Source organism: Paenibacillus macerans (assembly GCF_050565405.1).
GTDB lineage: Bacteria > Bacillota > Bacilli > Paenibacillales > Paenibacillaceae > Fontibacillus > Fontibacillus macerans_B.
This window is the reverse complement of record NZ_JBNYYG010000042.1, coordinates 1-44599: the sequence shown is the minus strand read 5'-3', so window position 1 is coordinate 44599 and position 44599 is coordinate 1. Positions and strand designations below refer to the sequence as shown.

Below are 44599 nucleotides of genomic sequence, written 5' to 3'. Positions count from 1 at the left end.
ATCCAACGTCTCTTCAACATGCTATTTTTTTGAATACGGATAGAACCCTCTTATCTCCTTTTCACTTGTTAATTAAGAAGTCGGCCGCCCCGCTGCGCCGCACTCGAGGGTAGCGCGTTAAACTAACGCGTACCGTGTACCGCGTCCCGCCGGCCCTTTGGCGGCGCGGTGCCTGGCTAGGCCTTTCGAATGTTGTACATAATACAACATTTTCACTCGCTCCCACCTGCGTGTGCCTACAAAATAAGAAAGCGAGATGCCGCATCTAGCGGGATCTCGCTTTTTATCGCAACTAATACTCTTCGCATTAAGCTCTTTTGCACTCTCGCACGACACTCCGCATAACGCGCTACCCCCGCCGGCCATCGGCTTACAGCCCCGGCTCCTCGCCGGTCCGTTCCGGCAAAGGGGCTTCGGAGACGCCCATGATTTCTTTGCGCAGGCCATGCATTTTTTTGTCCAGCGCGTCGGCGGCTTTGGCGGCCTCGGAGAGCTCGGTGACGACGTGGGGCGGTACCTGCTTGTCGTATTTGTAATACAGGATATGCTCCATGCTGGCCCAGAAATCCATGGCGAGCGTGCGCATCTGAATTTCGACCTTCATCCATCGCTGGCCTTCGAACAAGGTAAGCGGCACCGCCACGATGAGGTGCAGGCTTTGATAGCCGTTGGGTTTCGGCTTTTCGATGTAGTCCTTCACTTCCAGCACTTTGATGTCTTCCCGGTGCTGGAGATGGTCCAGCAAACTGTAAATATCCCGGACGAACGAGAACACGATCCGCATGCCGGCGATATCGTGGATTTGGTTGACCATACTGTCGACGGTCATGTCCAGTCCTTTGCGCTCCAGCTTGTCGAGGATGCTCTTCGGCTCCTTGATCCGCGTTTTGATATGTTCGATCGGGCTATAGCCGTTATGAATTTTCCATTCCGTCTGGATCAGCTTGATTTTGTTCTTCAGTTCATCGAGTGCAAGCTGGTACAGGAAGGGGAGTTTCTTCCACTCCTCCAGCTTACGCAGCGCATCGTCACCGATCTCCCATTGATAAAGTTCCCTTAAATCCAACTGCGATGACAGGCCGTCTTGGGGACTCGTGCTTGATATGCTCAGTATCATCTACTCCTGTTAGGGGCCGTTCAAATAATCGGGAGAGCCGCATGGCTGACTGCCGTTAGGAACGTCCAGGCCGCCTTCGGCGCGGATTCATTCGCGTAATCCGCAATCCCGTTTCCAGCCGGGCGGCGTTGCTGCACATCTAGCGGCGGATAGGCTTGGCGGTAAGGCGCCGGCCGACAACCTCCGATCTTTTGAACGGCCAATGAATTTGAATGACTTCTCCCATATTGTACCTTGCGCGGACGTTCGAAATCAAAGTTGATAAATGGAGGAGAAACGCCGTCTCGATCCCGGAGAAGGCGCTTCCTAAGTCGGAGGTCGGTTTTCACGGGCGTGCAAAATCTGGTATGATAATGAATATTTCGCGGGGAGGAATCATGGCATGAATATTTTACAAAGGTTAAAAGATGGTGCGGGCAAGGTAACCGATCGCGCGCAAAATGTCGTGGAAATCGGAAAACTGAACACGCAAATTTCAAATATCGAACGCGAACTTGGTTTGTATTATCAAAAAATGGGCGAGGTTTTCTACGAAGGTTACCGGAGAAAGGACATGTCCCAGGCAGAGCAGGAGATGCTCGAGTTGGCCAAAACCTGCGATTTGCTGACGGAGGAGCGGGACGAGGTCCGGGCCAAAATCGCCGAGCTCAAGAACGAACGGCTATGCGGCGCTTGCGGCCGCAACGTCACGGAGGACGCCTTGTTCTGCCAGTACTGCGGACATAAGCTGGTGAAGAAGGCGAAGCCGATCCTGCCGGCGGAGCTCGTCGAACCTTCCAGGGAGTCCGCCCAATCGCCGTCCTTCGATCCGGTTGCGGTGAGCGCCGAACCGGCCGTACCGGAGGAGAAGAAGGTCGACGAGCTGGATAAGCTGCTGCGTGCGGCTAACCTGCTCAAGGATAAAGCGGAGCATCGGGAAGCTGTCGCGGTTCCTGAACCGGCCGCCCCGATCGCGCCGGAGGTCCCGGTCGATCCCGAGGAGGAAGCGCGCCTGCAGCGAAATCTGGAGCGGGAGCGCAAGCGGCAGGAGGAGCTGGACCGGCGCATTCGCAGCTGGACGCATAATGCCCAGCCTCGCGAAGAAGAAGCCGAAGAGAGCGAAAACGGCGTGGCGGTCTTCAAATGCCAAATTTGCTCGTCGACGTTGGTGAAGGGTACGAAATGGTGTCCGCATTGCGGCGCGGAGCAAATCTGACGTTAACGGCAAATGTTCACCAGGTTGTAATAAAGTTCTCCGCAGCGGCGGGGAGTCGTTCGTAGTATAAAGTAAGATGCGGTTTTGCTTTTGGGGCAGGAGGGCTGCCTCGAAAGCCGCCTCGAACCGTCAGTCGGCGGCGGATGATCCCGCAAGGCGCGGGGGAAACTATTAACCGCATCACCATAAAGTTAGGAGCGTGAAGCGTTGTGGAATGCATCGTTCATTTTGATGTGGTACATAAGGATGGCGTGAAGGAGCTGCGGGGACTGATTTTTCTCGACAAAGGCAAGGTGCCGGAGGAAAGCGATTTTCTGCAAATGTTCGCGGAAATGGGTTACAAGCTGCGTCTGGAAGATCGGCAGAGCCTGGTATTCAAGCCGACGGAAGCCGGCGCGGATTACAGCGAGATCCGGGTCCGCCGCCTCGACACGGGAGAGAAGAGCTACAAGGAGGACGGCGAATTGAAGTCGCTGCTGACCAATTTGCTGCCAAGGGAGCCTAAACCGTTGTAAGGACGCAGCAAGATAAAAACGAAAATCTTTGAAAAATTTTCAATAAACCCACGAAATCCCTCTTCCTTTTCACAGACAGTCTGCGTTATACTTCTAACATTGTGTGCCAATGATATTCATCGTTTTCTCGTATAAGTGCAGGAATCGGCCTGCATGTCTCTACCTGATCACCGGAATGATCGGACTACGGGAAGAACTCTATGAATTTATCCGGACTGTGGGGGAGCTTGGAGTTGCTTGGGCTGGTCCGTCCGGGTCATTACATAGGGCGATTTCTGTTTGCATGTGTCCATTTCCGATTGGGGAATGGGCTTTTTTTGCGTTTATGCGATTCTAGGTGAACGAACAAAGGGGGAAACCGTAGTGAAACTGCTTAAGGACAAAGTCATGACGGAAGGGATCGTACTCGGAAACCAGGTGCTGAAGGTCGACTCCTTCCTCAACCATCAGATGGATCCGGTACTGATGAAGGAAGTGGGGCGCGAATTTGCCCGGCGGTTTGCCGGCGAAGGCATCACGAAGGTGCTGACGATCGAGTCCTCGGGGATTGCCCCGGCGATCATGACGGCTCTCGAGCTGAACGTGCCGATGATTTTTGCGCGCAAGCACCAGTCGCTGACGCTCAAGGACGATATTCTGGTGGAAAAAGTGTACTCGTTCACCAAACGGGAAACGAACGAGATCACGGTCTCGAAAAAGTTTCTGTCCGGGGCGGACCGGGTGTTGATCGTGGACGACTTTTTGGCAAACGGCGAGGCTGCCTTCGGACTGGCCCGCATCGTGGAGAAAGCCGGAGCCGGCGTGGCCGGCATCGGCATCGTGATCGAGAAATCGTTCCAGCCGGGCGCAAGGCTGCTGACGGAGGCGGGCTACCGCGTCGATTCGCTGGTGCGGATCGCCTCGCTGGACGACGGGGCCGTTACGTTCGTCGAGGAGCTGAACGAATAGCTTTTTTTCTTATGATTGGTTCATGGCATGAAATATAGAGATTTCGGGGAGGAACGTTTACCAATGGAACGCGAACGTATTTTTCAAATCAATCGACACCCGCTCAAGACGCTGTCGCTGGGTCTTCAGCACGTGCTGGCGATGTATGCCGGCGCGGTGATCGTGCCGCTGATCGTCGGCGGCGCGCTTCATTTCACGCAGCAGCAGCTGACGTACCTGATCGCGATCGATCTGCTTGCCTGCGGCGTCGCCACGCTGCTTCAGGTGTGGGGCAACCGCCTGTTCGGCATCGGCCTTCCGGTGATGCTTGGCTGCGCCTTTCAAGCGGTGTCGCCGATGATCGCCATCGGGCTCGAGGACGGCGCCGGCGTATCGGCCATCTACGGCGCGATTATCGCCTCGGGGCTATTCGTCTTTCTGTTTGCCGGGTTGTTCGGCAAGCTGATCGCCCTATTCCCTCCGGTGGTGACCGGCTCGGTCGTGACGATCATCGGCGTCACGTTGATTCCGGTGGCCATCTCGGACCTGGGCGGCGGAAGTCCGGGGGAGAACCCGGATTTCGGCAGCCCATTGAACCTTGCGCTTGGCTTTGGCGTACTGCTGTTCGTCATCTTGATGAACCGCTTCGCCAAAGGGTTCCCGCGCTCCATCTCCGTGCTGCTCGGCCTGATAGCCGGCACGCTGGCGGCCGCAATGGCCGGTAAGGTGGACTTGACGCCGCTCAAGGATGCGGGCTGGTTCCATGCGGTTCAGCCGTTTTACTTCGGCAAGCCGACGTTCCACGCTTCGGCGATCCTGACGATGATCCTCGTGGCGATCGTCAGCGTGGCCGAATCGACCGGCGTGTTTATGGCGCTTGGCAAAATCGTGGATAAAGAGATCACCGGGAAGGATTTGACGCGAGGTTACCGTGCGGAAGGCCTGGCAATTATGCTCGGGGGGATTTTTAACTCGTTCCCGTATACGACGTATTCGCAAAACGTCGGGCTCGTCCAGATGAGCCGGGTCAAAACCCGCGACGTGATCGTCGTCGCCGGCGCGCTCTTGATCTTGATCGGCTTTGTGCCGAAGATCGCCGCGCTAACGCAGCTCGTGCCGACGTCGGTGCTCGGCGGGGCGATGATCGCGCTGTTCGGGCTTGTGTTGTCCTCCGGTATCCGGATGCTCGGCGACCAAGTCGATTTGAACCGTCATGAGAACTTGCTGATTATTGCCTGCTCCGTCGGCATGGGACTCGGCGTCACCGTGCTGCCGGAGATTTTCGACCAACTGCCGGCCGCGCTGCGGATCCTGGTGGACAACGGCATCGTGGCGGGCAGCTTTACGGCGATCGTGCTGAACCTGTTGTTCAATGGACTTAACGGGCATCGGACGGCGGCTGCGGAAACGGAGAAGGATGGAACGGCGACGGACGTTGCTCAAGCCGAGCCGGCTGCCGCCGCCGGACAAGCCGGCCGTTAACGCCGAACTTCACATCCGCTGCAGTTGTTTCTCGGCCAGCTCGCCGATCCAGGGGAGCTTCAGCCACTTGCCCCGGATCGAAGCGAGCATAAGCACGATCCAGAGCGTCACGCCAAGCAGGGTGAGGAGCAGATTGACCACGACGCCGATGACCGGCAGGAAGCCGGACAAGGCATGGGCCAACATTAGCCCGCCGAACAGCATGGACGATTGCAGGGCATGGAACAACACGAACCGGCTTCTTCGCTCCAGGGCGAGAAAGACGATTCCGCCGACGAACGCAAACAGGTAACACAAAAATCCGGCTACATTTTCGTATAATCCGGTGGAAGATTTGAAAGGGGACATGGGTTCAGACCTTCTTTCCGTATAGAGGATGTCTTACAACTAAATGTATGACGAGCCCTCTCCCGAAAGAACCAGCTTGGCCGGCTCCGGCGAAAACCACTGCTGTAAAATATCGTTTACGATCACCTCCGCGGCCTCGGGCTTGCGGAGGTTCTCCATTTCCCGGCGCAGCGCGGAAACCTGGGCCGCGTCGCTTAACAGGGCCTCGATTTGAGCGGCGAGCATGGCGGGGTTCCGGGCGATTCGGGCGATGCCCTTCCGCGCGAGGTAAAGCGCGTTGTTCAGTTCCTGACCGGGAACGGGGCGATAGATGAATACGGGCAGGGAGCAAGCCAGCGCCTCCGACAGCGTGATCCCTCCGGGCTTCGTCACGATGCAGTCGCTGGCCCGCATCAGTCCGGCTACATCCTGGACATAACCCAGCAGGTGTACCGCGGGTTCCGCGCCCAGATGCTGGCGCAGGCCGCGATATAGTTCCTCGTTGCGTCCGCATACGACCACGACCTGATACCCGCCGGCGGCCAACCGCTCGCAGATCAAGCGGATTCCCGTCATGAGGCCGTAAGCGCCGGCCATCAGCAGAACCGTTTTTTTGCCCGGGTCTAGCTGTCTTATCACTTTATGGGGTTGCTCCTGCGGCCGGCAGAAGTCCGGTTTCAGCGGAATGCCGCTGACCAGGATGCGGTCCTCGACGATGCCGCGGGCGATCATTTCCTGCTTCATGTCGTCGGTTGGCACGTAGTATCGGTCCACGCCGGGGTGGATCCAGCGTCCGTGCAGGTCGAAATCGGTGACGATGTTCACTAGCGGCAGGGATTGGCCGGTCCGTTTCAGCAGCTTGGGCATCGCCAGTTGGGGGAAGGTATGAATGATCAGGTCGGGTCGGGCTTTTTTGAGCGTTTGCCGCAGCTTACCAAGGCCAAAGGAATTGACGACCCCCAGAAGCGAAGCCTCCGGCTGCATTTCCTTGGTGGCATTGTACACCCAGCCATAAAGGGAAGGGATCGTTTTGAAGCTTTGCAAATAGACGAATTTGGTCAACTCATTAAGCAGCGGATGGGCTTCGGCCATCAAATCGAGCAGGACGACATCCGGGACGCCTTTCCGGCGAAAGCCCGCTTCGATCGCTTTGGACGCTTGATAATGGCCGTCTCCGTAACTGGCATATAAAATGATGATTTTCGGCGATTGATAAGCCATGCGATCACTCCTCTTCAAGTCAAAACAACCGGCGATGGAATCGTACCTGTATTTTACCCTTTAGTCCAACTTATAAATATTAATGAGGAAATCGGATAAAAAATGTATGTTTGGAAGAAAGCTGAAACCTGATGTTGAATATGTTACAATAAGACAATAGGAGGTCTTTCCAAGCAAATTGCCGGCACCGACTTCATGAATTGAACAAACACTTTTCGGCGTTCTCAAAATCGGAGCATTTACCTTAAGCGTTCTGGGAGGGAATTAGTATGGCAACGAAAGGTCATGATGAAGTGAAAGAAAGTTTACGGGAAATGACCCGAATCTTCAAACCGAAAGATCCGAAAAAGTTCGTGAAAGAATATGTCCGCAAATATCGCATTATGGGCGGCTACGAAGAGGAATTGACCCACCTAGTTGAACATGAGCTTGGGAAGCTGGATTCATCCGTTTCCTGACCCAGAAGAGTAAGCTTACGACCGTTCCGGCGCACACATTAGGCGCCCGGGACGTTTTTTTTCTTGTATGACAACATATATTAAACCATTGGAAACAACGCGACACATCAATCCATTGGCACCGCGGGAGGAGAATCGGGACGTGAAGGTACGTTTAAAATCGAAGGAGGAGATCGCCCGGATCCGGGAGGCGGGAAGCATTTTGGCGGAATGCCACCGCGAAATCGGCAAAATGATCGGACCTGGGATTTCAACGCTGGAAATCGACGGCTTTGTGGAGTCGTTTTTGGCGGGGCGGGGCGCGACCCCGGAGCAGAAAGGGTACCGGGGGTTTCCGTTCGCCACGTGCGCATCGATCAACGATGTGGTATGCCACGGTTTTCCCGGAGAGCGCAAGCTGCAGCAGGGAGATATCGTGACGATCGACATCGTCGTCAATAAAAACGGCTGGCTGGCCGATTCCGGCTGGTCCTACCGGATCGGGACAGTGAGCGACGAAGCGGAGAAGCTGCTGACGGAGACCGAAAAGGCCTTGATGGCCGGCATCGGGGCAGCGAAGGCGGGACAAAAAATCGGCGATATCGGTTATGCGGTGCAGCGCGTGGCACAATCCGCGCACATCGGCATCGTCAAGCCGCTGATCGGCCATGGCATCGGACGGATGATGCACGAAGCGCCGGACGTGCCGAATTTCGGCCGACCGCGCAGCGGCGTAACGCTGCAGCCGGGCATGGTCATTACGATCGAGCCGATCTTTACCGGAGGCGAGACGGGAGCCGTGCTATGGGAGGACGACGGTTGGACGATCCGGACCGCGGACGGTAGCCTTGGCGCCCATTATGAGCATACGCTGGCCATTACGGAAGAGGGGCCGGTGGTGTTGACGAACTGAGAAGAGAGCAAAAGAGAGCGCAGCTCTCTTTTTTTTTTGCTCCGCCTCGGGGTAAAGCGGTATGCCGCGGGTTATCGGTTGCGGCAGTAACCGTGGTGGTGCGCGAGCTAACGGACCCCAGAGCCTCTATTAGCTCTCATTTGGACATTTTGCAATTTTAACGGACCGAGGAGACCTTATTTCGGTCAAAAGGGGCTAAATGGCCGCCTTGAGAGCCCAATAAGGTCTCTGGAGTCCGATACAGCGGGAAATAGCCGGGAAATGGGCGAATAAGGTCATCTCGGTCCGCTACGTTACGTGGAAGTCGCTTCGCTATAGGACGCCGTCAGTATGAAGCGTATTCGGCATCGGATCTTGTTTTCGGCCGGGCCTAGCCTAAGCTTTCAAAGCTGTTTTCTCCGATTTAGCCCCCTATTCACATTTCTTGCTTCATCCATTCCATAGTGTGTTGAAAGAATCCGCAACGGAAGCAATCGCTTGATGTAATAAGCCTGAATTTATGAATTCACACAACAGTGAAATAAAGTTTAAAGAAATGTCAAAAATGAAGCGGAGCGAAAAAAGGCTGAAAAACGCGAAGAAGCGTTCACAATTGGCAGCCCTTTCGACAGCCTTCGAAACGTAGAAAACGCTAACAAAACCTTTTGTGATGCGCCTTTCGGGCTTTTTGAACAATTTGTGAACTCCCCCTGAATCATTGACAAAACAGGGGTTCGATCATATATTTAATAGGTGATTGTTGTAATTGACAGGAATGCAGTTTCCGTGATAGGCGGGTAGATTTTTAGGCTGGTTCAGCTGGAAATCCTTGTGATGCAACGGAAGAAAACGTAAGAAGTGGGGTAGATGAATGATGAAACCGTGGAAGGCTGTAAAGCGGCTGTTGCCTTTGTTTGCGCTATCGCTCCTCCTGTCCGCATGCGGCCGCGAAGATTTGTCCGTGCTCAGACCACAGGGACCGGTAGCAGAGGGGCAACTCGGGTTAATTACGCTGTCGATCACGATCATGGTGGTCGTGATGCTGATTGTTTTCGGGATCGCCGCTTATGTGTGGATCAAGTTCCGCCGCAAGCCGGGGCAAACCGAAATTCCGAAACAAGTCGAAGGCAACCATAAGCTGGAGATCATTTGGACGGCCATTCCGCTGGTCCTCGTGCTGATTCTGGCGGTTGCTACGGTACAGAAGGTGTTTGCGTTTGGGGAGGACTACTCGAAAGATGCAAACGCTGTAAAAGTGAAAGTAACGTCGCATTTGTTCTGGTGGGAGTTCACCTATCCGGAATACGGCATTACGACGGCCCAGGATCTGATCATTCCGACGGGCAAGAAAATCGCGCTCGAGCTGAAAACGGCCGATGTGCTGCATTCCTTCTGGGTTCCTTCGCTCGGCGGCAAAACCGATACGAACACGGACGGAACGATCAATAAAGCTTGGCTGGAAGCCACGAACGAAGGGGTTTACCTCGGGAAGTGCGCCGAGCTGTGCGGGAAATCCCATGCCTTCATGGAATTCAAAGTCAAAGCGGTTAGCCAGGAGTCGTTCGATCGTTGGGTTGACGCGATGAAAGCTCCGGTGCAAACGATCCAGGATCCGGCCGTGGCCGAAGTGTTCAAGTCGCAATGCTTGAGCTGCCACGCGGTAGGCGACCAAGGCGGTCCTGTCGGGCCTAACCTGACGGGCATCGGCAGCAGGGAAACGGTGGCGAGCATTCTACATAATGCGGAAGCATCGGGCAAGCCGATCGACGGCAAGCCGGTCAAGGATAATTTGGTGGAATGGCTGACAGATCCGCAAAAAGTGAAACCGGGCAACAAAATGCCAAATCCGAAGGAAGATCTCGGGCTGACGGATGCGGAGATCGAAGCGATCGCCGACTATTTGGCGAACAGCAAATTATCATATTGATCTTGAGTGCCTCTTAGGACGGCATGGATGAGATAGGAATTTAAAGGAGGTACAAACCTTGGCTCATGCTCACAGTGTCAAGCGGCACAAGGGGTTGATGGACTGGTTAACGACGGTCGATCATAAGAAAATCGCCATTTTGTATTTAGTGGCGGGCGGCTTCTTCTTCGGAATCGGCGGGATCGAAGCGCTGCTGATCCGCGTACAGCTTGCCAAACCGATGAACGATTTTGTTACCGCGCAGCAGTTTAACGAATTGATTACGATGCACGGCACGACGATGATTTTCCTTGGCGTCATGCCCGTCATCTTCGCCTTGATGAATGCGGTGATTCCGCTGCAGATCGGGGCACGCGACGTGGCATTTCCTTTTTTGAACGCGCTCGGATTTTGGACGTTCCTGTTCGGCGGCTTGCTGCTGAACCTCAGCTGGATTATGGGCGGCGCCCCGGATGCCGGCTGGACCTCCTATACGCCGCTGTCGTCAACGACTTACAGCTTGACGCACGGGGTCGACTTCTATACGATCGGCCTGCAGATTGCCGGTCTCGGCACGTTGATCGGCGGCATCAATTTCCTGGCCACGATCATTACGATGCGCGCTCCGGGCATGTCCTTCATGCGCATGCCGATGTTTACCTGGACCACCTTCGTGACGTCGGCGATGATTCTGTTCGCTTTTCCGGCGATTACGGTAGGGCTCGTCCTGCTGACGTTCGACCGGATTCTCGGCGCTAACTTTTTTAATGTTGAAAGCGGCGGCAACCCGGTGTTGTGGCAGCATATTTTCTGGATTTTCGGTCACCCCGAAGTGTACATTTTAATTTTGCCGGCCTTCGGCGTGATTTCCGAAGTCGTGAGTACGTTCTCGCGCAAGCGGCTATTCGGATATAGCTCGATGGTGTTCGCCACGATCCTGATCGCCTTCCTCGGCTTCATGGTCTGGGCGCACCATATGTTCACGACGGGGATGGGGCCGGTCGCCAACGCGCTGTTCTCCATCGCCACGATGCTGATCGCCGTTCCGACGGGGATCAAAATCTTCAACTGGCTGTTCACCATGTGGGGCGGGCAAATCCGGTTCACGACGGCAAACCTGTTTGCCTCCGGTTTCATCCCGACGTTCGTCATGGGCGGGGTCACCGGCGTGATGCTGGCTTCGGCGCCTGCGGATTACCAATACCATGATACGTATTTCGTCGTAGCGCATTTCCATTACGTCATCGTCGGCGGTTTGGTACTCGGGTTGTTCGCCGGACTGCATTACTGGTGGCCGAAGATGTTCGGCCGCATGTTAAGCGAAAAGCTTGGCAAAGTAGAGTTCTGGACGTTTATTATCGGCTTCCACATGACGTTCTTCATTCAGCATTTCCTCGGCTTGATCGGGATGCAGCGCCGCGTCTTTACGTACTTGCCGAATCAGGGCTTTGATCTGATGAACCTGATCAGTACGGTCGGCGCGTTCCTGATGGGCGTAGGCGTGATTATGTTCCTGATCAACATCGGGATCACGGCCAGACAGCCGAAGGGCGTTCCGGGCGACGTTTGGGAAGATGGGCGCACGCTGGAATGGGCGATTCCTTCGCCGCCGGAAGAATACAACTTCAAGCAAATTCCCCTGGTACGCGGCATCGACGCGTTCTGGAAAGAGAAAATGGCCGGAAACCAGGAGATGACGCCTGCGGAGCCGGTCGGACCGATCCATATGCCGTCCCCGACGATTCTTCCGTTCGTGATGTCGGTCGGCTTGTTCATCGCCGGTTTGGGCTTCATGTTCACCAATGACGATTTCGGCAACGGATTGATGAACTTCCTGTTCAACAACTATATCGTAGTCGGGATCGGCCTGGCGATCACCTTCCTGTCGATGCTGCTCCGTTCGTTGTTCGACGACCACGGCTGGCACATCGAACCGGATGAACTGAATGGGAAGGGGGTCAAAGCATGACTACACCGCATACATCGCACGCGGCCGGCACGCTGCCGCATGAGCCGGAGAAGGCGACGCTGGAAGGCCGCAACAAGATCCTGGGCTTTTGGTTGTTTCTCGGGGGCGAGGCTGTATTGTTCGGTACGCTGTTTGCCACTTTCCTGACGCTGCGGAATCAAATCGCCGACGGCCCATCCGCCAGCGAACTGTTCAATCTGCCAATGACGGCGGCCGCCACGTTTATCCTGCTGGTCAGCAGCTTGACGAGCGTGTTCGCCATCCAGGCGATGCACCGCGGCGACAAAAGGAAGCTGTCCGGCTGGTTGGCCGTCACGGTATTGCTCGGCCTGGCGTTCCTGATCCTGGAGATTTACGAGTTTGCCGAATATGTCCTGCATGAAGAATACGGGATGACGACAAGTGCGTTCAGCTCGGCATTCTATACGCTGGTCGGGTTCCACGGAGCTCACGTGTTGTTCGGGATCCTGTGGATTTCGCTGCTGATCGGCCAATTGTTCAAGAAAGGCCTGACCGTCGTTACGGCGCCGAAGGTTTATGTGTCGGCTATTTACTGGCACTTTATCGACGTCGTGTGGGTTTTCATTTTCACGGTTGTCTACCTGCTCGGAAAGGTGGTTTAACGGATGACCAATCAGGAATCGAACGGCACGCAGGCGGTCAAACACCGTCAGCGGCATGAAGGTCCGGAAAAACATATCATCGCGTTCATTTTCTCCATCATCTTGACGTTGATCGCTTTCGCGGCGGTTGCGGCCGGCGGCGTCAACACCGCCTTTACCGTGATTTTACTGCTGGTGATGGCGGTATTGCAGGTGCTGGTGCAGCTCGGTTACTGGATGCACATGAAGGATAAAGGCCATTTGATTCCGATCATCTTCATGGCCGGCGGATTTTTCGTCGCTTTTACCGCGATCATTGCCGCTTTGTACTGGATGTGGTGGTAAACCTTGGAGAGGCGGGTCTCGCACGTTGGGCGGGCCCCCTCTTTTCCGGGTTTATCCGGCGCTGTAAAATAAACCTAATGAAACTCCATTGAGCAGAAACGGTACCGTCCTTCGGGACGCTGTCACCGTTTTTGTCTGCATTTGGGGGCGCGTTCACAATTTGGACAGAACTAACATCGGGGCGGAAGGAGGGTTTGCCGTGCTGGGATTAGAATATTTTAATTTTGCGGATGTATGGAGCCCGGTATTATTGGCGGTGGTCCTGCTGGTTACCGCGGGATATTTCGTGCTGATCGGACCGGGCGGCGGGAGATGGGCGCCGCGGGAGAACGTTTCGGCGGGGCGAAAAACGCTGTTCGTAGCCGGCATACTGCTGCTGTACGTAGCCCAGGGCGGTCCGGTGGAACTGCTGGGGCACATGATGTTCAGCTTTCATATGCTCAGCATGGCCATGTCCTATTTGGTCGCTCCGCCGCTGCTGATGCTGGGGCTGCCGCCTTGGGTTTGGCGGCGGATGGCCGCCTTTCTGGCCGATAGTCCGCTGCGGGCGTTGAAATTCCTGACCCACCCGATCGTGGCTGCGGTCGTGTTTAACGGGCTGTTTTCGTTTTACCACATTCCGGTGGTGCATGATTACGTGATGCTGCATTTCGGCGTGCATCGGTTGTATTATCTCGTATTGTTCGTTGCGGCGGTGTTGATGTGGTGGACGCTCGTAAATCCGCTGCCGGAACGGGCCGGGGCGAACGGATTGAAAAAAATGGGCTTTATCTTCCTGAACATGGTGCTGCTGACGCCGGCCTGCGGGTTGATCATTTTTGCGGATCAGCCGCTTTACGCCACCTACAGCGATCCGAGTGTCTGGGCGCGGGCGATGGGGTACTGCGTGTCGGGCGATCCGTCCATGCTGCTCCGGCAATTCGGCGGGCCGCAGTTCTTTGGCTACCTGCAGCCGGACGTCGATCAGCAGGTGGGCGGCATCCTGATGAAATTCACGCAGGAGATCATTTTTGCGTCGATGCTGGCCTACGTGTTCTTCCAGTGGTATAAGCAGGAAAACCGCGAGAACGCCGAGGATGACGACATGGCGCCTCCGGCGCTGGAGGCGCCGTTAAATACGCCGCCGCAGGTGCGGCCGCATGGGAATGTCCGCCGCGAGCCGTAGGAGCGGTCCAAGCAAGCGCAGGAACGTCCATGCCCGTTTGGCGTGAACGCAAAGAGCAGTCCCGGGGCTCATGAGGAATTACAAGGAATAGGATAGCGGTACAAAAGGGCGCTAAATTGGCTTTTTGACCAGTTGTGGCTTCAATAAGGGAATTATTTGGCCCTATTTCCTACAAGCAGCGGGGAAAAGACTCTTTTTTCGTTTTTTCACAGCGAAATAGCGCCATAAAGTTCCCTTATTTTTCCGAAAAGGCGCCAAAGTGGTGGAATAGCGCCCAAAATTACCGCTATTGCCGAGCGTACTCGCTCGGAATCGGAGGGTGGGACAGCGCCGAGGTTTTTGGTTAGGAGCAAACGCTAAGAAAACCAAGCCGCTCCTTACGAAGCAAGTTTTGTTCGGAGATTTATCAGTGGAGTAGTCGCTTACAAAACATTTAGGAGGATGCAAATTGGATCTGTTCACGTTATTCCCAACGCTAAGCACTTCTTTTATCGTGATCAGTGCGGTGCTGGTGGCCATCGGCTGGGGACTGATCATCAAAGGGAAACGGGAAGCCCATAAGAAGACGATGATCGCCGCCGCAGCGGCCGCACTGTTGTTCTTCATCATTTATATGTCGCGTACCGTATTTATCGGCAATACGTCGTGGGGCGGACCGGACAACCTCAAAGGGTATTATCAGACTTTCCTGGTTTTCCACATCGTGCTGGCGACCGTCGCCGCCGTTTTCGGCATTACCACGTTGGTGCTTGGCTTCAAGGCGAAATACGCCAAACACCGCAAATGGGGGAGAACGACTTCCGTCATCTGGTTCTGCACCGCGATTACCGGCGTGGCCGTGTACGTGCTGCTGTACTTGATGTATCCGGGCGGCCATACGAAGCCGGTCTGGGAAGTAATTTTAGGCGCTTAGCGCCCGCCGCTGTCGGACGCAAAGGCCCGATACATGCATCGTCATATGGTTAACCGACATACTGTCCCTAAGCGAAAACGCGAGTGGCGGGAATCCAAGGAGATTCCCGCCACTTGCGTTTTTTTGCTTGTTGAGTAGGGCGGGTTGACACATCGATAAGCGCAGTATATACTGTGTATAAAGATATAAACAGTAAGCACAGTGAAAATGAAAGGCAAAGCGAGGTTGATCGACTTGGATAGTTGGAAGGACGCTTGGGTCATTTTTTACAAGGATTTGCGCAGCGATCGGCTATTCCTGATTTGGAACGTGATATTTATGCTGTATATTTCGCTATTCCTCGGTTTTATGGTCCGCTCAAGCGCTGAGACGGGGTTCGTGCTGAATCCGATGGCCGATTTTCTCATGCTGTCGATGATCCCGTTCACCGGTTTCTTTTTTTCGCGGCGATCCTTTAGCTATCTGAAAGAAGATTCATACACCCAAATGCTGCGTTACTATCGGACGTTGCCGATTCCGCTGAAGACGATCATGCGGAGCAGGTTGATCCAGCTGGGGGCAATGATGTTGTTTAACGGGATCATATTTTACGTCGTGTTCTATGCGATAGGATTGCGAAGAGAGCTCGACTTGGGCGGATTTATCGCGTTCGCGTTAACATGGACCGGGTATGGCTTGTTCATTAACGGGGCGTTCATCTACTACGAACTTCTGAAAAAGGGCAAGGTGTATTTATGGATGTCGCTGGTCCTGATGGCTGTTTTCGGATTCACGGCTTATGCGATAGATTGGTTTGGCGGCAACCTGATGTCTTTCACGATGGATTACTCCGGGCGCTACGTCCTTCTGTCGCCGCTGATGTGGGGAGCGCTGGTCGGCGGGGTACTGGGTTTGTCCCTGTTTGGGGCGATGACGCGACGCAAGCTGGCTATGCGGGATTTAGCTTAGATGGAGGGCCTTGAACTAGTGGCGGAAGGCGGAGGTGAATAGAAAGGTGTGGATTCCCATTCAGATAAATGAAAATAGCGCTGCGCCGCTGTACCATCAGATCGAGTCGCAACTCAGGTCGTTGATCGTGAGCGGAGAGATCGAGGAAGGCACGCTGTTGCCTTCGATCCGGGAGTTCGCCGGCGCCCTGAACTGCAGTGTCATCACCGTTCGCCGGGTGTATCAGGATTTGGAGAGCGAAGGCCTGCTTCGAACGAGGCAGGGAACGGGTACGTTCGTCGCCAAGGTCACCACGGATGAACGCGACGAATACCGCACGGCGGTCGTCAAGGAAGCCATCGAGGCGGCCGTCGATACCGGGAAATCGCTGAAGTACGGGGAAGAAGAGCTGAGGCAGCTGTTTTTGCAAATCATCAAGCAGAAATACGATCCGTCGCAAAGCAAGGGGGATACGGACTGATGGAACAACCTATGGCAATCGAGCTCGTCGGAGCGCTCAAACGGGGCCGTCGCAAAAATATCGGACCGCTTCATCTGCAAGTGCCAAGCGGGTATATCGTCGCTTTGGTCGGGCCTAATGGCTCGGGAAAAAGCACTATGATGCAAATGATCCAGCAAACCCTTTTGCCGGATGAAGGGGAGATTCGCTGGTTCGGGGAGACTTACGCCGGCCTGCTGCCGCTTCAGCAGCGGCAGCGAATCGGATACGTGCCCGAAGCGCCCGAACTCGAGGAGAACTTCATGACCGCGGAGGCGGCGGCGCATTTCCGGTCCCATTGGTATCCGACGTGGGAAGAGGAGCGTTTCCAGAATTTGTTGAACCGGTTCAACGTGCCGCGGAATGAACGTTTGAACCGGATGTCCAAGGGGGAGCGGCGGAAATTCGAAATCGCGGTGGCGCTGGCGGTCAGGCCGAAACTGCTGCTGCTCGACGAGCCTTCCTCGGGATTGGACCCGTTCGCTTGGAAAAGCATGATCGACGAGCTTCGGGACTTTATGGCCGGCGAGGACATGACGATTCTGATCGCCACGCATATCGTTGAAGAGGTGAAACGGCTTGCGGATTATATCGTACTTGTTCATCAAGGGCAACTGCTGGGAATGGCGGAAAAGGATGAGCTTTTCGGAAGCTGGAAAGAGCTTTGGATTCGCGGAAGCGGATTTGCGCCTGTGGCGCTCCCGGAAGAGGCCGTCGTCATCATGCGGGAGACGGGGCCATCGGTCACCAAGCTCATCGTACAGGAGCCGAGCGAAGGGGAGCTGGAGCGCAGCCTTACGGCCAAGGGCTTGCAGATAATCCAAACCCGCAGCCTTGAGCTGGAGGAAATCCTGCAGCTATGGATCGAAGGACATCCGCCGGCGAAGCAGGAATGGGGTACGGCCATCCACTATTAATGGCATGAATGAATCCGGAACAAAGAAGGAGAGGGAATATGGCAAATCCATTGGTTTTGGAAAAAGTGATGAAACAGTTTGGCGAAAAAACCGCCGTCAGCGAAATCTCGCTGCAAGTCGAGGAAGGCGAGATCTACGGCTTGCTTGGCGCGAACGGCGCCGGCAAAACGACGACGATGCGGATGGTGCTGGGACTGATCTATCCCGACGGCGGGCGCATCCTGTATGACGGCAAGCCCTACAGCAACGAGCTGCAGCATCGGATGGGTTATTTGCCGGAGGAACGCGGCTTATATCCGAAGGTCAAGGTCAGCGACCAGATCATCTACCTGGCGCGCCTTCGCGGCATGTCGGCCTCCGAAGCCGACAAGAGCTTGAAATACTGGCTTGGCCGCTTCGAGGTGCCGGAGTACTATGACAAGAAAATCGAGGAGCTCTCCAAGGGCAATCAGCAAAAAATGGGCTTTATCGCCGCGGTCGTGCACAAGCCGAAGATCGTCATTATGGACGAAGCGTTCAGCGGACTGGATCCGGTTAACGTCGAGCTGCTGAAGGCCACCGTCAAGGAGCTGCGCGACCAGGGCACCAGCATTTTGTTCTCGACGCACCGGATGGAGCATGTCGAGGAGCTGTGCCGCAACATCACGATCTTGGACCGCTCGAAAACCGTGCTGCAGGGCAATCTGCGGGACATCAAAAAGCGTTACCCGCGCGAAGAGGTATTGCTGCATACGGCCGGGGAAGTGACGGGGCTGGAGGCTTTGGCCGGCGTGGAGAAGGTCGAGCGCAAAGAACGCGGGTACCTGATCCGCATCTCGCAAGTATCGGCGGCCCAGGAAATCCTGCGCAGGGCGATGGAAGTCAGCGAGGTGGAGCACTTCGAGATCAAGGAGCCGACGCTGAATCAAATCTTTATCAAAGAGGTAGGTGAGTCGAATGAATAAAATGGGGACAGTCATCGGCTTTACGTTTATGAACAAGGTCAGAACGAAATCGTTTATCATTACCACGCTCGTATTGGCCCTGCTCGTGTCCATCGGCCTGCATGTGCCTTATTTCATCGATAAATTTACGGGGGGCGACGAGGGGCCGGCCAAGATCGGCCTCGTTTACGGCGAACAGCAGGAGCTGGCGAAATCCCTCGAGGAATACACGGCGAAGCAGCCGGGCGCCGGCTACACGCTGGTGCCTTTCGAGAACATGGACGCCGCCGCGCTGAATCAAGAGCTGGAAGCCGGCAACATTGACGGATACTTGCAATTTGCGGCAGGGACGGACGGCGTATTCCCTGCGGTTACCTATACCTCCAAGTCTGACAGCCTGAAAATGGGGCTGCAAACCGCGCTGCAGGCGGCGCTGCAAAACGTCAAGGCGGGATATTTGACGAAGGGCATGCTGAGCGACGAGCAAATCGCCGCGTTGAACGCCCCGGTCCAAATCGATGCGGTGAAGGCGTCGGCGGAAGCCGGCGGCGAAGGCGAATCCGGGCAGAAGGCGCAGGAGGCCGGGGTCATTAACTTCGTGCTCGTGTACGTGCTGATCATCTTGTTCTTCATGACGATCATGATGACGGGCAACATGATATCGGCCGAAGTCACCGCGGAGAAAAGCTCGCGCATCATGGAAATCCTCATTACCAGCGTTTCGCCGCTCGCGCAGATGTTCGGCAAAATCATCGGCATGTTTTTTATCGGCCTGCTGCAAATCGTAATTTTTGCCGCAGTCATCGCCATCAACGTTTCGCTGCCGTACAATCAGCCGATACTCGCGGGTTTTAACCTCAACCTGGCGGATATCCGCGTGGAAGTCCTGGTACTCGGTCTGATCTTCTACATCCTGGGCTACTTCCTCTACGCCACGTTGTTCGCCGCCGTCGGCTCGCTCGTGAGCCGGACGGAGGAGCTGGGCCAAGCGGTGATGCCGATCACCATGCTGTCGCTGGCTTCCTTCTACATCGGGATCTTCAGCCTCGGCACCCCGAATTCGCTGCTGATGAAGGTCAGCTCCTACATCCCGTTCGTCTCGCCGGTCTCGATGATCGTCCGGGTCGGCATCGGCGAGCCGCCGATCTGGGAAATCGTCATCTCCCTGGCGGTGCTCGCGGTCGCGATCTTCGCGTTCGGCTGGCTGTCGGCGAAGATATACCGCACCGGCGTCCTGCTGTACGGCAAACGCCCAACCTTCAAAGAGCTGCGCAAAGCGATGAAGGCGTACAAGATTTAAATCAACAATGGCGGAAAAGGATGAGCATAACGGCTCATCCTTTTATATTTATATTAGCTTTATTTAACTAGATCATGGCGGTCACCTCAAATACACACGGCGTACACAAGTCTCTCTTATAATGGTCTTGCAGGGGAGATGGAGGTGCCGCCCGAATTCATAGAAGCGATCATCGCAGGTCAAAATACGTGCATAGGTGATGACGGATGAAACGAAGCATATTGCTGGTGGAAGACGATGCGCTGATGCGCGAGTTTATAACGGACTATTTTAAACAAGAACAATGGGAAGTGCATGAAGCGGAGAACGGCCGGATTGCGCTGGAGCTCTTCGATCAAATCCCCGTCGACTTGGTCGTGCTGGACATCATGATGCCGGAAATGGACGGGTGGTCGGTGTGCCGGCGGATCCGCGGCAAATCGGACGTGCCGATCATCATCATTACGGCCCGGGCCGAAGACGACGATCAGATCCTCGGGTTCGAGCTCGGCGCCGACGAATACGTCACGAAACCGCTCAGCCCGAGGGTGCTGGTCGCCCGCGCCACCGCTTTGATGAAAAGAAAAGAGGGCACGGTCGGCCGGGAAAGCGGGACATTAGCCTTCGGGAGCCTGTCGATCAACCGGGAGGCGCATGCCGTGTCCGCAGCGGGCGAGCCGGTCAATTTATCGCCGAAGGAATACGATCTGCTGCTCTTCCTGGTCAAGCATTATGGAAAGGTACTGACCCGCGAGACGATCTTGGATGCCGTCTGGGGCTACGACTATTTGGGGGATGCGCGCACGGTGGACACCCATGTCAAAAAATTGAGAGCCAAGCTGGGGGACGAAGGCCGCTATATCGGCACGGTCATCCGGTCGGGCTATAAATTCGATACGAAGCCATGAAGAGGCATAGCGTTGTTTTTAAGTTGTTCATCGTGACGTCGGCGTTGGTCCTGCTTGCTTTTTCGATCGTGATGGCGGCGGAGGGACTGTTCTTTGAGCGGTTTTACCGGGGCACCAAAATCGACCGGCTGGCCGGGAGCATGGAGAGCTTCGCCGAGGAATACGGGCAGGATCCTGCCGATGAAAAGCGGGTTTCGCGGCTGCTGGGCGAGTTCATGAACCGGCAGGACGCCAGCACCGCCCTTTTGAACCGGCAATATGGACAAATCGGCTTTGAGCCTTATTACGTCGATCTGAGGGCCGCTGGCGGCAAGACGGTGAAAGTGGTGATTCCGGCGGAAGGGATGACGCTCGAGGACATTCCGCTGGTCGAGGTCGGCGATCGACTTATGGTAGATGGCATGTATATGGATGAGCGGGACGCGATCATGCATCCCGTCGACGTTCGTCCGGCCGCGGAGGCGACCCCCGGGCCCGAACCGGGCTTGGTGCGGGCGGAAGGAGAGGTGACGGATTTTCTGCTGCCGGAGCAGCGCTCCTACAATCCGCTCTATCAGGATACGTTGATCGATGACGCGCTTCGCGCCTGGATGCAGCAGACCGCGAACGACCCGTCCGGCGAAGCGCGGCTGCAAAGCGGGTCGCAGGTCCATTTCGAGTGGCGGGACAAGTGGAGCGGCGTCGAATACGCCGTGCTCCTGCAGCCGCTGGTTAATCAAGGGACGGCCGGTCCCCGCTACATGATCGCGATGACGTCGCTGCAGCCGGTTGGGGAAGCGGTGGAGATTTTGCAGCGGTATGTGGTTTATCTGGCGCCGCTCATCGCTATGCTGGTCGTGCTGTTGTCGCTGATCTACTCGCGGATGGTCTCGCGGCCGCTGCTGGCCCTGAATCGCACGGCGGCGCGGTTGGCGGAGCTGGATTTCACCGCGGCGCCGGAGGTGGCGGCAAAGGACGAGTTCGGGCAGCTGTCCCGCAGTCTGTCGCGGCTGTCGCGCAATTTGGATCAAGCGCTGCAAGAATTGACCCGGGCGAACCAGCGACTGCAGGACGACGTGGAGGAGAAGCGACGGTCGGAGGAATTGCGCAAAGAGCTGATCGCCAATATCTCGCATGAGCTGAAAACGCCGCTCGGCATCGTCAAAGGGTTTGCGGAGGGGCTGCAGGACGGCGTGGCGGACGACAAGAAAGAGCGTTACCTCGCGTTGATCGTCAGCGAAACCGACCGGATGAACGCCTTGATCATGGATATGCTGGAGCTGTCCAAATTCGAGGTGAAGGCGGTGCAGCTCCATCCCCGGAGCTTCTCCCTGGCCGGCTTGATGAAGCGGGTGGCCGAGTCCTTTTCCCAACAGATGGAGACCAAAGGGCTTCATATCGACTTAAGCTTGAGTGAAGAGGCCAACGGAACGATGAGCGTATCTGACGACTTGCCGGTTTGGGCGGACCCGAAACGCATCGAGCAGGTAGTCCTGAATCTGTTAAGCAATGCCATTCGCCATGCCAAGGAGCAAAGTACGATCCGTATCGGATTGCGCCGGGACGTCGACGGGCATATCACCGCTACGATCGAGAATGACGGACCCGCCATCGCCGAAGAGGATCTGAAGCGCATCTGGGACCATTTCTACCGGGCGGAGCGCTCGCGGGACCGCAAATCCGGAGGAACGGGGCTGGGGCTGGCGATCGTCAAGCATATATTGGAGCTTCACGACAGCGCCTACGGCGCCTTTAATACGCAGCGAGGAGTAGCCTTTTACTTTACATTAAAAGATCACGGAGGAGAAAACCATGACGAAACCTAAATCCATTTTACTGATTGCCGCTTTGGCGGCTGTGCTGACGCTCAGCGCTTGCGGGACCCGGACGTTGACCGGAGCGCCGGAGAACAATGCCAATCCCGCAAACACGGAGCAAAATGCCGAGAACGGCACCACGGGGGTAACGGATCCCGCGCCGGCGAATGCCGATCAGGGGGAGACCGATCAAGCAAATACGGAGAATGGGGCGACGAACGGCAACGATGCTGCTAATGCGGCCGCTGGCGATGAACAAATCCTGATCATCATCGACCAGACGCCGAAACCGATCGCCGAGGGCGGCAGCTTCGATTTTCAGGTCGCCAAAGCGCCCGAAGGCTACGTGCTGAAAGAGATGAAGTGGGTATCCGACAACAACAACATCGTCAACACGCTGGAAGAGGCGATCCAACACGGTCAAAACGGGGGAGACGGCTTCTACATCAGCGGGGACGGGCAATTTATGGGATTCTTCTATCCGGACGAGATGAAAGGTGAGAAGGGCAAGGCCGCCTTCGTGTTCGCCAACGAGCAGGGCAAGGAATTGAGCTGGGAAAAGGAAATTACGCTGCAATAAGGCTGGCGGCGAGGGCAAAAAGGCTTTAACCAAGGAAGAGGAGGAGCGTCCAGGCTCTTCCTCTTTTTATGCCCGATCGGTTGCAGATCATCTGGCAGGGGCATGTTCGTCCGCTTGACGTCGCGTCCGCGATTTTATACAATGATACCCATGGGGGTATGTTGGCGAGGCATAAGGCGTGCTGCAAAGCACGGATCAAGATGAGTTCTTGTCGATATAAACCGCGGTTTTATGGAAGGAGGGCAAGTCATGGCCGAGGATTATGTCTACGGAGACGAATTGAAGCTACGATTGAAAAGAATCGAAGGTCAGGTGCGCGGCGTACTCCGTTTGATGGAGGAAGGCAAGCCCTGCAAAGAGGTCGTCAGCCAATTGTCCGCCGCGCGGAATGCGGCGGATAAGGCGATGGCGCAAATCGTCGCGGAGAATTTGCAGCAGTGCATCGTGGAGGAACAGGCCCAGGGCAAAGATACCGGCCGCCTGGTTCGGGAGGCAGTCGAACTGTTGGTCAAGAGCCGCTAACCGCGGCAGGCTGATCTATCCTATTCCCATTTGAGAGGAGACGACATCGATGGCATTTCAACCGGACAAAGAAATTTCCCCGATCGAGCTGGCGGCACGAATGAAACGGGGCGAATCCGTGGCGGTGCTGGACGTGCGCGAGCCGACGGAATGGGCCGAAGGCCATATTCCGGGAGCCCGGCATATCCCGCTGGGGCAGTTGCCGGAGCGGCACGCGGAGCTAAACCCGGACGAGGAGCTGATCGTCGTTTGCCGCAGCGGCGGACGCAGCAGCCTGGCCTGCGAGCTGCTCGGCGAGCGGGGCTATAAGGTCGTCAACATGACCGGCGGCATGCTGGCCTGGCAGGACGAGTTGGAGTAAGCCGATGATCACGGCCGTTATTGTATCGCTGGCCGCCATCGGCGGGTACTTGCTCCGGCGGTTATGGCCCGTTCGGGGCCTGACCTATCTCGGCGACGCAGCATTGAACTGCGGCTCCGCGCTTCCGCCGGAGACGAAGAAGCTGGACATTCGCGACGCGTCCTTTTACGAAGAATGCCATATGGACGGTACACTCAATATTTCATTGGGAAGGCTGCCGTTCGTGTGGGAGAAGGAGCTGTCGCCGGCAGATCCCGTACTGATTCTCTCGGATCGCCGGTACGATACGCTCAAAGCCGCCCGGATTTTACGGAGGCGGGGATTCCGGCAGCTGTATGCCTTGCAGGGCGAGGTTTGCCGGGTGAAAGCGGCGCTGAAGCCGTGCATGGAATCGTGAATATAACCCAGGAGGAGGCCCGTCGTCGCCGCGCGATCATGGGCCTCCTCTGCTGCCTGTGAAACTTTCGTCCGGATCGGACGTTATATGTACAGCATGATAAACCAAGAGAGTCAGGAGGCATCAACATGCCAACGCCATCACTGCCCAGCCGCGCGTCGGTGAAAAAGGGCACGGGTGCAAAGAAACGCGTACAAGCAAAAAAACGGCGGAAGCGTGGCTTCTTCTTTCTATTTTCCCGGATCGTTCTAGCGCTGATGATTGCCGGGGCGGCAGCCGCCATTTGGCTGTTCTTTACCCCCTCCGGAAACGATATGCGATATTTGATGGCCGACACGCTCATTACGACGCAGCATCGCCATTGGGCGAAATATATCATCGGCCAAGCGGAACTGGACAAGCGGGTGGCCGCATACCAGGCCCAGTTTGAGCAGATGGGGACCGAGAAGGATACCCATACGATCGCGCCTCCTCAAACGGAGGAAGTAAATGAGGCCGACAAGCCGCTGGTCGAAATCGAGGAGGTCTCGGGCAGCGGCTATCACGGGTACGTGTTGACCGTTAACGACCCGACCAAAATTCGCCTGGGCGTGCCGGCCAAACGAGGCAAAGGCGAGAAGGTATCCAGCATGGTCGAGCGGACCGGGGCCATCGCCGGCGTCAACGGCGGCGGGTTCGCCGATCCGAACTGGAAAGGCAACGGCTTCAAGCCGATCGGGGTAGTCATTTCGCAAGGCAAGCTGTTCTACAACGGCATCAGCTCGGGGGCATCCACCCAAATCGTCGGACTGGACAAGCAGGGGAAAATGATCGCCGGCAAATACACGCTACAGGAATTAAGCGACTTGGGCATCCAGGAGGCGGTCACGTTCCAGCCGCGGATCATCGTCAACGGCAAAGGGCAAATTCGCAGCCAAAAAGAAGGCTGGGGCATCGCTCCGCGAACGGCCATGGGACAACGGGAGGACGGCGCGATCCTGTTCGTGGTGATCGATGGGCGCCAGCCGGGCTACAGCATCGGCGCCAGCCTGTACGACGTGCAGCAAATCATGCTGGAGCACGGCGCGGTCATCGCCGCCAATTTGGACGGCGGGTCGTCGACGGTATTGGTCAACGAAGGCGGGGAAATCGTCAACAAGCCTTCTTCCGAATACGGGGAGCGTTATCTGCCGACCGCTTTTCTAGTATTTGATGACCCGGCGAAGGTCGATATCCCGAATATTTGGGAGGGATTAAGACCGCAGGATATCGATCCGGGCAAGAAATGAGCGTGAGCACATCATTTTTGGATGAATTGTGACAAAACGGGACTTATAGACTACTTTTTTTCAAAATACAGAGGGGAGCGGGTAACATTTCTGCCCGCTTCTGCCGAAATAGATGGTGGATGAACAACAGCATATTTTCTTAGATAAAGGCAAACTTGTCGAAAGAGAAGGACGCAAAGCTATAGGGACTAAAGTCTTAGGGCCATGTCAGCCAGCTACCGTGCAGTTTTGAACAGACGCATCGGCTAAGGTGAAGTCTGTTTTTTTGTCGAAATTAAGAAAATAAATGTATATTCGTCCTTTATGTGTAAAATATCTCATTAGAATAGGGGGTAAACATGACCGATTCACAGACACAAGATCCCATCTTCGACATGTACATCTATGAGACTACCGGACAGCTAGAGCGGTTGGAAAACATCATTTTGGAATGCGATAAACACTCCCGGTTCTCCATAGAGGCTATTCATGAGATCTTTCGAATCATGCACACGATAAAAGGCTCCTCCACCATGATGCATTACGACAATATTGCGGCTTTGGCGCATGCGACGGAAGATCTTTTTTCGTGGATCCGCAAGCAGGAAACGGAGGTGGAGGGCAACCGCTCCCAGGTTTTGTCCGATCTGCTGCTGGAAGGCGTCGATTTCACCAAGGTGGAGCTGCACAAGATTAAGAACGGGGTGGACGCCGGAGGAGATGCCGAGCCGCTCATCGGCCATGTCCGCGATTGTCTTGACCGGTTCGAGCATCCGACGGCGGACGACGCCGCTTCGTGCCCGGAGTCGAATCTCTGCCGGTACGAAGCGGTGGTGAGCCTGGAGGACGAAGGCGGGATGGAGAACATCCGGGCTTATCTGATCGTACAGCAGCTGCAGCTGGTTTGTCCTGCCGTCTTATCGGAGCCGGCGGATTTGACCGGGGATGAAAGCGCTGCCGCACGGATCCGGGAACAGGGACTACGCCTGCGCATGGCTTCTGCTGCGTCGCTTGAGGCGCTGCATCAGGCCTTCTCCGGCATGAGCGGAATCAAGGACGTCCAACTGCTGCCCGCCAGAGAGGACAACCCGGTTTCAAGCCCGGTTGCCGCCGATAACGACCTTACTTCTGCGGAGAAGGAAACCGAGAAGGCAGACCAGAAGCGCTGCGGCCGGGTTTCCAGCGGCGGTCAGGCCACGGCAGCCGCCGCTTCGTCCGCATCCAACTATATCAGCGTTCATGTCGCCAAGCTGGATGAGTTGATGGACCTGGTGGGGGAGTTGGTTATCGCCGAAACGATGGTCACGCACAACCCGGATTTGGACGGGCTGGAGCTGGGGCGGTTTCAGAAAGCATCGTCCCATTTGGGGAAAATTTCGCATGAGCTCCAGGACAAGGTGATGTCGATTCGACTGGTTCCCTTGCATGCGACCTTCCGCAAGATGGAGAGAATCGTCCGCGATATGACCAGAAAGCTGGGCAAGGAGATTCGCCTGGAGCTGATCGGGGAGGAGACCGAGGTCGATAAGAAAGTCATTGAGCATATCTCCGATCCGCTGATGCATCTGGTGCGAAACGCGATCGACCACGGCATCGAGAGCGGCGAGGCGCGGTTGGCCGCCGGGAAGCCCAAGGCCGGCACGATTACGCTGGGGGCGAACCATACCGGCAACGAAGTGCAGATTTTTGTGAGGGACGACGGCAAGGGGTTGGATAAGCACAAAATTTGGAGAAAGGCGCAGGAGAACGGACTGGTTCGGGGGGAGACGGAAATGACGGACCGGGATGTTTACAACCTCATTTTTATGCCGGGCTTCTCAACCAAAGAGACAATTACGGAATACAGCGGGAGGGGCGTCGGCATGGATGTCGTTACCCGCAGCCTGGAGGCGGTAGGAGGAACCGTATCAGTACATAGCAATCTTGGCGAAGGGACGACCATGACCTTCAAGCTGCCGCTGTCTTTGTCGATCATCGACGGCATGAACTTTCGCGTCGGCGCGACCCGGTTCACCCTGTCGACGACGTCGATCAAGGAGTCCTTCAAAGCGCGGAAGGAGGATCTTCTGCAGGATCCCGACGGCCGCGAAATGATTCTGGTGCGCGGGCAGTGTTACCCGGTCCTGCGCCTGCATAAGCACTACGGCATCGCTTCGGACGTGCGCCGGATCGAGGACGGCATCCTTATGATGATCGAGCAGGAGGGGAGAATGCTTTGCTTGCTTGCGGATGAATTGCTGGGCCAGCAGCAGGTGGTTGTGAAAGCGCTGCCGGTATATTTGCGGAAAATGGGAAATGCGGATAGTCTGATGGGCTGTTCGCTGCTTGGCGACGGGAGCGTCAGCTTGATTCTGGACGGAGCGGGATTGTTGCGCGCCCGTTCGCATAACGAAGCGCATGCGTCCGAAGCGAGCGTTGTTCGCTCCTGAATCGTTTGAAGCAACGCCCACAACATTTAGAGGAGATGGAAAAATGGCCGACATGGGGGTACGGGAAGAAGAGGATTCCCTGACCGACTCGCTGCGGGACAAGTATCTGACTTTCCTGGTCGAGCGGGAGCAGTATGGGATTGAAATCAAATATGTGACCGAAATCATCGGCATTCAGCTGATCACGGAGGTTCCGCAGATGCCGGACTATATCCGCGGCGTCATCAATTTGCGCGGGACGATCATTCCGGTCATGGATGTGCGCATCCGTTTCGGCAAGCCGCCGAAGGCGTATTCCGACCGCACGTGCGTGATCGTGATCGAACTGGGGGACTTGGCGATCGGACTGATCGTCGACAGCGTCTCGGAGGTACTGTCGATCGATACTGCCGACATCGTGCCCCCGCCGGAACTGTACGACGGAGGCAACCGGTTCGTGGCGGGCATCGGCAAGGCCGGAAGCGCGGTGATGCTGCTGCTGGACTGCAACCGATTGCTGAACGAACAAGAGATCGCGGTAGATTCAATTATCATGAACTAATAGAATCTGGAGGAATTGTCGATGAGATGGCTGTATAACATGAAAATCAGCAACAAGCTAATTGCTTCTTTCGTTTTGGTGGCTCTGTTGGCCGGCGTCGTGGGGACGATCGGGCTGTTGAACATTAAAAATTTGGACCGGGATTACGGTCTGCTGTTTACCGATTACGGCATTCCGATCGGGGACATGGGCGAGGTGGGCATTACGTTCAACAACACGCGGGCCACGATCCGGGACGCATTGATTACTACGGACAGCCAAGAGGTCGAAGCGGTGGTGCAGAAGCTTGCGGAGCAGGAAAAGCAGATGTTGGCCGGCCTGGACAAATTCGAGGGAAAGATTCAGACGGAAGAAGCCTTAGCCGTGTTCAAAGAGCTCAAGGAGAACTTGGCCAGCTATAACGTTTTGAGGGATAAAGTCATCCTAATGGTGCATTCCGGACAAAAGGAAGCGGCCACCGAGCTCTTTTACCGGGAAGGCACGCCGATCATCGGCGCAGTGGAAGCGGATATCGACCGCCTGTTCGAGGACAAGCGAACAGGCGGCTTGGAATTATCCGCCGAATTGTCGGCGCAGGCCGATAGCACGATTACGACGATGATCGTCATCGTGATCGTTACGGTAGTCGCGGCCGTGTTGTTGGGCGTAATTATCGCGCGCATGATCAGCAAGCCGGTTACTCACTTGATGGTTTCCGCGGAGAAAATCGCCGCAGGCGATCTGGATGTTCGGATCGTGAACGAGCATCGGGACGAGATCGGCGTTCTTGCGGCAGCGTTCCGCAAAATGACCGACAACCTGAATGAAGTCATGACGAACATTCAGACGGCTTCCGAGCAGGTGGCTTCCGGCTCGAAGCAAGTCTCGGAGGTCAGCATTGCCTTGTCGCAGGGAGCCACGGAGCAAGCGAGCTCGATCGAGCAGCTGTCCGCCTCCATCGAGGAGGTCGCTTCGCAGACGAAGCAAAATGCCGGCAATGCGGAGCTGGCCAGCCAGCTGGCGGAAACGACGAGAACCAACGCCATCATGGGCAGCGAGCAGATGGACGAGATGCTGAAGGCGATGGACGGCATCAACACGGCATCGGAGAGCATCTCCAAAATTATCAAGGTAATCGATGAGATCGCCTTCCAGACCAATATCCTGGCGTTGAACGCGGCGGTGGAGGCCGCCCGGGCCGGTCAGCACGGCAAAGGCTTTGCCGTCGTCGCCGAAGAGGTGCGAAATTTGGCGGCCCGTTCGGCCAATGCGGCCAAGGAGACGACCGGCATGATCGAGGATTCGGTCAAAAAAGTCGGGGACGGCACGAAAATAGCCAATGATACCGCTGCCGCGCTCAAAGCCATCGTCTGCGACGTGGAGAAGGTGGCCAATTTGGTCGGCGACATCGCCATCGCCTCGGGAGAACAGGCGTCGGGAGTCAACCAGATCAATCAGGGGATCATGCAGGTATCCCAGGTGATTCAAGCCAACTCGGCGACCTCGGAGGAGGGAGCCGCGGCGAGCGAGGAGCTGTCCAGCCAGGCTGAGCTGCTGCGGGAGCAGGTGGAGCGGTTCAATTTGCGCAAAGGAACCCGCCATTACGGTTTCAAGGGCCAGGAGGAGGTTCATCCCGACGTGATGCGCATGCTGGAACAGATGGCGGAGAAGAACCGGGGAAGTAAGGCGGGGGAGACGGAAGCTGAACCCAAAGCGGCACGGCCGAACCGAATTGTCCTGAGCGACCGGGAATTCGGCAAATATTGAGGAACGGCGGCGAAATGGCCGGGCCAGGGTAACGGATCCCCGGCTCGGCCTTATTTATTTGATGAACACGCCGCCGAACGGAAGCGCTTCGCGCAAGAAACGCCGCACGATGCCGTCGTCCGACTGCAGGTCCCGCACGATCTCCAAATCCCCGGCACCGCCGGATTGGATGAGCACAGATCCTCGTCCGGTCATTTTCCATTGGTAGCGCATATGCTGGCTGGCCAGATGGTTGCCGTACACCGACAGCTCCAGCTTGGCGTTCTCCGGATAAGCCAGCACCCGGCCGGCTTCGACGTACAGCGGCTCTTCAGGGTGAAGCGGCAGCTCCAGGACCTGGCCTTGCGTCAGGATGCCGATTTGCCCTTCGCCGGAGAACTTGATCTTCACCGCATCGCGGGTAATCATCATGTTCTTCATGCTGAGGATGCGGGTTTCCATGCGGACGCCCTCCGTATAACAAAACAACTGCCGAAAGTCGTACAGCAGGTCGCTCTCCTCCGCCAACCGGATCGTCTTCAGTCCGATGGAGGGAGGGAAGGCGGCCACCAGCTGGCTAGGACCGGTAAAGTCGGAACGGATCCATTTGCGTTTCCGGTAGATGCCCTTCATATTCATCAGCTTGTCGCTACGGTTCTGAGCAGGTCCGCGGTAAGCGATCACTTGTCCGGGATGCAGGACATGCAGTTTGTCGGTCTCGTCCAGCTCGAAGGTTACCGCTTGTCCGCACAGGCCCGTCGATTCTTGCTGGTCTTGGATTCTCATCTCGGTTCCCTCCTGGCGGCAAGACTTCATTAACGGCGAAGGGCCAGTCGAATGACCCGCAATACGATAAAATAGCCGGCAACGAGGGCAAGGGCGGTGTACAGCAATATCCGGGTTTTGCGGGCATTCGCGTCCCGCATGTGTTGCGCCTCCGTTAAAGCCGATACGGTCGCGGTTAACTCCCGATTGTGCTCCATCAACTGTTCGTTTTGCAGCCGGTAGGTCTCCAACGTGCCTTGCGCTTGTTCCAGCTTGTCCAAAGTGACCTGATAATCGGCTTTAAGTTCGTTCACTTCGGCGGGAAGCTGAGACAATTCCTTAACGCCATTAACTAAGTCGTCGAAATAGCCTGCATCAGCGCGATGGGGGTTCCCGAACGATAGAACGCCGATGAACGATACGGCCATCAGCCAGATAGGTATACGGAATCGGTTTTGCCTCAAGTTCTCCACCTCCTAACAACTATTACGTATGGCGAGACGGAAAGGTTTCTATGCAAAAAAGGCCTCTTCCGCCGGAAATGCCCAGTCCGCGGAACGGCCTCTTTTTGTCGTATTTTCCGTTTCGGAATCCTCGGATTAAGAGGTATAGGCTTGCTGCCGACGAAGATACATGATCGCGACAGTTCGCGGGCCGCAGTGGCAGGAGATGGCGCATCCGCCTTCAATGATGGCCACTTCTTTGGCGTCCGTTTTGTCCAGCAGCGTCGTCTTGATAAAGTCGGCGGCTTTTTCCGCCAGCGTCTGTGCGACGATAATCAGATCCCGATCCACTTTGTGAAAATTATCGATGAAATGATGGAGCATCCGTTCTACGGCTTTTTCGGTTTTGCCCCGGTATTTATCGGCGGAAATGACCAACCCCTCCTTGACCTTCAAGACGGGCCGGATTTTGAGCAGGCTGCCGATCATATGCTGAACGCTGGAAGCCCGGCCGCCCTTGTGCAGGTAATCGAGGCTGTCCACGAGCACCTCGATCTCGACCCGGTCCCGCATTTCCTCCAGCATGGCGACCAGTTCTGCCGCGCCGGCGCCGCGTTTGGCGGCTATGGCAGCTTTGAGTACGAGCAGCGCTATGCCTCCGGAAACATTCAGCGAATCGACGACGTGCACGCGGCCCTCCGGGAATTCGCCGGCCGCAATCCTTGCATTTTGGTAAGTGGATGAGAGTTTGGAAGACATGCTGATGTATACGATCGTTTGCCCCTGCTCGATCCACGGTTCGAAAGCGGTCATGAAATCGGCTGGAGAAGGCGCCGCCGTACGCGGCAGGTTCCCTTCCTCGGCGACCCTCCGGTAAATGTCGGCCGTGGTGATTTCCAGCCTATCCCTGTAAGCGGTCTCGCCGAACACGACATAAAGCGGCACGATGCCGATATCGTATTGGGCAGCCCAGGTCTCGGGTACGTCCGAGATGCTGTCTGCGAATATTTTCACGAGTGTCAATACATTTCCCCCAGTTAGCTTTAGTATCAGTATGAATGCTCCAGCTTTCTTTGAATTATAGAGGAGCCCGGAGCGATTAGCAAAAAAGTTAGGCTTAGGATAACCCAAGGATGGATCGCTATTCCTTGTTCCAGATGAATTGCTGGCGGTATTTGCGCGGGGACAATCCTTCCATTTTGGTGAAGCAGGCGGTAAAATAAGCGGCTTGGTTAAAACCGACCTGTTCCGCGATTCGCTCGATGGTATGGTCGGTTTGCAGCAGCAGCAACTTGGCCTGCTGAATGCGCAGGCGCAGCAAGTAAGCGGCGGGCGAGCAGCCAAAAGCCTTCTGCATGCAGCGAGCAACATAAACCGGGTGGAAATTGATGCTTTCCCCCAGTAATTTGGCGGAAAAGGGTTCGCGATAGTGCTCGCGCAAATACGATGCCGCCTTTTCGGCGCAGGCCGATAGGGGGGAGGGGCCCGCGTCCATGGCGGAAGCGGAAAGCTCCACGATCACGTTCTGGAACAAGGCCTGCTGCCGCAGGCGGACGCTATTCAGATGGATGCTGCGGTTCATCAGCGTCAACTCGTCCAGCAGATTGATGATTTTTTGCGGCTGGGCCAGCTTCGCGAACTGGGGCAGGGGGACGGTGTAAGAGGTGGGGGTGAAGGGCGGCAAAGCAAGTCCCGGGATCTCCTTGTCCGCGGAAGGCCAGCCGGATTGACGATATTCTTCCTCCTCGACGACCCGCCAATCCCCCAGAAGCTGAAAATGCAGCCAATGATGCAGCGTATCCACCCGGCAGCCCTGATACGCATAGTGATAACAGTCCGGCCGCAGGATCAGGGCATGGCCGGCCGGGATCTCGTAATCCCGCCCTTCCTCGCCGACATATAAACAACCGTGTACGACGACGAGCAAATCGAAAGCGCCGATGTTCTGCCGGCTGGGATGCTTGCCGCCAGTCGGGATCACCGCCGAGCCCCCCACGATGTAATGAGGCAGGGGCGGGGCGGTAAACTCAATAATGGGAGGCATATCATGCCAACTCCTCTTAGGTTGGAATATTGAAAGATTCGGTTGATTCTTTAATACATCAATACCAGTATAGCATCTATAATTTGATTCATGCTAACTAGACAAGAGAGAACGCGCATCAGGGCTTCTCTGTTTTACGGGAGGTTGTAATAGTGAAGAAAGTCAAGGACGACGAGAAGAACAAATTTTCCCTTTGGCTGCTTGCCTGGCCGATATTCATCGAGTTGTTCCTGCAAATTTTGCTCGGTACCGTCGATACGCTGATGGTCAGCCGCATATCCGACAATGCCGTGGCGGTGGTCGGTTTCTCCAACCAGCTGTTTAACGCGCTCACCACGTTGTTTGCCACGGTGGCGAGTGGGGCGGGCATCGTGATTGCCCAGAAAATCGGCTCGGGGCGGGAAGAGGACGCTCGGACCGTTGCCATCATCGCATTTAAAGTGACCGCGGCGATCGGGGTATTCCTCAGCGTGCTGCTGATCGCCGTGCCGGGACCCATCGCCACGATCCTGCAGCTGCCGGACGAACTGCTGCCGCTGGCCCGAATATACATTTCCATCGTCGGCGGGGGCATGATCCTGACGGCGATGATTTCCATGCTCGGGACCGCGATCCGCAACACCGGCAATACGAAAGGGCCGATGTTTACGGCGGTCGGCATGAACGTGATTCACATTATTCTGAACTACTGTTTTATTTTCGGCGCCTTCGGCTTCCCGCAATGGGGACTGACCGGCGTGGCCATTTCCACCGTTGTCAGCCGCTTGATCGCCACGGTCGTGCTCTTGCTGATTTTCCTCGGCGCGTTTCAGCGGCGGATCGGCTTCCGGGATTTCCCGCTGTTCGACCGCAAGCTGTTTAAGGAGATATTGGTCATCGGCTGGCCGCTTGGCGTAAACTCGGCGAGCTGGGTATTCTCGCAACTGGCGATCTTCTCGTTTCTCGCGGTGCTGGGCTCCACGGAGCTGGCGGCCAGAACCTACATGAACACCTTGGAGTCGTTTTGCTTCATGCTGGGCTTCTCGCTGGCCATGGCGGCGCAGATCCAGATCGCGCATCTGTACGGCGCGGGCAAGACGAAAGAGGCTTATCGGGCCGTCTACCGCGTGCTGGCCTTCGGGCTGCCGCTGGTGATCGTGAACGCCTTTATCCTGGTACTGTTTGGACCGAAGCTGCTGGGATTGTTTACCCGGGACGGCGAAATTCTGGCCCTTTGCACGTCCCTGCTTTGGCTGAATCTGCTGCTGCAGCCGGGCAAAATGATCAATATGGCGCTCGGCAACTCGCTGAATGCGGTAGGGGATACGAGATATACGATGATTGTATCGTTGATCTTCATGTCGCTTGTGGCTACCGGCTGCTCTTACCTGTTCGGGATCTCGCTGGGTTGGGGGATCATTGCGATTTACGCCAGTATGATCAGCGACGAATATATCCGGGGCGTGTTCTCCTATTTCCGTTGGAGAGGCCGCAAGTATCTGCGGAGGAAAGAGGAAGAATTGGCCCGGGAGCAAGGGCTTGGGCAAGAACAGGGGTTAACGCAAGGGTCAACGTCCGTCGACGGCCTGGCCAGTCCGGCGCTGTAGTTCGCTTATCCGGAGGCAATGGAACCTAAGTTTATGAAAAAAGAGCCGCAGGATCTTCCCCTCAAGGGAGCCTGCGGCTCTTGCACGTTCTTTTATTTTACTTCTTCTTTCGTCCGGTCGGGCAGCTGCTGCACGTAGCTGTCGGAAAGGCGAAGCAGTTCCAGCGCGTGGTTATATTCGCTTTCGGTCGTCAGCGCTTGCTGCACGCCGTCTTTGGCCAACGGGTATTGCGTGCCGTCGTTGTACCAAACCCCCGGCATAAACAAAGCCTGATTGTTCAGGAACGAACCGGAAGGCAAGTAATAACGCTGCGGGAGCAGATTGTATTCGGTCTGATTCAGGATATCCTCGCCGAAATGCAGGTGGTTATCCAGTTTCACGCCAAGCAGATTGGCTACCGTCGGCAGGATGTCGACCTGACCGCCGACGTTCTCCATCACCGCCGGGCTGTCAACGCCCGGAGCGTGAATGACCAGCGGAATGTTGATCATGTCGATATAGCTGTATTCGCGGCCGTAGATTTCCTGCATCAGCTCCAGGCCATGTTTGTCGAGGGAATACATCGGCAACCCGAGGTGATCGCCGTAAATGGCTATGACGCTGTTATCCCAGATGCCTCTTTGTTTCAAATCGTCGATAAACTGTCCCAGCGCGTAGTCGGCATAGCTTTGCGCCCGGAGATAGTCGCCGACCATGTTGTCCTGGTAACGTTCGGGCAACACGATTTTGTCCTTGTCATGCGGCGTAGTGAACGGATGATGCGCAGTCATGGAAATGACTTGGCTGTAAAACGGCTGGCCGGTTTGCTGCATCTTGCCCAGCTCTTCCGCCGTCTTCTTGTACAGCACTTCATCCGAAGGGCCGAAGAAGACCATATCGTCCGTGCCGAACCATTTCTGGTCGTAATAGCGGTTGAAGCCGATCGCGTCATACAGCTCCCCGCGGTTCCAGAAATCGACGACGTTCGTATGGAACGTCGCGGTATCGTACCCTTGCTCCCGCATCAATTTCGGCAGACTCGGCAAATCCTTGTCTGGATAGCTTTGCGTCGCCGCCTCATTGTAAGGAATGTAGAACGAAGTGTTCACGACAAACTCGGCATCGGACGTATTGCCTTGTCCGACCATTTGATAAAAATGCTTGAAGTAGATATTGTCCTTCACGAGCTTATTCATGTTCGGCGTCACTTCCTGGCCGTCGATCTTTAGGTTGATCAGGAAATTTTGGAACGATTCCAGCTGGATGATGATCAGGTTCTTGCCCTTGGCGGCCCCGAAATATTTCGGCTCGGCCAGCGGGGTGATGCCTTTCAGCTGATCGATTTTCGCCTGCGAGATTTGGTTCTTGTCCACCAGGCTTTCCTTCTTGGCGCTGGAGAAAATCGTATAGGTCTCGTAATTCAGGATGCCCATTTGTTCGGCCTGCTTGATCTCGTTCATGCTGGCGCGGTTTGGCCATACGTTGAAGATGCACAGCAGGAGCGAAGCGGCGAAGATTCCGGTTATGACTCCGGTGCTGGCTTTCTTCATATTAAACATCGCTTTGAGTTTCTCGGCTCTTTTCTTGCGGAACAACCAGAAACCGATAATCACGATATCCAGGAAGATCACCAGGTAATACGGAGCAAGCAGGGAGAATACGCTGTTCTTCACCGCGGTCACCTGATTGACCTGCTCAAGGGCGTGATAAGTCACCATGACCCCGTAATATTTATGATACATGATAGCCGCAAAGAAGATGGCGGTAACGATCAGGTTGACGGTTAAATAAAGGCCGATCTTACGTTTGGAGGAGAACCATTCAATCAGGCAGAACAAAACCCAAATAAACGGGATTTCCTTCAGCAAAGGCCCCCAAGCAGGAACTCCATCAAAAATGGCCGACCATACAAGGTAAATCTTCAAGATCATAATGACGGAGAAAAAGACAAACGGCTTGATGTTGGCGAGCCGGATGCGATTGAATTGTGGCACGACGTTATCCTTCCTTTCCGCAAAAGCGCAATTCCTTTAGTTAAATTTAATACTGGCTTTACAATTTTGACGCCCTTAATATAATACATGAAATGAGGGTAAGAATAAAATAAATCAATTCACTCGTTTAACAAGATATTCCAACAAATCGGCGGCGTAACGACCGTTAACCCGGGTTATTGACGTTTGGCGGCTCTTTTTGGTAAATTAAAGGTATTCCTTCTTAACAAGGATGGCTTTTTGAACTACCGTTTTGAACTACCCCTTGATAGGAGAGATTTTGATGTCGGTGAATGTTCTTAACTAATCAACTTCATAAGGACTGACAGGCAAGATGCAGGAACGTGCCTCTTTTAGCGAGATGAGCTATAAGGGTGCCCGGATTTTCCCGTACGCTTGTATCGGTCTATGAATGTAGTTAAGAACACACGCGGAACATCATGCAGCGCCTGAAACGCTGTCATTCCTTAAACGTAGGAGCCGTGCTGTTTTCAGCACGGCTTTTTTGTTTTTTCGGGAATGGCATGGAGGGACAGGTCTAGGCAAAGGATGGCATACGTGCTGTCCTTTGCCTTTTTTTTGGTCGACGGAAGGAAGAATCCGATTTGAGGAGGTCATGGACATGGAACAATTTTCGAGAAGTACGCTGGAATATGAAAGCATCAAACAGGATTTGCTGTCTTTTGCGGTATCCTATGCGGGCAGAAGCCGGATCGAGGGGCTTGCGCCGATGGAGGAGAAAAGGGCGATCGAGCGGGCGCTCGCGGAAACGGCGGAGGCGCTGGCCTTGTACGGCAAGGGGGCAAGCGTGCCGCTGCCATCGCTCGAGGGAATCGAACTGGTGGTGTCGCTGCTCGGTACAGGATATTTGTTTACGGAGCAGGATTTGATGGCGGTACAGACCTTTCTGCACAGCTGCGGGCAGCTGAAGAAATATATGGCCGCCAAAGGGGAATTGGCCTGGAGGATCGGCGCATACGCAACCGAGTTGCGGGATTTGCCCGCGCTGCAGCAGGAAATCCTGCGCTGCATCCGGCATGGGGTGATCACGAATGAAGCAAGCCGGGAGCTGGATAAAATCCGCAAGAAAGCCGCAGTGATCAAGGAGCGGATCCAGAAGAAGCTCCAGTCGGTCATGGCCCGCCATGCCGGCATTTTACAGGAGAACATCGTCAGCGTGCGGGGAGGCCGCTACGTCATTCCCGTCAAGAAGGATTATTACAAGCAGGTGAACGGCCGCATGCTTGACCAGTCCACCAGCGGACAAACGGTGTTTATCGAGCCGCAGGAGGTCTCGGCGCTGCAAGGGGAACTGGAGCTGCTGCTGGGCGAAGAAGCGCGGGAGGAGGCCAAAATCCTCGGTTACCTGGCGGGACTGGTCGAGCGCGAAGCCGCCGATCTCGTTAGAAACATCGAGATAACGGGGACATACGATTTCATCTTCGCCAAGGCCAAATATGCGGCGGCCATCGGCGGCGTCCCAGTGGAGCTGAGCGAGACGGGGGAGACGGACATTCGCGGCGCCAAGCATCCGAAGCTGCTGCAGACGATGGTGCCGCTGGATATAGCCATCGGCTCCGGTTATCGGACGCTGATCATCACCGGTCCCAATACGGGCGGTAAAACCGTCGTGCTCAAGACGTTTGGCCTGTTGGCCTTGATGGTGCAGTCCGGCATGCTGGTGCCGGTAGCGCCGGGCAGCCGGTTTGCGGTGTACCGCGGGATTCGCGCCGTGATCGGGGACGGGCAGAACCTGGAGCAGTCGCTGAGCACGTTCTCCGCACAAATCACTGCACTCGTGCAGATGCTGCGGGAAGCGGGACCTTCGACGCTGCTGTTGATCGACGAGTTGGCGGCCGGAACCGATCCGGGCGAAGGGATCGCCTTGTCGATCTCCATTCTGGAGGAATTTGCGCGCAAAAGCGCCACGGTGATGGTGACGACCCACTTCAACGAGCTTAAGACGTTCGCCTCCCGGGCGGAGGGGTTCCAGAACGCGCGGATGGAATTCGACGCGGAAACGCTGCGCCCGCTGTACCGTCTGACGATCGGGCAGGCCGGACGCAGCTACGCGATCGAAATCGCCCGCAAGTTGGGCATTTCGGGCGGGATCATCGAGCGCTCGCAGCATATCGTCAGCCGCCAGCAGTCCGCCGAAGGCAACGGAAGCGGAGCGCTCTGGGATGAGATCGTCCCGATGAAGCAATCCCAGCCGCCGTCGGCGGCAGAGGGGTGGCGAAAGCGCCGCGAGGGCGACGAGCAAAGCTCCGGAGAAGAACGGCAAGGGGGCGCTGCAGGATATGAGAAAAAAGACGAAAGCAAAGCAAGAAGCGTGAAAACAGAAGTAGGCGCGGTTCAGGAGACCGTCGAAGCGTCGGCGCCCAAGCAACCGCGCCGGTTCGAGGTGGGCGATGCCGTCCTGGTCACCTCGCTCGGGAAAATCGGCATCGTTTGCGAACCGCCGGATTTCCGGGGGATGGTCGAAGTGCAAGTCCAGAAGCGAAAGCTGAAAGTCAATCATAAGCGGCTGAAGCCTTACATCAAGAAGGAGGAGCTGTACCCCGACGATTATGATTTCGATATCGTCTTCGATTCGAAGGAGAACCGGAAAAAACGCAAGCTGATGGGGAAAAGGCATGTGGAAGGGCTGGAGATCGTCAAGCCGGGAGAGGAATAACCGTTACGTTCCGGAGAAGGAAAACATCGGATCATAGCCCAAAAAAGCAGCGGCTCGGGAAAACCCGGGCCGCTGCTGACGTTTGGCGGGAGGACTCGCGGTGGCATGTCCGCATCGAAAAATTCAACGAATCCGATTCCCGTCCAGGAACGTATTACTTGTACAGCATCCAAATTTTAGGCGTTAGCCGCAACGGTCAGTTGGTCCGTAAGCATGGAGACGAAACGTTCCAGAAACGCTTGGTCCTCTGCGTCAAACCGCCCTTTGCTCGGACTGTCGATATCCAGCACGCCCAGCAAATGTCCGTCTTTGACGATCGGCACGACGATCTCGCTGTTCGATGCCGCGTCGCAGGCAATGTGGCCGGGGAAGGCATGAACATCCTCGATACGGAGCGTCTCTTTGCGCTCGGCGCTCGTTCCGCAAACTCCCTTGCCCAGCGGAATCCGGATGCAGGCCGGAAGCCCCTGAAACGGCCCGAGCACCAACTCGTTACCGTCAAACAAATAGAAACCGACCCAGTTGATATCATCCAAATAAAAATTCAGCAAAGCGGCGGCATTGGCCAAATTGGCGACCTGGCTGCATTCTCCGGCGATCAATGCCTGCAGCTGGGACAACACCGCATTTTGCCGCTCCGCGCGGGAGCCTGAATAGTCGTTTGCGTGAAACATGGCGTTTCCCCTCCTTGATATCGCCCCCGGGCTCGATACCCTGGCGGCGGCAATAAAACTATTATAATGATAATTTTTGTCGAGAGATAGCGCCTGACTTGGATGAAGCTATCGATTTTATTACAAACTCCGACACAGAGTGCTAATTTTTATCAAATTTGCAAAATATGTTTTTTGGCATCATGCGGTAAAATAGGGTAAAGATAAAAGAAAAGGTGATTTTTATGGTAACTCATACCTTAAAAGGCGCTCGCCGTAACGATAAAAAAATCAATAACGATCTCAAAGCGACGATCGAGCATCTGCGTCTGGAATTGATGAATGCTGTCGTCGAGGACAATTTCAGCAGCGGAACCGTGCTGGAATTAAGTCAGCGGCTCGATCAGTATATCGTGCAGGCCCAAAATCAGATGCTCGGCAAATAAGTGGCGGCCGGCTCCTCCGGAACGAGAAACCGCTCGATGAAGGACTGCACTTCTTCGGCATAGCGTTTCGGATCCACGCCGTAAGCGTTGGCATGGACGGCGCCTTCGACCAGCAACAGCCCTTTGGGTTCGGGCTTCTGCCGGTAGAGCTCCCGGCTCATGTAGGTAGGCACATAGTTGTCCTCCGTACCGTGGATAAACAGCACCGGCAGCTTGCTTTGCTCCACCGCTCTGATCGGGCTGACCTGATCCAGCCGAAAACCCGCTTTGCGCTGCAACAGTTTGTTGACGAGCGGCAGTAGCGGCGAGGCGGGAAGCTTATTCAGCTTGGAGATTTGATGCCGCATCAGCTCCGTTAAATCAGAATACGGGCAATCGGCGATCACGAATTTGACGTTCGGATGCGCGATGCTGAGATATTCCAGGACGGTTCCTCCGCCAAGGGATTGGCCATGCAGGCCGATCGAGCAATTTCCCCCGTAATTCTCCAGAATCCAATGCACCCAGGTCTCCACATCGTATTTTTCCTGAAACCCGTAGGTCGTATATTTGCCTTGGCTGCCGCCGTGACGGCGCTGATCGATCAACAAGATATTAAAGCCCGCCTCCTGAAACATATCGATATATTGCGTCGAGGCGAGCAGAGATACGGTGTAGCCATGTACGATAATCATCCAGCGCCGGCTCTCGGGAAACAACTCCAGTACGTATCCGCTAAGCTGCAAGCCGTCTTTCGACATCACTTGGACCGGCCGCTTGGGCAGGCGTTCGAATTTGTCCCGGGTATAGACGCCGGTTCGTTCCAAATATTCGTAAATGCTCTCATTCGTCTGCAGTCGCATCTGGGTGATCTGGCGGACCGCAAATCGCGGCAGCCCGCTGACGACTAACACGATCAGCAGCAATGCCAAGATAACGATCGTGAAAACCATGAACGTTGTTTCCTCCCTTTTATTTACCTATCCGTTGGGATCTCTTTATGTGCACTACGCTACTTCTAATAGTATCACCGAAATGCAAGGAGGAAAATCGCCCTTCTGGAGAAATTTACCGAAATCCCCCTTTGACGAGCCAACCTCAATGTGATTAGCTATTATCATGCCTTATTCGAAGGAGGAGGAGAACGAGTTTCATGTATAGATGCGGCGGGGATATTCCCATGCTGGAAAGCGAAAGATTGCGGTTGCGAAGGATGGAGCGCAGCGATGCCGGAGTCATGTTCCGCTACTGGAGCGATCCGGAAGTAATTAAGTACATGAATCTTCCTCCCTTTGCATCCGTGGAAGATACGTGGGAAATGATTAATCTGCTTAACGGTTTATCGGAAAGCGAAGATACGCTTCGGTTCGGCATCGAACTGAAGGAAGAAAAAAAGCTGATCGGCAGCTGCGGCTTCAACGTCTGGGAATTATCCGGGGCATATCGCGGAGAAATCGGCTATGACCTTGGCCGGGCATACTGGGGCCATGGATACATGTCCGAGGCGCTCCGGATGCTGCTCGCCTACGGCTACGAGACAATGGGGCTGAACCGCATCGAGGCTTTGGTCGACCCGCGCAACGCCCCGTCCCGGAAGCTGCTGCAAGCGTTCGGATTCACGGAAGAGGGGCTGCTGCGGCAGTACCAATGGACGGAAAACGGTTTTGTCGATCTGCTGATGTTTTCCCTGCTCAAAAAAGAGTACTATACGGGAGGAGTGATCTCATGATGAGGGATGGGAATTCGCCTCGGCATTGGCTGCAGGCTTTGGATCCGCTGAGCAAGCTGGTCGCCCTAATTTGCTTGGCCATGCTGGCCATGCATTGGGATGATCCGAAGCTTTTGGCGGGCTTGCTGCTGGCTTTGGCGGCGGCGGCTTTCGAAGCCGGAATGACCTGGCGGCGCCTGCTGCGGCGAATGGGATATATCGTCGGATTCGGCCTGCCCTTGTTTGCGATAACCGCGATCGCCGTACAGGCCGAGGGAGGCGGGCCGGGTGCCGGTCCGCTGCCGCTCTCCGCCGGTGCCCTTGCCACAGCCGCGGCCGTGACGCTGCGGATGTTCTGTTTGTTCTTGTCTTCGTTAATCTATATCGAATCGACCGATCCCAAAACGTTCGTCGTCATGATGACCACGCGACTGAAACTTCCTTACCGATTCGTGTTCGGCGTGTCGATGGCCTTGACGTTTCTGCCGCTTTTGGCCGAGGAGGGAAGACTGGCGGGGGCTGCACGCAAAATTCGCTTGGGCCGTCGGCCGAAGGGGATTGCGGAACGATCGGATTACTGGCGGGGCCGGTTGCTTTCCGTATTCGCCGGCGCGATCCGGCGCGTGGAGCAAACCGCGGGCGCGATGGACGTCAAAGGGTTTGGCGCTTTTCGCGAGCGCACGTTTTTGCGGGAAGCCCGGCTGCGTGCCTCCGGCGTTTGGGTGATGACGTTAAGTCCGGTCTTAACGGCAGGGTTGTGGCTGTTGACGGCATGATTGGGGGGACCTTGGAGCAAAAGGGGACTAGAAGGAAAGAGGGGCTCGAAACCGTCCGCGCGCGTAAAGGTGTCTTGCCGGAAGGCCGCAAGCCCTGCTGCCATGCGGAAAAGCGGCGTATACGCAAAAAAAGGACTTGACGCGGATTGATTGTTAACCTAAATTATCAGTTGTGGTTAACAATTGCTTGGCGAGAGGATGAGGCAAGAAGATGAAGGCTACGAATAACAGCAAGGTATTTTCCCGCTTTACGACGTTGGATATTGTGCTGATGGCGATGTTGGCGGCGGCCAATGCCGTGATGACGGTGTTTTTGTCCCCGGTCAACCAGGCGTTGAACGGGCTGGGCGGACCGATCGCCACCTCGACGATCACCGGCGTGTATATGATTTATGGTCTGCTGGCGTATTACATTATCCGCAAGCCGGGGACGGCGCTGATCACCTACGGCATTGGGGCCGTCGTACAAGCCTTTATGGGGACGGCGTACGGCATTTTGTCCTGTTTTGTGGCCGCGGCTTGTTATCTTGTCGTTGCGGAGGCGGTGTTTGCCATCGTCCGTTATAAGAAATGGAGCTGGAGCGTGCTGCTTATTACGGGAGGGGCGATGGTGCCTTTGTGGTTCCTGTTTGCGGCCCAGATGTTCGGGTATACGAAATGGGGCGCCGACATTCTGATGATCGCGCTGGCCGTGCGGGTGCTGAGCGGTATCGTACTCTGCGGCTTGCTGACCAAACTGCTCGGCGATGCGTTGGTACGCAGCGGTTTGCTGCGCCGGTTTGCGGCGAGCCGAGGGGCGGAAGCTTGACATGACGCTTCCGGCTTTGGAGCTGCGGAACGTGAGTTATACGTTCGAGCACGGAAGGGCTCCGGCGGTAAACGGGATCACGCTCACCGTGGAACGCGGGGAGTGGGTGGCCATCGTCGGAGCGAGCGGCAGCGGCAAATCGGCCCTGGCGCAGCTGATCAGCGGTTATCTCCCCCGGGCCGGGGGAGGGAGCCGTACGGGCCGATTGCTCGCGGACGGCGTCGATCCCGCGGAAGCGGAGATCGGCGAGGTGGCCGGGCGCGTCGGGGTCGTGTTCCAGGACCCCGACGCGCAGCTCGTGCAGGGCCGGGTCGAAGACGAGGTCGCCTTCGGCCCGGAGAACCTGCGCGTGCCCACCGCGGACATTGAGCGGCGGGTCGCGGACGCGCTGGCGGCGGTGGCGTTGACGGAACGCCGCCGGGACCGCGTCCACGCGTTGTCCGGCGGCGGACGGCAACGCACGGCGATCGCGGCGGTGCTGGCCCTGGAGCCGCCGATCCTCGTCCTCGACGAGGCGGCGGCCAGCCTCGACGCCGCCTCGCGCCGGCGGCTGCTGGCGCTGCTGCGCCGCCTGCACGGCGAAGGCCGGACCAGGAAGCGAAGAAACTGATCGCGGAAAGGCGGCTCAGCCTGAAGGAAATTTGTTACGAGGCCGGTTATAAGGATCCCAACTATTT

At 55.9% G+C, this 44599-nt stretch carries 45 protein-coding genes and 2 riboswitches; of the genes, 34 read left to right on the top strand and 11 right to left on the bottom strand.

What is annotated here, in order from left to right; genetic code table 11:
* Nucleotides 1–370 precede the first annotated feature (370 nt).
* The gene (locus tag ACQ4N8_RS20490) at nucleotides 371–1117 is read right to left on the bottom strand and encodes a GTP pyrophosphokinase (RefSeq protein ID WP_430706200.1); all 747 of its coding nucleotides are present in this window, start codon (nucleotides 1115–1117) and stop codon (nucleotides 371–373) included.
* 20 nt (nucleotides 1118–1137) lie between these two features.
* Entirely contained in the window at nucleotides 1138–1320 is a 183-nt protein-coding gene (locus ACQ4N8_RS20485; protein WP_430706199.1) for a hypothetical protein, read from the bottom strand.
* Nucleotides 1321–1499: 179 nt separating this feature from the next.
* On the opposite strand from ACQ4N8_RS20485, the gene ACQ4N8_RS20480 reads away from it, so the two are divergent.
* The 4 genes from ACQ4N8_RS20480 (at nucleotide 1500) to ACQ4N8_RS20465 (ending at nucleotide 5236) form a co-directional block, all read left to right on the top strand.
* A complete protein-coding gene (locus ACQ4N8_RS20480; protein ID WP_430706198.1) occupies nucleotides 1500–2312 on the top strand; it encodes a zinc ribbon domain-containing protein in 813 nt (270 codons plus the stop codon).
* A gap of 209 nt (nucleotides 2313–2521) precedes the next feature.
* On the top strand, nucleotides 2522–2827 hold the full coding sequence (locus ACQ4N8_RS20475; RefSeq protein WP_430706197.1) for a hypothetical protein: 306 nt from the start codon (nucleotides 2522–2524) through the stop codon (nucleotides 2825–2827).
* A gap of 107 nt (nucleotides 2828–2934) precedes the next feature.
* Nucleotides 2935–3034: riboswitch (purine riboswitch) on the top strand.
* A 156-nt stretch (nucleotides 3035–3190) separates the two neighbouring features.
* On the top strand, nucleotides 3191–3775 hold the full coding sequence (locus ACQ4N8_RS20470; RefSeq protein WP_430706196.1) for a xanthine phosphoribosyltransferase: 585 nt from the start codon (nucleotides 3191–3193) through the stop codon (nucleotides 3773–3775).
* A gap of 63 nt (nucleotides 3776–3838) precedes the next feature.
* The gene (locus tag ACQ4N8_RS20465; protein WP_430706195.1) at nucleotides 3839–5236 is read left to right on the top strand and encodes a nucleobase:cation symporter-2 family protein; all 1398 of its coding nucleotides are present in this window, start codon (nucleotides 3839–3841) and stop codon (nucleotides 5234–5236) included.
* Between the two features lie 9 nt (nucleotides 5237–5245).
* Here the strand turns inward: ACQ4N8_RS20465 and ACQ4N8_RS20460 are convergent, their stop codons facing one another.
* Both ACQ4N8_RS20460 and ACQ4N8_RS20455 read right to left on the bottom strand, forming a co-directional pair.
* The gene (locus ACQ4N8_RS20460; protein ID WP_430706194.1) at nucleotides 5246–5584 is read right to left on the bottom strand and encodes a DUF4870 domain-containing protein; all 339 of its coding nucleotides are present in this window, start codon (nucleotides 5582–5584) and stop codon (nucleotides 5246–5248) included.
* A gap of 39 nt (nucleotides 5585–5623) precedes the next feature.
* Nucleotides 5624–6784, bottom strand: a complete 1161-nt coding sequence (locus ACQ4N8_RS20455) for an MGDG synthase family glycosyltransferase (RefSeq protein ID WP_430706193.1) — start codon at nucleotides 6782–6784, stop codon at nucleotides 5624–5626.
* A 269-nt stretch (nucleotides 6785–7053) separates the two neighbouring features.
* Between ACQ4N8_RS20455 and ACQ4N8_RS20450 the strand changes: the two genes are divergently transcribed.
* The 23 genes from ACQ4N8_RS20450 (at nucleotide 7054) to ACQ4N8_RS20340 (ending at nucleotide 30085) form a co-directional block, all read left to right on the top strand.
* Nucleotides 7054–7242: a hypothetical protein gene (locus tag ACQ4N8_RS20450; RefSeq protein WP_059042463.1), complete on the top strand. Its 189-nt coding sequence runs from the start codon at nucleotides 7054–7056 to the stop codon at nucleotides 7240–7242.
* 142 nt (nucleotides 7243–7384) lie between these two features.
* Nucleotides 7385–8134: a type I methionyl aminopeptidase gene (map, locus tag ACQ4N8_RS20445; protein ID WP_430706192.1), complete on the top strand. Its 750-nt coding sequence runs from the start codon at nucleotides 7385–7387 to the stop codon at nucleotides 8132–8134.
* A gap of 850 nt (nucleotides 8135–8984) precedes the next feature.
* A complete protein-coding gene (gene coxB / locus ACQ4N8_RS20440; RefSeq protein ID WP_430706191.1) occupies nucleotides 8985–10040 on the top strand; it encodes a cytochrome c oxidase subunit II in 1056 nt (351 codons plus the stop codon).
* Between the two features lie 97 nt (nucleotides 10041–10137).
* Entirely contained in the window at nucleotides 10138–11988 is a 1851-nt protein-coding gene (gene ctaD / locus ACQ4N8_RS20435) for a cytochrome c oxidase subunit I (protein ID WP_430706202.1), read from the top strand.
* Nucleotides 11985–12611, top strand: a complete 627-nt coding sequence (locus tag ACQ4N8_RS20430) for a cytochrome (ubi)quinol oxidase subunit III (protein WP_430706190.1) — start codon at nucleotides 11985–11987, stop codon at nucleotides 12609–12611. The genes ctaD and ACQ4N8_RS20430 overlap by 4 nt, the downstream gene beginning before the upstream one ends.
* A 3-nt stretch (nucleotides 12612–12614) precedes the next feature.
* Complete coding sequence (locus ACQ4N8_RS20425) at nucleotides 12615–12935, top strand: cytochrome C oxidase subunit IV family protein (protein ID WP_430706189.1); 321 nt, start codon at nucleotides 12615–12617, stop codon at nucleotides 12933–12935.
* Between the two features lie 199 nt (nucleotides 12936–13134).
* Complete coding sequence (gene ctaG, locus ACQ4N8_RS20420; RefSeq protein WP_430706188.1) at nucleotides 13135–14100, top strand: cytochrome c oxidase assembly factor CtaG; 966 nt, start codon at nucleotides 13135–13137, stop codon at nucleotides 14098–14100.
* Nucleotides 14101–14548: 448 nt separating this feature from the next.
* Nucleotides 14549–15013 (top strand): DUF420 domain-containing protein, encoded by a 465-nt coding sequence (locus ACQ4N8_RS20415; RefSeq protein WP_430706187.1) that lies wholly within the window; start codon nucleotides 14549–14551, stop codon nucleotides 15011–15013.
* Nucleotides 15014–15247: 234 nt separating this feature from the next.
* Nucleotides 15248–15961 (top strand): hypothetical protein, encoded by a 714-nt coding sequence (locus ACQ4N8_RS20410; protein ID WP_430706186.1) that lies wholly within the window; start codon nucleotides 15248–15250, stop codon nucleotides 15959–15961.
* Nucleotides 15962–16007: 46 nt separating this feature from the next.
* Nucleotides 16008–16421, top strand: a complete 414-nt coding sequence (locus tag ACQ4N8_RS20405) for a GntR family transcriptional regulator (RefSeq protein WP_430706185.1) — start codon at nucleotides 16008–16010, stop codon at nucleotides 16419–16421.
* Entirely contained in the window at nucleotides 16421–17356 is a 936-nt protein-coding gene (locus ACQ4N8_RS20400) for an ABC transporter ATP-binding protein (RefSeq protein WP_430706184.1), read from the top strand. The genes ACQ4N8_RS20405 and ACQ4N8_RS20400 overlap by 1 nt, the downstream gene beginning before the upstream one ends.
* 38 nt (nucleotides 17357–17394) lie before the next feature.
* Nucleotides 17395–18300 (top strand): ABC transporter ATP-binding protein, encoded by a 906-nt coding sequence (locus ACQ4N8_RS20395; RefSeq protein ID WP_430706183.1) that lies wholly within the window; start codon nucleotides 17395–17397, stop codon nucleotides 18298–18300.
* Complete coding sequence (locus tag ACQ4N8_RS20390; RefSeq protein ID WP_430706182.1) at nucleotides 18293–19579, top strand: ABC transporter permease; 1287 nt, start codon at nucleotides 18293–18295, stop codon at nucleotides 19577–19579. The genes ACQ4N8_RS20395 and ACQ4N8_RS20390 overlap by 8 nt, the downstream gene beginning before the upstream one ends.
* Nucleotides 19580–19785: 206 nt before the next feature.
* A complete protein-coding gene (locus tag ACQ4N8_RS20385) occupies nucleotides 19786–20466 on the top strand; it encodes a response regulator transcription factor (protein WP_430706181.1) in 681 nt (226 codons plus the stop codon).
* Nucleotides 20463–22271 (top strand): sensor histidine kinase, encoded by a 1809-nt coding sequence (locus ACQ4N8_RS20380; protein ID WP_430706180.1) that lies wholly within the window; start codon nucleotides 20463–20465, stop codon nucleotides 22269–22271. Before ACQ4N8_RS20385 ends, ACQ4N8_RS20380 begins: the two co-directional genes overlap by 4 nt.
* Nucleotides 22258–22842 carry a hypothetical protein gene (locus ACQ4N8_RS20375; RefSeq protein ID WP_430706179.1) on the top strand — a complete coding sequence of 195 codons (585 nt, stop codon included), beginning with the start codon at nucleotides 22258–22260 and terminating at the stop codon, nucleotides 22840–22842. Before ACQ4N8_RS20380 ends, ACQ4N8_RS20375 begins: the two co-directional genes overlap by 14 nt.
* Before the next feature lie 249 nt (nucleotides 22843–23091).
* Nucleotides 23092–23364, top strand: a complete 273-nt coding sequence (locus ACQ4N8_RS20370) for a metal-sensitive transcriptional regulator (RefSeq protein WP_430706178.1) — start codon at nucleotides 23092–23094, stop codon at nucleotides 23362–23364.
* 49 nt (nucleotides 23365–23413) lie between these two features.
* Nucleotides 23414–23725, top strand: coding sequence for a rhodanese-like domain-containing protein (locus ACQ4N8_RS20365; protein ID WP_430706177.1), 312 nt, complete (start codon nucleotides 23414–23416; stop codon nucleotides 23723–23725).
* Between the two features lie 4 nt (nucleotides 23726–23729).
* Nucleotides 23730–24122 (top strand): rhodanese-like domain-containing protein, encoded by a 393-nt coding sequence (locus ACQ4N8_RS20360; RefSeq protein ID WP_430706176.1) that lies wholly within the window; start codon nucleotides 23730–23732, stop codon nucleotides 24120–24122.
* A gap of 128 nt (nucleotides 24123–24250) precedes the next feature.
* A complete protein-coding gene (locus ACQ4N8_RS20355; RefSeq protein ID WP_430706175.1) occupies nucleotides 24251–25390 on the top strand; it encodes a phosphodiester glycosidase family protein in 1140 nt (379 codons plus the stop codon).
* 138 nt (nucleotides 25391–25528) lie between these two features.
* A riboswitch (cyclic di-GMP riboswitch) is annotated at nucleotides 25529–25613 on the top strand.
* A gap of 115 nt (nucleotides 25614–25728) precedes the next feature.
* Nucleotides 25729–27798 carry a chemotaxis protein CheW gene (locus ACQ4N8_RS20350; RefSeq protein WP_430706174.1) on the top strand — a complete coding sequence of 690 codons (2070 nt, stop codon included), beginning with the start codon at nucleotides 25729–25731 and terminating at the stop codon, nucleotides 27796–27798.
* 43 nt (nucleotides 27799–27841) lie between these two features.
* Nucleotides 27842–28339 carry a chemotaxis protein CheW gene (locus tag ACQ4N8_RS20345; protein ID WP_430706173.1) on the top strand — a complete coding sequence of 166 codons (498 nt, stop codon included), beginning with the start codon at nucleotides 27842–27844 and terminating at the stop codon, nucleotides 28337–28339.
* A gap of 21 nt (nucleotides 28340–28360) precedes the next feature.
* Complete coding sequence (locus ACQ4N8_RS20340) at nucleotides 28361–30085, top strand: methyl-accepting chemotaxis protein (protein ID WP_430706172.1); 1725 nt, start codon at nucleotides 28361–28363, stop codon at nucleotides 30083–30085.
* A 54-nt stretch (nucleotides 30086–30139) separates the two neighbouring features.
* On the opposite strand, the gene ACQ4N8_RS20335 is transcribed toward ACQ4N8_RS20340, so the two are convergent.
* The 4 genes from ACQ4N8_RS20335 to ACQ4N8_RS20320 all read right to left on the bottom strand — a co-directional run bounded on the left by ACQ4N8_RS20335 (nucleotide 30140) and on the right by ACQ4N8_RS20320 (nucleotide 33316).
* A complete protein-coding gene (locus tag ACQ4N8_RS20335; protein ID WP_430706171.1) occupies nucleotides 30140–30850 on the bottom strand; it encodes an AIM24 family protein in 711 nt (236 codons plus the stop codon).
* A 29-nt stretch (nucleotides 30851–30879) separates the two neighbouring features.
* Nucleotides 30880–31293 carry a hypothetical protein gene (locus tag ACQ4N8_RS20330; protein ID WP_430706170.1) on the bottom strand — a complete coding sequence of 138 codons (414 nt, stop codon included), beginning with the start codon at nucleotides 31291–31293 and terminating at the stop codon, nucleotides 30880–30882.
* Nucleotides 31294–31428: 135 nt separating this feature from the next.
* The gene (locus ACQ4N8_RS20325; protein WP_430706169.1) at nucleotides 31429–32295 is read right to left on the bottom strand and encodes a DegV family protein; all 867 of its coding nucleotides are present in this window, start codon (nucleotides 32293–32295) and stop codon (nucleotides 31429–31431) included.
* Between the two features lie 118 nt (nucleotides 32296–32413).
* Nucleotides 32414–33316 carry a helix-turn-helix domain-containing protein gene (locus ACQ4N8_RS20320; protein ID WP_430706168.1) on the bottom strand — a complete coding sequence of 301 codons (903 nt, stop codon included), beginning with the start codon at nucleotides 33314–33316 and terminating at the stop codon, nucleotides 32414–32416.
* Nucleotides 33317–33468: 152 nt separating this feature from the next.
* Here ACQ4N8_RS20320 and ACQ4N8_RS20315 point away from each other — a divergent pair, with 152 nt between their 5' ends.
* Nucleotides 33469–34902 carry an MATE family efflux transporter gene (locus tag ACQ4N8_RS20315; protein WP_430706167.1) on the top strand — a complete coding sequence of 478 codons (1434 nt, stop codon included), beginning with the start codon at nucleotides 33469–33471 and terminating at the stop codon, nucleotides 34900–34902.
* A 92-nt stretch (nucleotides 34903–34994) separates the two neighbouring features.
* Here the strand turns inward: ACQ4N8_RS20315 and ACQ4N8_RS20310 are convergent, their stop codons facing one another.
* Nucleotides 34995–36812: an LTA synthase family protein gene (locus tag ACQ4N8_RS20310; protein WP_430706201.1), complete on the bottom strand. Its 1818-nt coding sequence runs from the start codon at nucleotides 36810–36812 to the stop codon at nucleotides 34995–34997.
* A gap of 685 nt (nucleotides 36813–37497) precedes the next feature.
* Here ACQ4N8_RS20310 and ACQ4N8_RS20305 point away from each other — a divergent pair.
* Nucleotides 37498–39552, top strand: coding sequence for an endonuclease MutS2 (locus tag ACQ4N8_RS20305; protein WP_430706166.1), 2055 nt, complete (start codon nucleotides 37498–37500; stop codon nucleotides 39550–39552).
* 176 nt (nucleotides 39553–39728) lie between these two features.
* Here the strand turns inward: ACQ4N8_RS20305 and ACQ4N8_RS20300 are convergent, their stop codons facing one another.
* Complete coding sequence (locus ACQ4N8_RS20300) at nucleotides 39729–40226, bottom strand: GAF domain-containing protein (protein WP_430706165.1); 498 nt, start codon at nucleotides 40224–40226, stop codon at nucleotides 39729–39731.
* Between the two features lie 224 nt (nucleotides 40227–40450).
* Here ACQ4N8_RS20300 and ACQ4N8_RS20295 point away from each other — a divergent pair, with 224 nt between their 5' ends.
* Nucleotides 40451–40651 (top strand): aspartyl-phosphate phosphatase Spo0E family protein, encoded by a 201-nt coding sequence (locus ACQ4N8_RS20295; protein ID WP_430706164.1) that lies wholly within the window; start codon nucleotides 40451–40453, stop codon nucleotides 40649–40651.
* Here ACQ4N8_RS20295 and ACQ4N8_RS20290 read toward each other — a convergent pair.
* A complete protein-coding gene (locus ACQ4N8_RS20290) occupies nucleotides 40633–41583 on the bottom strand; it encodes an alpha/beta hydrolase (protein WP_430706163.1) in 951 nt (316 codons plus the stop codon). The genes ACQ4N8_RS20295 and ACQ4N8_RS20290 overlap by 19 nt on opposite strands.
* 200 nt (nucleotides 41584–41783) lie before the next feature.
* Between ACQ4N8_RS20290 and ACQ4N8_RS20285 the strand changes: the two genes are divergently transcribed.
* The 4 genes from ACQ4N8_RS20285 to ACQ4N8_RS20270 all read left to right on the top strand — a co-directional run bounded on the left by ACQ4N8_RS20285 (nucleotide 41784) and on the right by ACQ4N8_RS20270 (nucleotide 44532).
* Nucleotides 41784–42359 (top strand): GNAT family N-acetyltransferase, encoded by a 576-nt coding sequence (locus ACQ4N8_RS20285; protein ID WP_430706162.1) that lies wholly within the window; start codon nucleotides 41784–41786, stop codon nucleotides 42357–42359.
* Nucleotides 42356–43114, top strand: coding sequence for an energy-coupling factor transporter transmembrane component T family protein (locus ACQ4N8_RS20280; RefSeq protein ID WP_430706161.1), 759 nt, complete (start codon nucleotides 42356–42358; stop codon nucleotides 43112–43114). Before ACQ4N8_RS20285 ends, ACQ4N8_RS20280 begins: the two co-directional genes overlap by 4 nt.
* 211 nt (nucleotides 43115–43325) lie before the next feature.
* Nucleotides 43326–43922: an ECF transporter S component gene (locus tag ACQ4N8_RS20275; protein ID WP_430706160.1), complete on the top strand. Its 597-nt coding sequence runs from the start codon at nucleotides 43326–43328 to the stop codon at nucleotides 43920–43922.
* Between the two features lies 1 nt (nucleotide 43923).
* Entirely contained in the window at nucleotides 43924–44532 is a 609-nt protein-coding gene (locus ACQ4N8_RS20270) for an ABC transporter ATP-binding protein (protein ID WP_430706159.1), read from the top strand.
* Nucleotides 44533–44599 lie beyond the last annotated feature (67 nt).

Coding starts and splice junctions, on each gene's coding strand:
- ACQ4N8_RS20490 (WP_430706200.1), bottom strand. CDS start 1,117: ATGATACTGAGCATATCAAGCACGAGTCCCCAAGACGGCCTGTCATCG.
- ACQ4N8_RS20480 (WP_430706198.1), top strand. CDS start 1,500: ATGAATATTTTACAAAGGTTAAAAGATGGTGCGGGCAAGGTAACCGAT.
- ACQ4N8_RS20465 (WP_430706195.1), top strand. CDS start 3,839: ATGGAACGCGAACGTATTTTTCAAATCAATCGACACCCGCTCAAGACG.
- ACQ4N8_RS20460 (WP_430706194.1), bottom strand. CDS start 5,584: ATGTCCCCTTTCAAATCTTCCACCGGATTATACGAAAATGTAGCCGGA.
- ACQ4N8_RS20455 (WP_430706193.1), bottom strand. CDS start 6,784: ATGGCTTATCAATCGCCGAAAATCATCATTTTATATGCCAGTTACGGA.
- ACQ4N8_RS20450 (WP_059042463.1), top strand. CDS start 7,054: ATGGCAACGAAAGGTCATGATGAAGTGAAAGAAAGTTTACGGGAAATG.
- coxB (WP_430706191.1), top strand. CDS start 8,985: ATGATGAAACCGTGGAAGGCTGTAAAGCGGCTGTTGCCTTTGTTTGCG.
- ctaD (WP_430706202.1), top strand. CDS start 10,138: ATGGACTGGTTAACGACGGTCGATCATAAGAAAATCGCCATTTTGTAT.
- ACQ4N8_RS20430 (WP_430706190.1), top strand. CDS start 11,985: ATGACTACACCGCATACATCGCACGCGGCCGGCACGCTGCCGCATGAG.
- ACQ4N8_RS20425 (WP_430706189.1), top strand. CDS start 12,615: ATGACCAATCAGGAATCGAACGGCACGCAGGCGGTCAAACACCGTCAG.
- ACQ4N8_RS20400 (WP_430706184.1), top strand. CDS start 16,421: ATGGAACAACCTATGGCAATCGAGCTCGTCGGAGCGCTCAAACGGGGC.
- ACQ4N8_RS20395 (WP_430706183.1), top strand. CDS start 17,395: ATGGCAAATCCATTGGTTTTGGAAAAAGTGATGAAACAGTTTGGCGAA.
- ACQ4N8_RS20390 (WP_430706182.1), top strand. CDS start 18,293: ATGAATAAAATGGGGACAGTCATCGGCTTTACGTTTATGAACAAGGTC.
- ACQ4N8_RS20385 (WP_430706181.1), top strand. CDS start 19,786: ATGAAACGAAGCATATTGCTGGTGGAAGACGATGCGCTGATGCGCGAG.
- ACQ4N8_RS20380 (WP_430706180.1), top strand. CDS start 20,463: ATGAAGAGGCATAGCGTTGTTTTTAAGTTGTTCATCGTGACGTCGGCG.
- ACQ4N8_RS20375 (WP_430706179.1), top strand. CDS start 22,258: ATGACGAAACCTAAATCCATTTTACTGATTGCCGCTTTGGCGGCTGTG.
- ACQ4N8_RS20370 (WP_430706178.1), top strand. CDS start 23,092: ATGGCCGAGGATTATGTCTACGGAGACGAATTGAAGCTACGATTGAAA.
- ACQ4N8_RS20365 (WP_430706177.1), top strand. CDS start 23,414: ATGGCATTTCAACCGGACAAAGAAATTTCCCCGATCGAGCTGGCGGCA.
- ACQ4N8_RS20360 (WP_430706176.1), top strand. CDS start 23,730: ATGATCACGGCCGTTATTGTATCGCTGGCCGCCATCGGCGGGTACTTG.
- ACQ4N8_RS20355 (WP_430706175.1), top strand. CDS start 24,251: ATGCCAACGCCATCACTGCCCAGCCGCGCGTCGGTGAAAAAGGGCACG.
- ACQ4N8_RS20350 (WP_430706174.1), top strand. CDS start 25,729: ATGACCGATTCACAGACACAAGATCCCATCTTCGACATGTACATCTAT.
- ACQ4N8_RS20345 (WP_430706173.1), top strand. CDS start 27,842: ATGGCCGACATGGGGGTACGGGAAGAAGAGGATTCCCTGACCGACTCG.
- ACQ4N8_RS20340 (WP_430706172.1), top strand. CDS start 28,361: ATGAGATGGCTGTATAACATGAAAATCAGCAACAAGCTAATTGCTTCT.
- ACQ4N8_RS20335 (WP_430706171.1), bottom strand. CDS start 30,850: ATGAGAATCCAAGACCAGCAAGAATCGACGGGCCTGTGCGGACAAGCG.
- ACQ4N8_RS20320 (WP_430706168.1), bottom strand. CDS start 33,316: ATGCCTCCCATTATTGAGTTTACCGCCCCGCCCCTGCCTCATTACATC.
- ACQ4N8_RS20310 (WP_430706201.1), bottom strand. CDS start 36,812: ATGATCTTGAAGATTTACCTTGTATGGTCGGCCATTTTTGATGGAGTT.
- ACQ4N8_RS20305 (WP_430706166.1), top strand. CDS start 37,498: ATGGAACAATTTTCGAGAAGTACGCTGGAATATGAAAGCATCAAACAG.
- ACQ4N8_RS20300 (WP_430706165.1), bottom strand. CDS start 40,226: ATGTTTCACGCAAACGACTATTCAGGCTCCCGCGCGGAGCGGCAAAAT.
- ACQ4N8_RS20295 (WP_430706164.1), top strand. CDS start 40,451: ATGGTAACTCATACCTTAAAAGGCGCTCGCCGTAACGATAAAAAAATC.
- ACQ4N8_RS20290 (WP_430706163.1), bottom strand. CDS start 41,583: ATGGTTTTCACGATCGTTATCTTGGCATTGCTGCTGATCGTGTTAGTC.
- ACQ4N8_RS20285 (WP_430706162.1), top strand. CDS start 41,784: ATGTATAGATGCGGCGGGGATATTCCCATGCTGGAAAGCGAAAGATTG.
- ACQ4N8_RS20280 (WP_430706161.1), top strand. CDS start 42,356: ATGATGAGGGATGGGAATTCGCCTCGGCATTGGCTGCAGGCTTTGGAT.
- ACQ4N8_RS20275 (WP_430706160.1), top strand. CDS start 43,326: ATGAAGGCTACGAATAACAGCAAGGTATTTTCCCGCTTTACGACGTTG.
- ACQ4N8_RS20270 (WP_430706159.1), top strand. CDS start 43,924: ATGACGCTTCCGGCTTTGGAGCTGCGGAACGTGAGTTATACGTTCGAG.